40 protein-coding genes and 3 pseudogenes (1 of these 43 running past the window's edge) are annotated in these 57,671 nt (G+C 67.8%); 23 read left to right on the forward strand and 20 right to left on the reverse strand.

Features of this window, described 5'->3' with window-relative positions; genetic code table 11:
- Window positions 1-97 (forward strand): annotated as a pseudogene (locus AB4Y92_RS22680) (IS1595 family transposase); the annotation flags it as partial.
- Window positions 98-170: 73 nt separating this feature from the next.
- Here the strand turns inward: AB4Y92_RS22680 and AB4Y92_RS22685 are convergent.
- The 5 genes from AB4Y92_RS22685 to AB4Y92_RS22705 all read right to left on the reverse strand — a co-directional run bounded on the left by AB4Y92_RS22685 (window position 171) and on the right by AB4Y92_RS22705 (window position 4,669).
- Window positions 171-914 (reverse strand): L,D-transpeptidase family protein, encoded by a 744-nt coding sequence (locus tag AB4Y92_RS22685; RefSeq protein WP_441821714.1) that lies wholly within the window; start codon window positions 912-914, stop codon window positions 171-173.
- 248 nt (window positions 915-1,162) lie between these two features.
- A complete protein-coding gene (locus tag AB4Y92_RS22690) occupies window positions 1,163-2,011 on the reverse strand; it encodes a MurR/RpiR family transcriptional regulator (RefSeq protein ID WP_057944467.1) in 849 nt (282 codons plus the stop codon).
- A gap of 68 nt (window positions 2,012-2,079) precedes the next feature.
- Window positions 2,080-3,177, reverse strand: coding sequence for a dipeptide epimerase (locus tag AB4Y92_RS22695; protein ID WP_441821715.1), 1,098 nt, complete (start codon window positions 3,175-3,177; stop codon window positions 2,080-2,082).
- Between the two features lie 68 nt (window positions 3,178-3,245).
- Entirely contained in the window at window positions 3,246-3,398 is a 153-nt protein-coding gene (locus tag AB4Y92_RS22700; RefSeq protein ID WP_441821716.1) for a DUF6053 domain-containing protein, read from the reverse strand.
- Window positions 3,395-4,669, reverse strand: a complete 1,275-nt coding sequence (locus AB4Y92_RS22705; protein ID WP_441821717.1) for a C40 family peptidase — start codon at window positions 4,667-4,669, stop codon at window positions 3,395-3,397. The genes AB4Y92_RS22700 and AB4Y92_RS22705 overlap by 4 nt, the downstream gene beginning before the upstream one ends.
- 429 nt (window positions 4,670-5,098) lie before the next feature.
- Here AB4Y92_RS22705 and AB4Y92_RS22710 point away from each other — a divergent pair, with 429 nt between their 5' ends.
- The 9 genes and pseudogenes from AB4Y92_RS22710 to AB4Y92_RS22750 form a co-directional block, all read left to right on the forward strand.
- Entirely contained in the window at window positions 5,099-6,643 is a 1,545-nt protein-coding gene (locus AB4Y92_RS22710; RefSeq protein WP_441821718.1) for a transglutaminase-like domain-containing protein, read from the forward strand.
- A 45-nt stretch (window positions 6,644-6,688) separates the two neighbouring features.
- The gene (locus AB4Y92_RS22715; RefSeq protein WP_441821719.1) at window positions 6,689-9,661 is read left to right on the forward strand and encodes a TonB-dependent receptor; all 2,973 of its coding nucleotides are present in this window, start codon (window positions 6,689-6,691) and stop codon (window positions 9,659-9,661) included.
- 77 nt (window positions 9,662-9,738) lie between these two features.
- Entirely contained in the window at window positions 9,739-11,325 is a 1,587-nt protein-coding gene (locus tag AB4Y92_RS22720) for a serine hydrolase (protein WP_441821720.1), read from the forward strand.
- A 103-nt stretch (window positions 11,326-11,428) separates the two neighbouring features.
- Window positions 11,429-12,061, forward strand: a complete 633-nt coding sequence (locus tag AB4Y92_RS22725) for a M15 family metallopeptidase (RefSeq protein ID WP_441821751.1) — start codon at window positions 11,429-11,431, stop codon at window positions 12,059-12,061.
- Window positions 12,062-12,106: 45 nt separating this feature from the next.
- On the forward strand, window positions 12,107-13,240 hold the full coding sequence (locus tag AB4Y92_RS22730; protein WP_441821721.1) for a serine hydrolase domain-containing protein: 1,134 nt from the start codon (window positions 12,107-12,109) through the stop codon (window positions 13,238-13,240).
- 665 nt (window positions 13,241-13,905) lie between these two features.
- Window positions 13,906-14,379, forward strand: a complete 474-nt coding sequence (locus tag AB4Y92_RS22735) for a MarR family winged helix-turn-helix transcriptional regulator (RefSeq protein WP_441821722.1) — start codon at window positions 13,906-13,908, stop codon at window positions 14,377-14,379.
- 160 nt (window positions 14,380-14,539) lie between these two features.
- The gene (locus AB4Y92_RS22740) at window positions 14,540-14,965 is read left to right on the forward strand and encodes an organic hydroperoxide resistance protein (protein ID WP_441821723.1); all 426 of its coding nucleotides are present in this window, start codon (window positions 14,540-14,542) and stop codon (window positions 14,963-14,965) included.
- A gap of 473 nt (window positions 14,966-15,438) precedes the next feature.
- A complete protein-coding gene (locus AB4Y92_RS22745; RefSeq protein ID WP_441821724.1) occupies window positions 15,439-23,412 on the forward strand; it encodes an autotransporter-associated beta strand repeat-containing protein in 7,974 nt (2,657 codons plus the stop codon).
- A 263-nt stretch (window positions 23,413-23,675) separates the two neighbouring features.
- Window positions 23,676-23,744 (forward strand): annotated as a pseudogene (locus tag AB4Y92_RS22750) (DUF6053 domain-containing protein); the annotation flags it as partial.
- Window positions 23,745-23,801: 57 nt separating this feature from the next.
- Here AB4Y92_RS22750 and AB4Y92_RS22755 read toward each other — a convergent pair.
- Window positions 23,802-25,178, reverse strand: a complete 1,377-nt coding sequence (locus tag AB4Y92_RS22755; RefSeq protein WP_441821725.1) for a PepSY-associated TM helix domain-containing protein — start codon at window positions 25,176-25,178, stop codon at window positions 23,802-23,804.
- Window positions 25,178-27,352, reverse strand: a complete 2,175-nt coding sequence (locus AB4Y92_RS22760) for a TonB-dependent receptor (RefSeq protein ID WP_441821726.1) — start codon at window positions 27,350-27,352, stop codon at window positions 25,178-25,180. The genes AB4Y92_RS22755 and AB4Y92_RS22760 overlap by 1 nt, the downstream gene beginning before the upstream one ends.
- Window positions 27,353-27,621: 269 nt before the next feature.
- On the opposite strand from AB4Y92_RS22760, the gene AB4Y92_RS22765 reads away from it, so the two are divergent.
- Both AB4Y92_RS22765 and AB4Y92_RS22770 read left to right on the forward strand, forming a co-directional pair.
- Window positions 27,622-28,020 (forward strand): DUF3224 domain-containing protein, encoded by a 399-nt coding sequence (locus tag AB4Y92_RS22765; RefSeq protein ID WP_441821727.1) that lies wholly within the window; start codon window positions 27,622-27,624, stop codon window positions 28,018-28,020.
- A 424-nt stretch (window positions 28,021-28,444) separates the two neighbouring features.
- Window positions 28,445-29,509, forward strand: a complete 1,065-nt coding sequence (locus AB4Y92_RS22770; RefSeq protein ID WP_441821728.1) for a lipid A deacylase LpxR family protein — start codon at window positions 28,445-28,447, stop codon at window positions 29,507-29,509.
- On the opposite strand, the gene AB4Y92_RS22775 is transcribed toward AB4Y92_RS22770, so the two are convergent.
- From AB4Y92_RS22775 to AB4Y92_RS22800, 6 genes are all read right to left on the reverse strand, one after another.
- Window positions 29,434-29,610: a DUF6053 domain-containing protein gene (locus tag AB4Y92_RS22775; protein WP_441821729.1), complete on the reverse strand. Its 177-nt coding sequence runs from the start codon at window positions 29,608-29,610 to the stop codon at window positions 29,434-29,436. The genes AB4Y92_RS22770 and AB4Y92_RS22775 overlap by 76 nt on opposite strands.
- A gap of 110 nt (window positions 29,611-29,720) precedes the next feature.
- Window positions 29,721-30,842 carry a hypothetical protein gene (locus AB4Y92_RS22780; protein WP_441821730.1) on the reverse strand — a complete coding sequence of 374 codons (1,122 nt, stop codon included), beginning with the start codon at window positions 30,840-30,842 and terminating at the stop codon, window positions 29,721-29,723.
- A gap of 146 nt (window positions 30,843-30,988) precedes the next feature.
- On the reverse strand, window positions 30,989-31,159 hold the full coding sequence (locus AB4Y92_RS22785) for a hypothetical protein (RefSeq protein WP_441821731.1): 171 nt from the start codon (window positions 31,157-31,159) through the stop codon (window positions 30,989-30,991).
- An 80-nt stretch (window positions 31,160-31,239) separates the two neighbouring features.
- Window positions 31,240-33,393 carry a peptidase domain-containing ABC transporter gene (locus AB4Y92_RS22790; RefSeq protein WP_441821732.1) on the reverse strand — a complete coding sequence of 718 codons (2,154 nt, stop codon included), beginning with the start codon at window positions 33,391-33,393 and terminating at the stop codon, window positions 31,240-31,242.
- Window positions 33,390-34,628, reverse strand: a complete 1,239-nt coding sequence (locus AB4Y92_RS22795) for an HlyD family secretion protein (protein ID WP_441821733.1) — start codon at window positions 34,626-34,628, stop codon at window positions 33,390-33,392. Before AB4Y92_RS22795 ends, AB4Y92_RS22790 begins: the two co-directional genes overlap by 4 nt.
- 294 nt (window positions 34,629-34,922) lie before the next feature.
- The gene (locus AB4Y92_RS22800) at window positions 34,923-36,128 is read right to left on the reverse strand and encodes a DUF418 domain-containing protein (protein WP_441821734.1); all 1,206 of its coding nucleotides are present in this window, start codon (window positions 36,126-36,128) and stop codon (window positions 34,923-34,925) included.
- Between the two features lie 132 nt (window positions 36,129-36,260).
- Between AB4Y92_RS22800 and AB4Y92_RS22805 the strand changes: the two genes are divergently transcribed.
- The 4 genes from AB4Y92_RS22805 (at window position 36,261) to AB4Y92_RS22820 (ending at window position 42,989) form a co-directional block, all read left to right on the forward strand.
- The gene (locus AB4Y92_RS22805; protein ID WP_441821735.1) at window positions 36,261-37,772 is read left to right on the forward strand and encodes a HAMP domain-containing protein; all 1,512 of its coding nucleotides are present in this window, start codon (window positions 36,261-36,263) and stop codon (window positions 37,770-37,772) included.
- Window positions 37,769-38,428 carry a response regulator gene (locus AB4Y92_RS22810; protein ID WP_386816849.1) on the forward strand — a complete coding sequence of 220 codons (660 nt, stop codon included), beginning with the start codon at window positions 37,769-37,771 and terminating at the stop codon, window positions 38,426-38,428. The genes AB4Y92_RS22805 and AB4Y92_RS22810 overlap by 4 nt, the downstream gene beginning before the upstream one ends.
- A gap of 370 nt (window positions 38,429-38,798) precedes the next feature.
- Window positions 38,799-41,954 (forward strand): autotransporter domain-containing protein, encoded by a 3,156-nt coding sequence (locus tag AB4Y92_RS22815; protein WP_441821736.1) that lies wholly within the window; start codon window positions 38,799-38,801, stop codon window positions 41,952-41,954.
- A gap of 405 nt (window positions 41,955-42,359) precedes the next feature.
- Window positions 42,360-42,989: a LysE family translocator gene (locus AB4Y92_RS22820; RefSeq protein ID WP_441821737.1), complete on the forward strand. Its 630-nt coding sequence runs from the start codon at window positions 42,360-42,362 to the stop codon at window positions 42,987-42,989.
- A gap of 19 nt (window positions 42,990-43,008) precedes the next feature.
- On the opposite strand, the gene AB4Y92_RS22825 is transcribed toward AB4Y92_RS22820, so the two are convergent.
- Window positions 43,009-43,293 carry a DUF4031 domain-containing protein gene (locus tag AB4Y92_RS22825; RefSeq protein WP_441821738.1) on the reverse strand — a complete coding sequence of 95 codons (285 nt, stop codon included), beginning with the start codon at window positions 43,291-43,293 and terminating at the stop codon, window positions 43,009-43,011.
- A gap of 155 nt (window positions 43,294-43,448) precedes the next feature.
- Here AB4Y92_RS22825 and gloA2 point away from each other — a divergent pair, with 155 nt between their 5' ends.
- Window positions 43,449-43,838 (forward strand): SMU1112c/YaeR family gloxylase I-like metalloprotein, encoded by a 390-nt coding sequence (gloA2, locus tag AB4Y92_RS22830; RefSeq protein WP_441821739.1) that lies wholly within the window; start codon window positions 43,449-43,451, stop codon window positions 43,836-43,838.
- Window positions 43,839-43,842: 4 nt separating this feature from the next.
- Here the strand turns inward: gloA2 and AB4Y92_RS22835 are convergent, their stop codons facing one another.
- Complete coding sequence (locus AB4Y92_RS22835) at window positions 43,843-44,844, reverse strand: DedA family protein/thiosulfate sulfurtransferase GlpE (RefSeq protein ID WP_441821740.1); 1,002 nt, start codon at window positions 44,842-44,844, stop codon at window positions 43,843-43,845.
- Window positions 44,845-45,197: 353 nt separating this feature from the next.
- Between AB4Y92_RS22835 and AB4Y92_RS22840 the strand changes: the two genes are divergently transcribed.
- Entirely contained in the window at window positions 45,198-46,007 is an 810-nt protein-coding gene (locus AB4Y92_RS22840) for a class I SAM-dependent methyltransferase (RefSeq protein ID WP_441821741.1), read from the forward strand.
- Between the two features lie 153 nt (window positions 46,008-46,160).
- On the opposite strand, the gene AB4Y92_RS22845 is transcribed toward AB4Y92_RS22840, so the two are convergent.
- Complete coding sequence (locus AB4Y92_RS22845; protein WP_441821742.1) at window positions 46,161-46,607, reverse strand: carboxymuconolactone decarboxylase family protein; 447 nt, start codon at window positions 46,605-46,607, stop codon at window positions 46,161-46,163.
- A 102-nt stretch (window positions 46,608-46,709) separates the two neighbouring features.
- On the opposite strand from AB4Y92_RS22845, the gene AB4Y92_RS22850 reads away from it, so the two are divergent.
- Both AB4Y92_RS22850 and AB4Y92_RS22855 read left to right on the forward strand, forming a co-directional pair.
- On the forward strand, window positions 46,710-47,642 hold the full coding sequence (locus AB4Y92_RS22850) for a LysR family transcriptional regulator (protein ID WP_441821743.1): 933 nt from the start codon (window positions 46,710-46,712) through the stop codon (window positions 47,640-47,642).
- Between the two features lie 300 nt (window positions 47,643-47,942).
- Window positions 47,943-48,158 (forward strand): hypothetical protein, encoded by a 216-nt coding sequence (locus AB4Y92_RS22855; RefSeq protein ID WP_057944444.1) that lies wholly within the window; start codon window positions 47,943-47,945, stop codon window positions 48,156-48,158.
- A 404-nt stretch (window positions 48,159-48,562) separates the two neighbouring features.
- On the opposite strand, the gene AB4Y92_RS22860 is transcribed toward AB4Y92_RS22855, so the two are convergent.
- Window positions 48,563-49,174, reverse strand: a complete 612-nt coding sequence (locus AB4Y92_RS22860; RefSeq protein WP_441821744.1) for a nucleotidyltransferase family protein — start codon at window positions 49,172-49,174, stop codon at window positions 48,563-48,565.
- 3 nt (window positions 49,175-49,177) lie between these two features.
- Window positions 49,178-50,194: an XdhC family protein gene (locus AB4Y92_RS22865; protein WP_441821745.1), complete on the reverse strand. Its 1,017-nt coding sequence runs from the start codon at window positions 50,192-50,194 to the stop codon at window positions 49,178-49,180.
- Between the two features lie 347 nt (window positions 50,195-50,541).
- Between AB4Y92_RS22865 and AB4Y92_RS22870 the strand changes: the two genes are divergently transcribed.
- From AB4Y92_RS22870 to AB4Y92_RS22880, 3 genes are all read left to right on the forward strand, one after another.
- Window positions 50,542-51,072, forward strand: coding sequence for a (2Fe-2S)-binding protein (locus AB4Y92_RS22870; protein ID WP_083512706.1), 531 nt, complete (start codon window positions 50,542-50,544; stop codon window positions 51,070-51,072).
- 69 nt (window positions 51,073-51,141) lie between these two features.
- The gene (locus tag AB4Y92_RS22875; protein WP_441821746.1) at window positions 51,142-53,328 is read left to right on the forward strand and encodes a molybdopterin cofactor-binding domain-containing protein; all 2,187 of its coding nucleotides are present in this window, start codon (window positions 51,142-51,144) and stop codon (window positions 53,326-53,328) included.
- A 10-nt stretch (window positions 53,329-53,338) separates the two neighbouring features.
- Window positions 53,339-53,926: a hypothetical protein gene (locus AB4Y92_RS22880; RefSeq protein ID WP_441821747.1), complete on the forward strand. Its 588-nt coding sequence runs from the start codon at window positions 53,339-53,341 to the stop codon at window positions 53,924-53,926.
- Window positions 53,927-54,032: 106 nt separating this feature from the next.
- Here the strand turns inward: AB4Y92_RS22880 and AB4Y92_RS22885 are convergent.
- Together AB4Y92_RS22885 and AB4Y92_RS22890 are read right to left on the reverse strand one after the other, a co-directional pair.
- Window positions 54,033-54,932: pseudogene (locus AB4Y92_RS22885) on the reverse strand (cation diffusion facilitator family transporter); the annotation flags it as partial.
- 119 nt (window positions 54,933-55,051) lie between these two features.
- Window positions 55,052-57,671, reverse strand: partial view of an efflux RND transporter permease subunit gene (locus tag AB4Y92_RS22890; protein ID WP_441821752.1) — the 3' portion only. The gene runs 554 nt beyond the window's last position; 2,620 of the gene's 3,174 nt are visible here — the last part of the coding sequence; its start codon lies beyond the right edge, outside the window; it ends in the stop codon at window positions 55,052-55,054.

Genomic DNA, 57,671 nt, shown 5'->3' on the forward strand with positions numbered 1-57,671 from the left:
CTACCTGCACCTCAAGGAGTGCGAGTTTCGCTTCAACCATCGCCACGACGACCTCTATCGGGCGACCCTTAAGTTGCTACGATCCAACCCCCTCTGAGGGGCGTTTGCTTCCTAAGACCCTTAAAAAAGGGGGGCAGGGGGGATTTGCTTTTAGCTTTAGCTTTTAGCCTTTAGCGATCATCCCCAGGCGCAGGCAACCCCCACTCGCGCCAAACCCGCGCGTACTGCGCCCGCGGCAACAACACGAAAACCGGCCGCGCCTGCGGCCGCAGCCATGCCAGCAGCTCGGTCATCGCGGCATCGTCCATCGCCGTGCAGCCCGCGGTGGTTTCCCCGGGCGCCTTCCACAAGTGCGCGAAGATGCAACTGCCCGCGCCGGCAAGACGCCCCGGGTTGTGTTCGATCACGAAGCCCTGGCGATAACGCTGGTCGCTGGCGGCGTGCAGATCGCGGCGCATCGGTTCGGTCGTGCCTTTCACCGCTTCGGGATCGGCCTTGCGCGCATCGACGATCTGGTTGTACAGCGGCGAATCGCTGACGTCGATGCAATAGTCCGAGGCCGTCATCGCCGCATAAGGCAGGGCGGTGCTGGCGCGTTCGGCGTAACCGAAGGCGGTGCCGATGCCGAACATGCCCGCCGGCGCGCGGCCGTCGCCTTCGCGCTTGACCGGGCCCCCGTCGTCGGGCGCCGCGCGCAGGCCGCGGCCCCAGGCCGAACCATTGCGGCCGATGGTGACCTGGGCCGGATCGCCGACCGCCAGCCAGCGATGGCCGTCGAACAGATAACGCCGCAGTTGGCCCTGGGTCGCGTTCCAGTCGGCGGTGGTGACCAGCACCAACTGCAACTGAGTGGTGCCGTCGCCGGCGCGGTCGGCGCGGGTGCTGGCGCAGCCGGCCAGGGCGGTGGCGATCATGGCGAAGGCCGCCAAGCGCAGCGGCGCGGCGATCCGAGCGAACAGCGTCGGGCCTGAAGGCCCTCCCACAAAAGACATCGTTGCTGCCATCTGTGCCGAAAGAGCGAGCCGTTCGCCGCGCCGGGCGAAATCTTTTGCGGGAGGGCCTTCAGCCCCGACGCCTTCCGTCCAGACCGCATCGCTCCCGCATCCCGCCACGTACTGCCCACCCATGTGCATCCCTCGCTGTCCATCCGATCCGCCGGAGCTCAAGTATCGAGCATGTCCTGGATGCGTTCGGCATTGCTGTCGAGCTGGCTGAGCCGGCCCTGGCCGCGTTCGCACAGCAGAATGAAGATCAGGTCCAGCAAATGCTGCAGCGCCGACTGGTACAGCAGCGGCTCGACGTGCGCGCGTTCGTCGTGCGCCGACACCAGCAGCGAGAAATCCGCATGCGCGCGCAGCGGATTGGGCGTGTGGCGGGTCACCGACACCACCTTGCCGCCGGTTTCGCGGAAGGTCCGCGCCAGATGGCACAGCGCGGTCTGCTTGCCTTGTTCGGAGAACACCAGCAGCACATCGTCCTGGGTCGCGGTGGCGGTGCTCGCGGCCATCAGCACCGGGTCGAAGTGGTGGACGCCGAGGATGCCGATCATCGCCAGCTTCATCGCCAGCGCGCGCGCCGGAATGCCGTCCTCGCCCAGGCCGATGATGAACACCCGGCGCGCGCCCTGGATGCATTCGGCGATCGCGTCGATGCGGTCGCGCGGATTGATCAGCCGGGTTTCTTCCTCGGCGCGGGCCTTGCCGTGCCACAGGCGGTCGGCCAGGGCGGCGTGCGGATCGGTCGGCGCGGCCACCGCGGCGGCGCCGTCGTCGTGGCCGTCGCCGCGCGCGACCGCCTCGCCGATCGAATACTTGAGGTCCGGGTAGCCCTTGAAGCCGAGCTTCTGGCTGAACTTGACCACGCTGGACTGGCTGATCCCCAGGGCGTTGGCCAACTGCTGCGAGGAGTAGTCGCGCAGCAGGTGCGCGTTCTCCAGCAGATAGTCGGCGATGCGGCGTTCGATCGCCGACATCTGGTCGCGTTCTGAGCGGATCTTTAGCAGTGGCGACATCGGCAGGGGTCCAATCCCGGGCACGGCGGATGGCTACAGCGTAGCCGGCTTCGCGGCCGGCCGCGCGTTCAGGCGTCCAACGGTTCCAGGCCGCGGATTTCGCGGATGCCCAGGCCTGGGGCGTCGGTCACGGTGATTTCGGACTCGTTGAAGATCACCCCGCCGTCGACCGGATTGAACGCGCACAGCGACGGCCCGTCCAGATCGACCTTGGTGATGACGTTGGACTTGGCCACCGCCAGATGCACCGCGGCGGCGACCGAGATGGAGGTCTCGATCATGCAGCCGATCATGCATTCGACCCCGTACATGGCGCAGATGTCGGCGATCTGGATGGCCTTGGACAGCCCGCCGGTCTTCATCAGCTTGATGTTGATGATGTCGGCCGCGCGCATGCGGATCAGGTCGATGACCTCGGCCGGGCCGAACACGCTTTCGTCGGCCATGATCGGGGTGTGGACGCGGTCGGTGACGTACTTCATGCCGTCCAGGTCCTGCGCCTTCACCGGCTGCTCGACCAGTTCCAGGCGCACGCCGGCGTCTTCCAGGGTCTGCAATGCGTACACCGCCTGCTTGGCGGTCCAGCCCTGGTTGGCGTCCAGGCGCAGCAGCGCGCGGCCTTCGACCGCGGCGTAGATGGCCTTGACCCGTTCGATATCGACGCCGATGTCCTTGCCGACCTTGATCTTCAGCGATTCGAAGCCGCGATCGACCGCGGCGATCGAGTCGGCGACCATCTTCTCGATGTAGTCCACGCTGATGGTGAGGTCGGTGGTGATCACCGGATCGCCGCCGCCGAGCATCTTGTACAGCGGCGCGCCGTAGAGTTGGCCCCACAGGTCGTAGACCGCGATCTCGACCGCGGCCTTGGCGCTGGAGTTTTTCTCGATCGCGCCCTGGATCAGGCCGGTGATGCGGTTGAGGTTGGCGATCTCCTGGCCGATCAGGCGCGGCGAGATGAACTTGCGGATCGCCTCGACGATCGAGCCGTGAGTGTCGCCGGTGATCACCGCGGTCGCCGGCGCCTCGCCGTAGCCGATGTGGCCGGTGTCGGTGTGGACGGTGACGACGATGTCCTCGACCGTATCGACGGTGCGCAGCGCGGTCTTGAACGGGGTCTTGAGCGGTACCCGCAGCATGCCGAATCGGATGTCGGTGATCTTCATGTGGTCGTTGGCTTGGCTTGTTTCGTCGTGGTTCGAGGATGGGAGTGCGCGGGCCTGGAGAAGTTCATTCAGCTCGGAGCCGCGAAGTCTTTTGTAGGAGGGCCTTCAGGCCCGATGCTCTTGTTTCCGGTCGCGGCGATCGGGCCGAAGAGCATCGGGCCTGAAGGCCCTCCCACCAAAGACTTCGTGCCTCTTCCTGAGCGCACAGACCTTAGCCTCATGGACGTATACGTTGAATGCTGGTGATCCGGTCCACCGTCGGCTGTTCGCGGTTGAACAGCAGCGGCACCAGCGGCGTCACCGAAACCCCGTTGAGGTGCACGCGGGTCAGATCGCCGGTGCGGTCGCGGAAGGTGATGCCGGTGGTGTCGTGGATCACATAGGGCCAGCCGTCCTCATGCCCGACCACCATCATCACGTGGCCGGGGATGTAGATCAGGTCGCCCACTTCCAGGCTCTTGACGATCTTCAGCCGTTCTTCGTGGCTCAGGCCCTCGGCCAGATCGATGCGGTTGTAGGCCGGGCTGACCGCCTGGTCGCGGGTGTTGCGCGGCAGTTGCACGCCGAAGCTGCGGTAGATTTCCGAGACGAAGCCGCTGCAATCGCGGGTGTTGTACGAATGCCCCCAGCCGTAGCGCTCGCCGAAGAACTTGAAGCCCTGGCGTACCAGGTTGGCCTGCGTCAGAGGCAAATAATCCGCGCTGGTGTCCGAGTTGCGCGGCAGCAACGCCGGCGAAAACTGCAAGCGCCCCTTATCGTCGCGATACGGCAACTCGATCACATGCGAAGCGTAGTGATGCTGCCCGTTGACCGGCTTGTCGCTGGGCCAGTCCGCCAGCAGCGGCACGCGCACGCCCATCTCCAACTGCACGTCCGACACCCCGGCCTGCTCGGGCGTGTGCACGGTGCGCGCGCTGGCGCCGGTCACCACCAGATACGGCGTCTTGCGGGTGTAGGCGAAGATCGGCGCCTTGGCGCCTTCGGCGATGCGGTCTTTCTCGACCCAGGCCGCGTACAGCGGGCTGACCACGAACCAGTACTTGCCGTCGCGGCTTTCGTGCACGATCGCCACCGGCGTGCCCGGGAACAGCGCGCTTTCCTGATAACGGTCGATGTCGGTGTCGCCGCGCGAGTTGAACACGCGCAGACGGGTCGGGAAGGTGCGCAGATCGGCGCGGCGCACCACCATGCCGTAGCGCGTGTCCTGGCGCGCCGGAATTTTGTCCAGCGCCAGATCGTCGCTCAGCCCGGTGAGCGTGGCGGCGGCGATTTCCTCGCCGCGTTCGTCGTACAAGGTTTCCTCGCGCGGCTGCGACATCGCTTCGATCCAGCCGCGCACCTGCGCCTGGCTCAGCTGCGCCGGCAGATGTTCGATGTCGTGCACCGAGGCGTCGAGTTCGTGCAGGCGCCGGTTCTGCGCGGCGATCGCCTTCGCATCCAGAATCGTCGCGTCGGGCTTGGCCTGTTGGCGGATCCAGTAGTCGGCGTTCAATTGCCCCTCCTCGATGCCAACCACTCCGGTTGACGGAACACCCGGGCGCGCGGCGTCGGCGGTACGCGCCGCTGCAGGCGTCGAGCAGGCCAAGGCGACGGCGAATAAGCATGCTGCGATGCAGCGCGCCGACGCGGCGACGGGCGCGCCACGAAGTCGGGCGCGAAGGGCTGCTGCGCGGTGGCGGCGGTTAGCGGTTCGCATCGCATCTTGCTCCGGCACGCGCGCGGGTTGGCCGCGCGAGGTCACAGGCCCGATGCCGGTCGTCCGGCACCGACCCGGCCACGCCGCGGCGCCGTCGGGTCGAACCGCAGAATACATACTTCCTTGAGAAAATAGATAGAGAATAATTTATTGACCGGGTACTCCACTCATGTTACACAGCCATGAACCGATGGCCCCGCGTGGGTGACACCAGGTATGGATCCCGTGACTGACCTGCTGTTTATCGCTCCCCGCGCGAGGGCCATCGTCTCCTCCGCGGCGCGCTGGCGAGTGCGCGCGCTGGCGTTGGGGATGATGTTCTCGATGCCGGCGCTGCTGCTGGGCAACCTGCCGATGGGCCCGGCCTATGCGCAGGCCAAGCAGCGCACGCGCGAAGCCGGCGAACAGCTGGCCGCAGTGGTGGCGATGATCGACAGCGGCCATTTCAAACAAGCGCAGGCGCGCATCGCGCAAGCGCTGGCGCAGCCGGAATTGAGCGAGAGCCAACGCCGCGATCTGCAATTCCAACGCGAACGCATGCGCCGCATCCGTTTGGACTTCACCCTCGACCGCGCCCAGGCCCAGGCCAAGCTGCGCGCGCAGATTCCTGGCCTGCGCGAGGACGAGTTCGACGACTGGGACCGGCGCGGTCTGCTCGAATCGATGACCATCGACGGCGACAAGCGCTATTTCCAGCGTGCGCCGTCGAATCTGTTCCGGCTCGACGCCGCCGCGCTCAAGCGCCGCCGCGCCGACGCCAAGCCGCTGAGCCAGGGGCCGATGGAGCGGTTCAACGCCCACCACGCGCAAGTGCGCGACGCCGCGCTCGAGAGCGGCTACGGCGCGCCGCGGCGCGTGCGCATCACCCAGTCGCTGACGGTCAACGCCGACGCGGTGCCGGCCGGCAAGACCTTGCGCGCGTGGCTGCCGTATCCGCGCGAACTGCCGCATCAGCAGGAAGCCCTGCGTTTCATCGCCAGCACGCCGGCCAATCACCGCATCGCCCCGGCATCGGCGATGCAGCGCACGGTCTACTTCGAGCAGAACGCGAAAGCCGGACAGCCGACCAAGTTCGAAGTGAGCTATGAGCTGACCGTGTTCGGCCAGTACCGCAGGATCGATCCGGACAAGGTGGTGGCCGCGCCGGCCAACAGCGAAACCCGGCCCTACCTGGGCGAACGCCCGCCGCACATCGTCTACACCGACGAGTTGCGCAAGTTCTCGCGCCAGATAGTGGGCGATGAAACCAATCCCTACCGCATCGCGAAGAAGCTCTATGCCGCGGTCGATCGCATTCCCTGGGCCGGCGCACGCGAGTATTCGACGATCACGAACATCTCCGACTACGCCCTGCACGCCGGCCATGCCGACTGCGGCCAGCAGACCTTGCTGTTGATGACGCTGCTGCGCCTCAACGGCATTCCGGCGCGCTGGCAGTCGGGCTGGGTGTACGGCGAGGACGGCTACACCAACATGCACGACTGGGCCTGGATGTATCTGGCCCCCTACGGCTGGATGCCGGTCGATGTCACCAGCGGGCGCCTGGATTCGCCCGATCCGCAACTGGCCGATTTCTATTTCAGCGGCCTGGACGCTTATCGCATCGCGTACAACGACGACTACGGCCGCGACTTCGTTCCGGCCAAGCGTTTCGATCGCTCCGAGACCGTGGATTCGCAACGGGGCGAGGTCGAATGGGAAGGGGGAAATCTCTACTTCGACCAATGGGACTACCACTACAGCGCGCAGGTGCAGGCGGCGAAGCAGTAAGCGCGCGCGACACCGCTCAACACTACTTTGGGGAGGATGTGCGGCATGAAAGGCAAGACCTTGCGTAAGTCCGGACTGTGCATGGCGATGGGGATCTGCCTTGCTTCGATGGTGATGCCGGCGTTGGCGGCCAATACCGACGGCTCGCTCGCCGGGCGGGTTGCCGCCGGCGCCGAGGTGACGGTGCGCAGCGCCGATACCGGCTTCACCCGCACCGTGAAAGCCGACGCCAACGGCAACTACCGTTTTCCGTTCCTGCCGATCGGCACCTATCAATTGCAGGCCAGCAAGGACGGCGCGGCGATCGGATCGCCGATCAATGTCGTGGTCAGCCTGGGCAACGAGGCCAACGTCAATCTCGGCGCCGGCGGCGCGACCGATCTGGCCGCGGTGCAGGTGATCGGCTCGCGCGTGATCACCCCGGTGGACGTGCGCTCGACCGAGTCGGCGACCAACGTCACCAAGGCCGAGCTGGAACGCGTGCCGGTCGGGCGCGACGCGCAATCGGTGGCCTTGCTGGCGCCGGGCGTGATCCAGGGCCAGTACGGCGGCGCTTCCTTCGGCGGTTCGTCGGTGTCGGAGAACGCGGTCTACATCAACGGCCTGAATGTCACCGACTTCTACAAGCGCGTGGGTTTCTCCACGGTGCCGTTCGGTTTCTTCAAGGAATTCCAGGTCAAGACCGGCGGCTACTCGGTCGAATTCGGCCGCACCACGGGCGGCGTGATCAACGCGGTGACCCAGTCGGGCACGAACGAATTCAAGTACGGCGCCGAACTGGTGTGGGAGCCGTCGTCGCTGCAGTCCGACGGCAAGAACCACTACGACCGCACCGGCGATCCGTTCCGCATCTCCAGCAAGGACAAGTACGACCGCACCAACCTCAACGTCTACGCGTCCGGCCCGATCGTCAAGGACAAGCTGTTTTTCTACGCGATGTACGAGTTCCGCGACTATCGTCCGGAAAGCACCAACGACAACGGCAGCACCTTCTTCAAGGGCAAGTCGGACAAGGGCTTCTGGGGCACCAAGCTGGACTGGCAGATCAACGACCAGCACCTGCTGGAGTTCCTGGCCTTCTCGGACAAGAACGACACCACCACCGACAACTACAAGTACGACCTCGACGCCGGCCGTCGCGGCGATCGCACCAACACGCAGTTCAGCGAGGCCGGCGGCACCAACTGGGCGCTGACCTACACCGGCTACCTCACCGAGAACTTCTCGATGAAGGCCCTGTACGGCCAGAACAAGCGCGACCGCATCAACAGCAGCCTCAACGACATCGCCTGCGACGCGGTCCAGGACCGGCGCGTGGCCGGCCTGCCGCAGATCGGCTGCGTGTCCTCGGCGCAGATCGAAAAGGGCCTGGACAAGCGCGAGGCCGCGCGCCTGGACTTCGAATGGCAGCTGGGCAACCACCTGCTGCGCTTCGGCCTGGACCGCGAGGTCAACACCTCCGACAACGAGAGCTTCTATCCGGGCCCGTCGCGCAAGTTCTATCAGATCTATCCGACCGTCCCCGGCTCGCAGCTGGAGAACGGCGGCATCGTGCCGGCCGGCGTCAACGCCTACGTGCGCGCGCGCCAGCAGGAAGTCAGCGGCAGCTTCGAGTCGATCAATTCGGCCTACTACATCGAAGACAACTGGCAGATCACTCCGGACTTCATGCTCAACGCCGGCGTGCGCGTGGAAGGCTTCAACAACAAGAACGGCGAGGGCAACACCTACATCAAGATCGACGACATGATCGCGCCGCGCCTGGGCTTCTCGTGGGATTTCCGCGGCGACGGGCGTTCGAAGATCTTCGGCAACATCGGCCGCTATTTCCTGCCGATCGTGAACCAGATCAACGTCAAGCAGGCCGGCGCCTTCCTCGATGAGCGCACCTTCTACGTGTTCAACGGCCTGGAGCCGTTCGTCTACAACGGCCAGACCTATATGCGTCCGATCCTGGGGCCGCAGATCGGCCCGGTGGACAACAGCCAGGGCGACGGCAGCGTCGGCGATCTGCGCAGCGAGGTCGATGCCGACATCGATCCGGTGTACCAGGACGAGGCCATCCTCGGCTTCCAGAGCATGATCGACGAGACCTGGTCGTGGGGCGTGCGCGGCATCTACCGCCGTCTGCACAACGCCATCGACGATATGAACATCACCTCCAACGGCATCCTGTGCGGCGGAACGCCGGGCGAGATCGGCTATGTGATGGGCAACCCGGGCAAGAACGTCAAGCTGTACACCGACACCAACTGCGACGGCGTCAACGACGCCTACGTCGACATCGACACCTCGCGCGCCGGCTGGGCGATGTATGACGATGACGGCAACTACGTCGGCGAGCGGGGCTGGGTGAAGCCCAAGCGCACCTATCGCGCCCTGGAGTTCATGCTCGACCGCGCCTGGGACGACAAGTGGGCGTTCAACGCTTCGTACACCTGGTCCAAGAGCGAGGGTAACGCCGAGGGTCCGTCGAATTCCGACTTCGGCTTCGACAACACCGGCCGCACCGAGTCCTTCGACGATCCGTTCGTCAACTTCAACGGCTACGGCCCGCTGCCGAACGACCGCCGCCATCAGATCAAGCTGCGCGGCGCGTATGCCTTCAACGACAGCTGGTCGGTCGGCGCGACCTTGAACGCGCAGTCGGGCCGGCCGGTCAACGCCTTCGGCAAGGGCAACCCGTTCGACAGCACCAACTACCACAGCTTCTACACCTGCGTGGCCAACTGCACCGGCGAGCCGTCGCAGCGCGTGTACGAGCTGCGCCGCCGCGGTTCGGGCGGGCGCCTGCCGTGGATCTTCGACATCGGCGCCAGCGTGACCTATCAGCACAAGTTCACCGGCGCCGATCTGCGGGTCAAGCTCGCGGTCTACAACCTGCTCAATCAGCAGCGCAAGATGGAAGTGGACGACGAATACGAAACCGGCATCGGCGTGGTCAACGAGTTCTACGGCTACGGCACCGGCTACCAGACCCCGCGCTACGCCCAGCTGACCGTGTCCGTGGATTTCTGACGGCGCGAATCCCCCGACCCCTTGGCGGCCCGGCGACGCGGGCCGCCCTTTCTCTACCTCGACAGGGCTTTCCACCGATGCGACACGACTCTCCGCGGTGGCCGGCCCTGCTTTTTTTCGTCGCGCTCGCGGCGATCGGCAATGTCCGCGCACAGGAATCGCGCACGGCGGCCCTGGACCGCATCGTCGATGAAGTGCAGGCACGCTATCGCCTGCCGGGTTTCGCCGTCGGCGTGGTCGAAAACGGCGAGGTGGTGTATCGGCGTAGCGAAGGCGAGCTGATCGCCGGCACCGCCCGCAAGATCGGCGCCGACAGCCTGTTCAAGATCGCCTCCAACAGTAAATCCATGACCACCGCCGCGCTGGCGCGACTGGTCGATGCCGGCAAACTGCGCTGGGACGACCCGGTGACGAAGTACCTGCCGGATTTTCGCATGCACGAAGACTGGGTCACGCGCCAGATGCAGGTGCGCGATCTGCTGATCCATAACAGCGGCCTGCGCGCCGGCGCCGGCGACCTGATGCTGTGGCCCGAACCGAACACCTTCACCCGCGCCGACATCCTGCACGGGCTGCGTTATCTCAAGCCGGTACACAGCTTCCGTTCGCGCTACGACTACGACAACCTGCTGTACATCGTCGCCGGCGAAGTGGCGGCCAAGGCCGGCGGCGCGCCTTACGAAGACGTGCTCAGGCGCGAAGTGTTCGCGCCGCTGGGCTTGTCGCGCTGCCAGATCGGCGCCTGGGATCGCGACGCGGTCGGCGATGTCGCCCAGCCACACGCGCGCCGCGACGGCCGTTACCTGCCGGTGCGGCAGGACGAAGCGCGGATCGCCGCCAGCACCATGGACCCGGCCGGCGGCGTGCGCTGCAGCCTGAACGACATGACCACCTGGCTGCGCGCGTGGCTGACGCCCGACCGCCGCGGCGCCGACGGCAAGCCGTGGCTGTCGCGCGAACAGCGCGAGGCGCTGTGGCGCGCGCAGATGCCGATGAACGTCTCGCCGCGGCAGCGCGATTGGGCCAACACCCATTTCGCCGCCTACGGCTACGGCTGGCGCCTGACCGACGCCGACGGCGCGTTCAAGGTCTCGCACACCGGCACGCTGATGGGCATGTATTCGTTGGTGACGCTGCTGCCCGACCGGCGCAGCGGTTTCGTGGTGTTGATCAACGGCGATGCCGGCGACGCGCGCAGCGTGTTCGATCAGATGCTGACCCGGCAATTCACCGCGCCGCAAGCCGAGCGCGACCGCGAGCGTGGGGTGGCGTGGTATGCCGATGCGCTCGCCGCCGATTCGCAGGCGCCGGGCGCGGGGCGCGCGCCCGACACTTCGCGGCGCAAGCCCGCCACGCCGGCCGAATTGCGCGCGCGGCTGGGCGTGTATCGCGACCCGTGGTTCGGCGAGGTCAGCGTGTGCGCGCGCGGCCAGCAGGTTCGCTTCGCCGCGCGCAAGTCGCCGTTGCTGACGGGTACTATCGTCCGGGTCGGCCCGCGCCTGCGGGTCGATTGGGACGCCGAGGAAGTCGATACGCAGGCCTGGATCGACTTCGCCGCCTCGGATCAGGCCGCTACCTTCGTCATGAGCAAGGTCGATCCCGATGCCGATTTCAGCTACGACTTCGAAGACCTGGCGTTCGCGCGCGTCGGCGATTGCGGTTGAGGCCTGCGCGCTGCTGGTATTGATCGGTTGCGTCGCCGCGGTGCGTTCGCCCGATGCACAGGCGCCGGCCGTGCCCGCCGCGGATAAGCCGGTCGCACCGCAGATGTCGCCCGCCGCCGATGCGGCCTCGGCCGGGATGGTCGAGATCCGCTCGCTGGTGGCGGACATGTCGATGGACATCCGTTACGCCGGCAGTGACAACTTCGTCGGCCGACCGGTGGAGGGCTACCGCGCCGCCGGTTGCTATCTGCATCGCAACGTCGCTCAGGCCTTGGCGCGGGTTGAACGCGAGCTGCGGCCGCAGGGGCTGCGCCTGCATATCTACGATTGCTATCGCCCGGTGCGCGCGGTCCGCGATTTCGTGCGCTGGGCCGGCGACCTGAGCGATCAGAAAACCAAGTCGCGCTATTACCCGGCGCTGGACAAGCGCGTGCTGCTGGGCGACTACATCTCGCCGACCTCGGGCCACAGTCGCGGCGCGACCTTGGATCTGGGGCTGATGGAGTCGCAGGCCGGCGGCGACCGCATCGTCGACATGGGCACCGGCTTCGATTACTTCGACGAACGCGCGCATACCGATTCGCCCGACATCACCGCGGCGCAGCGGGCCAATCGCCAGCGCCTGCGCGCGGCGATGCAGCGCGAAGGTTTCGAGAACTATCCGCTGGAGTGGTGGCACTACACCTACAAGCCCGAACCCACCCCGGCCACGGCTTTCGATTTTCCGGTCGAGTGAATCGCGCAGGCGACCGGCCGCAGCATTCGACCCAGGAGGCAGGCGATGACGACGATGGCCGGTAAGCGATCACCACGGCGGCGGACGATGGGCGTGTTCGTGCTGGCGGTGTCGATGGGTTTGAGCGGTTGCGCCAGCGTGCCGCCTGCCGCGCAGGCGCCGGCCGCCGGCGGCGAGGCGCGCGTGGATGCATTGATGGCCGACTACCAGGGCAAAGTGCCCGGCGCCAGCGTGCTGGTGCTGCGCGACGGCCAGCCGTTGTTGCGCAAGGGCTACGGCCTGGCGGTGCTGGAAACAGGCGAGGCGGCGACGGCGCGGACCAACTACCGTCTGGCGTCGGTGACCAAGCAGTTCACCGCCGCGGCGGTGTTGCTGCTGGCGCAGGACGGCAAGCTGAGCCTGGACGATCCGATCAAGCGTTGGCTGCCTTCGCTGCCCAAGTCGGCCGATGCGATCACGATCCGGCAGATCCTCAGCCACATGTCGGGGCTGATCGACTACGAGGACGTGATGTCGCCCAGTTTCGACGCCGACCAGCGGCAGATGCACGACCTCGACGTGCTGCGCGCGCTGGAAGGGCAGGATCGCGGCTATTTCGCCCCGGGCCAGAGCTATCGCTACAGCAACAGCGGCTACGCGCTGCTGGCGCTCACGGTACAGCGCGCCTCGGGGCGCTCGTTCGCGAGCTTCCTGCGCGAGCGCATCTTCCAGCCGCTGGGCATGCACGACACGGTCGCCTACGAGCGCGGCGTGTCGCAGGTGGCGCATCGCGCCTTCGGCTACAACTACGAGAACGGGCGCTGGCTGCGTACCGATCAGAGTTCGACCAGCGCCGTGCTGGGCGATGGCGGCATCTATTCCTCGATCGACGATTTGGCGAAGTGGGACGCGGCGCTGTACGACGATCGTCTGCTCAGCGACGCGTCGCGCGAAGCGGCGTTCACCGCTCACACCGCCACCGACCTGGCCGATGTCGGCTACGGCTACGGTTGGCGCATCACCGGCGAGACCTTGTGGCATTCGGGCGAGACGATGGGTTTTCGCAACGTCATCGTGCGCTGGCCGCGGCGGCATTTGACGGTGGTGATGCTGACCAATCGCAACGATCCGGAGCCTTATCGCAAGGCGTTGGAGATTGCAGAGGTTTATTTGCCGTCGAGTCCGGTGCGGGGGCGGTGAGGTAGTTGGTTGTTTCAGCACGATGCCTCCCAGGCCGTCATTCCCGCGAAGGCGGGAATCCAGAGCCTTCAGCACCATCTCTCCAGACCGTCATTCCCGCGAAAGCGGGAATCCAGCGACTTCAAACGTTCTCGCACGAAAGGCCCTGGATTCCCGCCTTCGCGGGAATGACGAGCAAAGGCCAAAGCGAAGGCGAGAGTCCAGAGCCTTCAGCGTCATCCCCCCAGGACGTCATTCCCGCGAAGGCGGGAATCCAGAGCCTTCAGCGCCATCTCTCCAGACCGTCATTCCCGCGAACGCGGGAATCCAGAGCCTTCAGCGTCATCCCCCCAGAACGTCATTCCCGCGAAAGCGGGAATCCAGCGACTTCAAACGTTCTCGCACGAAAGGCCCTGGATTCCCGCTTTCGCGGGAATGACGGGCTGGGGAGTGCCGCGGCCCAGAGCGTGCGTGAAGTGACGGACTGTGATCCTCCAAGTCGCTCGCGGGAATGATGACCTTGGCGAGGGCAAAGGTGGGGAGCCGGGTAGGTCTGCGAAGCACGTGAGCAACCACGCGGCCTCCCCCAAGCCAAACGTTTCGCACCATAACTGGAACAGTCCACCCCCTCCCGCATCCATAAACACCGCTTGCTATTAAATAGTGCGCTATGTAAATTAAGCCCCATGAAGAAGCCAGCCGCCACCGCCAAGCCGCCGCAGCCGACCTTGCTGCTCGACGACCAGCTGTGCTTCGCCCTGTATTCCACCGGGCTGGCCTTGAACAAGGTCTACCGCAAGCTGCTGACCCGCCTGGGCCTGACCTATCCGCAGTACCTGGTGATGATGGTGCTGTGGGAACGCGACGAAGTGACCGTGTCGGAAATCGGCGAGCGCCTGTTCCTGGATTCGGCCACGCTGACGCCGCTGCTCAAGCGCCTGGAAACCGCCGGTCTGCTCACCCGCACCCGCGCCGCCAGCGATGAGCGCCAGGTCATCATCGAGCTGAGCAAGGCCGGGCGCGCGCTGAAAACCAAGGCGCAAGGCGTTCCGGCCGGGATGTCGTGCGCGGTGGAAGGCTGCACAGTCGAGCAACTGACCGTGCTCAAGGCGCAACTGGAATCGCTGCGCGAGAGCCTGATCCGCAACGGCGCCGGCTGAGTCCGCGTTACCCCCGTATTCGACCGCGAGCCGCGAACCGCTGTCCTCGCCCGGTCAAAGTTGTGCGCTATTGAATCGCTGACAATCCAAATACCGATCACGAACCCGCGGGCCACCGCGACCCATCCCCGGCAATACCTCTCTCAATCGGAGCACCGACATGTCCATCGAAAAAGTCCTCTACACCGCCCACGCTCACGTCACCGGCGGCCGCGACGGCCGCGCCGTTTCGTCCGACAACGCGCTCGACGCCAAGCTGACCACCCCGCGCGAGCTCGGCGGCGCCGGCGGCGACGGCACCAACCCGGAACAGTTGTTCGCCGCCGGCTACTCGGCGTGCTTCATCGGCGCGCTGAAGTTCGTCGCCGGCCGCGAGAAGATCGCTTTCCCGGCCGACGCCTCGGTGGACGGCAGCGTCGGTATCGGCCAGATCCCGACCGGCTTCGGCATCGAAGTCGAGCTGAAGATCTCGCTGCCGGGCCTGCCGCGCGAACAGGCGCAGGAACTGGTCGACAAGGCGCACGTGGTTTGCCCGTACTCCAACGCGACTCGCGGCAACATCGACGTGACGCTGACCCTGGTCTGATCCGATCGCGTCGCGACGGCGTCGCCGCCACGACGAATCGACTCCCGCGGCCCGGATGCGCAAGCATCCGGGCCGCGTCGTTTTGCGACATCGAACTGAACTCATTCACTTCCATCGCATTACTAAAATCCGATGGCGCTTATGACGCATCGTGAGTTTGCGTGAGTCTCGTACATCACTCTGAATCCGCTCAGGATCGAGTGAGCAAATGTGAGTTTTGCATTTGTTTGGCGCGAATAAACTGCTAAGCGATTGCTCAGACTTGCATTGGTGTTTCGTTCTCTTCTAATCGCGAGCCGGCTCGCTTTCTAACGCTGTCGAAATGATTTCGTCGCTATCGGATTGACTGGGCCCCCCAATCGCCCGGTCACGTCGCTGGCACGGGCGCGACACGGCATGACGCCGCCAAAGCCGAAGGTTCTCGTCCTTCGACCGTCCCGTTCGGGCCTGCATTGGCTTACGGAGGAACGGTCATGCCCGCACGCAAGCAACCCCGTCGTTTTCGCTTTCATCCCCTGAGCATCGGCGTCGCGCAAGCGATTCCGCTGTTGATCGCGTTGCAGTTCTACAGCGGCGAAGCCGCCGCGGCCTGTACGCCGGCCGCGCCGACCGACGGCGCGACGGTGAGCTGCACGGGCGTTCCGATTCTGCTTCCGCCCAATCCGAATTCCTTCCTCAGCAACGCGAACAATCTCAACGTGACCGTGCAGTCCGGCGCGATCATGAGCACGCTGCCCGGCGGCACCGCGATGGCCTTCGGCGGCAACGGCCTGACGCTCAATAATCTCGGCGCGATCGACGCCAATGCCGCCGGCTCCCTGGTGCTGGCGCGCGCGCTCACCATCGGCAACCTGATCGCGCCCGGCGCGGGCAATGTCACGATCAATAATTCAGGCTCGATCGAAGGCACCTTCGACGGCACCTTCGGTCTGGGCGGCACGGCGATGGTGGTCGCCAACACCGGCACCACCACGGTCAACAACACCGGCACCATCGGCGTCAGCGCGCTGGGATTGTTCGATCCGGCCAACTCGATCGCGGTGGCGATCTACGGCGGCGGCAACGTCAACTTCACCAACTCCGGCACCATCAACGGCCGCGTCGCGTTCGCCAGTCCGGGCGCCGGCGGCAACACCTTCGTCAACGTCGGCACCATCAACGGCAGCGTTTCGCTCGGCACCACGCTGAGCAACGACACCTTCGTCGCGGTGACCGGTTCCTCGCTGGTTAATCCGCTGATTCCGCTGCCGCCGGTCGGCGTGCCGACGCCGACCTTGCCGCCGGGTCTGTTGACCTTCGGCGCGACCGGCACGGTCGATGCCGGCATCGGCGGCAGCGACACGCTGGTGTTGCAGAACACAGCGGCCGGGCCGGGTTCGGGCACCGGCGGCGCCGGCAACATCTCCGGGCTGCAATACCTCAATTTCGAAAACCTGACCGTCAACAGCGGCACCTGGACGCTCACCGGCGCGGTGGTCAGTGGCAGCGCGACGCTCAACGGCGGCCTGTCGATCTTCGACAACTCGCTCGCCTTCGGCCTGGGCCCGATGACCGCCAACGGCGGCGCCATCGAAGCCTCGTTGCCGGGCGTGGTGCTGGCGCAGAACGTCAATCTCACCGGCGGCCTGATCGTGCAGGGCGCCAACAGCCTGACCTTGGGCGGCACGCTCAGCGGCGGCGGCGGACTGATCAAGAACGGCGCCGGCACCTTGTCGTTGCTGGGCAACAACTCCTTCAGCGGCGGCCTCGCGCTCAACGGCGGCGGGTTGACTCTGGGCAGCGCGAATTCGCTCGGCACCGGTCTGTTCCTGGTCGGCGGTCCGGCGACGTTGAACACCGCTTTCAGCGGCACGCTCAGCAATCAGGTGCAACTCAACGGCGCGTTGTCGCTCAACGGCGCCGGCAGTCTGAACCTGGGCGGCAATATCGCCGGCGCCGGCTCGCTCACGCTCAACAGCGGCAATCTGTCGCTGACCGGTGCCAACACCTACAGCGGCGGCACGGTCCTGGCGGCCGGTTCGATCGACCTGGGCAACGCCAATGCGCTCGGCAGCGGCGCGCTGACCGTCAACGGTGCCGGCACGCTCACCGGCGCGGCCGGTCTGGCCTTGAGCAACAACATCGTGCTCAACAACACCTTGAACTTCGGCGCCGGCGGCGGGGGCGGCGCGTTGACGCTCAACGGCGCGATCAGCGGCGCGGGCGGCCTGAGTCTGGCCGGCGCGCCGGGGCTCACGCTCAACGGCGCGAACAGTTTCGCCGGCGGCTTCAACCTCGGCGGCGGCGCGTTGACGGTCGGCAACAACACCGCGCTCGGCACCGGCGCGGTAACGGTCAGCGGCGCGGGCAATCTCGACGCCAACGCCGGCGTGAGCCTGACCAACAACTTCAATCTCAACGCCGCGCTCGGCATCGGCGGCAGCGCCAATCTCGCGCTCAACGGTTCGATCGGCGGTCTGGGCGGACTGACCAAGAACGGCGCGGCTAACCTGACCCTGGGCGGCGCCAATACGTTCTCCGGCGGTTTGAATCTGCAAGGCGGCGGGTTGACGGTCGGCACCAACACTTCGCTCGGCCTGGGCGCGTTGACGGTCAACGGCGCGGCCACGCTCAACGCCAATGCCGGCGTGAACCTCGGCAACGCGGTGGTGCTCAACGCCGGCCTGGGCATCGGCGGCGCCAGCAACATCGGCCTGGGCGGCATCATCTCCGGCGCCGGCGGACTGGCCTACAACGGCAGCGGCACCCTGAGCCTCAACGGCGCCAACAGCTTCTCCGGTGGATTCGATCTGGGCGGCGGCACGCTCAGCGTCGGCAACAATCTCGGGCTCGGCCTGGGCGGCTTGAACGTCAGCGGCAGCGCGAATTTGAATGCGGGTATTCCCGGCATCGCGCTCGGCAACGGCATCAACCTCGGCGCGGGCGCGACGCTTGGCCTCGGCGGCGCGAACTCGCTCGCGCTCGGCGGCGCGATCGGCGGCGCCGGCGGACTGGCGATCAACGGCGCCGGCACCTTCACCCTCGGCGGCGCGAACAGCTTCGGCGGCGGCGTGAATCTGGGCGCGGGCAATCTGCTGCTGGGCGGCAGCGCTTCGCTCGGCACCGGCGCGCTCAACGTCAGCGGCAGTGCCAGCCTGGGCAGCACCGGCGCGGCCTTGAACCTGGGCAACGCGATCAACCTCGGCGCGGGCGCGGGACTCACCCTCGGCGGCGCGGCCAACATCGACCTGGGCGGCGCGATCGGCGGCGCCGGCGCGCTGGGCTTCAACGGCACCGGTACGCTCAGCCTCAACGGCGCGAACAGTTTCGGCGGCGGCTTCAGTCTGCAATCGGGCACGTTGAATCTCGGCGCGGCCGGGGCGCTCGGCAGCGGTGCGCTCAACGTCGGCGGGAACGCCAACTTGAGCGCGAGTATTCCGAGTATCTCGCTCGGCAACGCGATCAATCTGGCCGGCGGCGCGCAACTCGGCATCGGCGGAGCGGCGGATATTTCCCTCGGCGGCGCGATCGGCGGCGCGGGTGGACTGGGCTTCAACGGCACCGGCACGCTCGCGCTCAACGGCGCGAACAGTTTCGGCGGCGGCTTCGACCTCGGCAGCGGCACGCTCAGCCTCGGCAATAATCTCGGCCTCGGTGTGGGCGGGCTCAACGTCAGCGGCAGCGCGAATTTGAACGCCGGCGTTCCCGGCATCTCGCTCGGCAACGGCATCAACCTCGGCGCGGGTGTGTCGCTGGGCATCGGCGGCGGCAACGATCTCTCGCTCGGCGGCGCCATCGGCGGCGCGGGCGGGTTGGCGATGAACGGCACCGGTTCGCTCAACCTCGGCGGCGCCAATACCTTCGGCGGCGGCGTCGCGCTCAACGCGGGTACGCTGGGCGTGGGCAACAACCTTGCGCTCGGCAGCGGCGCGCTCAATGTCGGCGGCAACGCCAGCTTGAATGCGAGTCTGCCGGGCATCGCGCTGGGTAACGCCATCAATCTGGCCGGCGGCGCGCAACTGGGCATCGGCGGCGGCAACGATCTGGCCCTCGGCGGGGTGATCGGCGGTGCCGGCGGGCTGGGCTTCAACGGCACCGGCACGCTCAGCCTCAACGGCGCCAACAGCTTCGCCGGCGGATTCAATCTCGGCAGCGGCACGCTCAGCATCGGCAACAATCTCGGGCTCGGCTTGGGCGGCTTGAACGTCAGCGGCAGCGCGAATTTGAATGCGGGCATTCCCGGTATCGCGCTGGGCAACAACATCAATCTCGGCGCGGGTGCGGCATTGGGTCTGGGCGGCGCGAACTCGCTCGATCTGGGCGGCGCGATCAGCGGCGCCGGCGGTTTGTTGATCAACGGCGGCGGCAACTTCACCTTGAGCGGCGCCAACACCTTCACCGGCGGCGTCGGCCTGGCTTCGGGCAATCTGTTGCTGGGCGGCAGCGCGTCGCTCGGCACCGGCGGTTTGGACGTCACCGGCAACGCGACCTTGGCGAGCACCGGCGCGGCGTTGAACCTCGGCAACGCGATCAACCTCGGCGCGGGCGCGGCGCTCGGCCTGGGCGGCGCGGGCGACATCACCCTGGGCGGCGCGATCGGCGGCGCCGGCGGGCTCGGCTTCAACGGCAGCGGCGCGCTCAGCCTCAACGGCGCGAACAGCTTCGGCGGCGGTTTCAACCTGGGCAGCGGCACGCTCAACGTCGGCACCAACACCGCGCTCGGCAGCGGCGCGCTGTCGGTCAACGGCGCGGCGAATCTCAACGCGGGCGCTGCGGTGTCGCTGGGCAATGCGGTCAATCTCAATGCCGGATTGAACATCGGCGGCGCGAACAACCTCGGCCTGAGCGGCGCGATCTCCGGCGCCGGCGGTATCGCCTTCAACGGTCCTTCGACGCTGGACCTGAGCGGCGCCAACAGCTTCAGCGGCGGCGTCGCGCTCGGCGGCGGCACCCTGGGCGTCGGCGCGGATCTCGCGCTGGGCAGCGGCGCGCTCAATGTCGGCGGCAACGCCAACCTGACCGCGAGCGCGGCCAATGTTTCGCTCGGCAACGCGGTGAACCTGGGCGCGGGCGTGTCGCTGGGCGTCAATGGCGGCAACGCCTTGTCGCTGGGCGGAACGATCGGCGGCGCCGGCGGACTGGCGATGAACGGCACCGGTTCGCTCAACCTCGGCGGCGCCAATACCTTCGGCGGCGGCGTCGCGCTCAATGCCGGCACGCTGGGCGTGGGCAACAACCTTGCGCTCGGCACCGGCGCGCTCAACGTCGGCGCGAACGCGGGCTTGAACGCGACCGCGCCGGGCATCGCGCTCGGCAATACGATCTCGCTCGCGGGCGGTGCGCAGCTCGGCATCGGCGGCGCCAATGATCTGTCCCTGGGCGGCACCATCGGCGGCGCCGGCAGCCTGGGCTTCAACGGCACCGGCACCTTGTCCCTGGGCGCGGCTAACACCTTCACCGGCGGGATGAATCTCAACGCCGGCACGCTGGCGCTCGGCAATGCCGCCGCGCTCGGCACCGGCGCGCTCAACATCGGCGGCGCGGCTAATCTCAGCGCCGGCATTCCCGGGCTCGCGCTCGCCAATGCGGTGAATCTGAGCGGCGGCAGCGCGTTGAGCATCGTCGGCGGCAACGGTCTGGATCTCAACGGCGCCGTGTCGGGCAGCGGCACGCTGATCAAGACCGGCGCCGGTACGCTCGGGCTCAACGGCCCGGTGCTCGGCTTCAGCGGCGGCCTGTCTATCCAGGGCGGTACGCTCAACGTCGCCAATCCGATCACCGCCGGTCTCGCCTCGGCGGCGGGCACCACCGCCAACTTCAGCGCCGGCATCGACAGCCTCAGCGTGACCGGGCCGGTCGCCGGCGCGGTCAACCTCGGCGCGGGCGCGGACACCTTGAGTTCGACGCTGGCCAACCTGGGCGGCATCACCGGCGCGATCAACGCCGGCGCCGGCATCGACACGTTCTCGGTCGGCGGCACCGGCGACGGCACCTTGCCGGCGGCGGGGCTCAGCGGCTTCGAGAATTTGACCCTTGCCCAGGGCGGCACCCTGATTCTTCCGACCGGCGCCACCGGCAGCTTCGACAACAGCACGATCGGCGGCAACCTGGTGCTCAACGGCAATCTCGGCGGCAATGCCAACGTCGCCGCCGGCGGCGGCTTGATCGGCGACGGCGCTCTGGCCGGTGCCCTGACCCTCGGCGGTACGCTCGCTCCGTCCGGCATCGCCGGCGCCGCGGGCGCGGCCGGCGCCGGTCCGATCGGCGCTTCGCTCAATGTCGCCAGCCTCACCGTCAATCCGGGCGCGACCTTGCAAGTGCGGCAAACCGGCGCGGGCATCGGCGACACGGTGGTGGTCGCCGGAGCGGCGGCGTTGAACGGCGGTCAGGTGGTGGCGATCCCGCAAGCGGGCAGCTATCAGCCGATCACCGACTACCGCATCCTCGATGCCGGCTCGCTCACCGGCGCCTTCACCGGCGTCAGCCAGACCGCGCTGCCGTTCCTCGACGCGGCGTTGGTGACCATCGGCAACGACGTGTTCCTGCGTCTGAGCGAACACGATGCCGGCGGCACCGGTATCCGCTTCAACGAGTTCCCCGGCCTGAGCGGCAATCAACAGGCCGTGGCCAATGCGCTGCAAGCCATCGCCGACGCCGACAGCGGCCAGTTGCCGACCTTGGTCGCCGCCGCGCGCGGCCTCAGCGCGGCGCAGGCGCCGCGCGCGTTCGACACGCTCAGCGGCGAGACCTACGGCTCCATCGTCAGCGCTCAGCGTTACAACGCCGAGCAGATGCAACGCAGCGTGGCGCGGCAACTCGACCGCGTGCGCGATGCCGGCGTCGAGGAAGAAAGCACGCTTGGCACGTTGTGGGCCACCGCTTACGGCGGCCGCGCCGAGTTCGACGGCGACCGCCTGGACGGCATCGACAACACCGTCGGCGGCATCGCGATCGGCCTGGAAGGCTCGCCCGGCGATCACTTCCGTTTCGGCGGCCATGTCGGCATGGCGCATTCGAAGATGGAAACCGACCGCCGCGACGACAAGGTCGATGGCGATCTGTTCAACGTCGGCATCCACTTCCTGTATGCGCCGGGCCCGTTCTGGACCCAGGGCGCGGCCGGTTACAGCTACGGCAGCTTCGATGCCGAGCGCGAAATCGCGGTGGGCACCTTCAACCGCCGCAGCGATGCGCATTTCAGCAACGACGGCGTGTACGGCATGCTCGAAGCCGGTTGGCGCTGGGACGGCGCCAGCGTGCGCATCGAGCCCTTGCTCGGCGTGTACTACAACAAGGTCGAATCGGCGACCTTCACCGAGCGCGGCGCGGGCGATGCCAATCTGATCGTCTCCACCGGCAGCTACGACACCACCACCGCCGGCATCGGCGTGCGCTTCTCCGGCGCGCCGGGCAGCACCGCGCGCAAGTGGAGCCCGACCGCCGACATCCGTTATCTGCACGATCTGCAGGACGATCAACCGGTCGCGCGCAACGCCTTCGCCGGCGCCACCGTGCCGGGCTTCACCGTCAGCGGCTTCGCCGCCGAACGCAATCGCTGGAACGTCGGCCTGGGCCTGCAGTACAAGATCAGCCCGGTCAGCAGCGGCTTCGTCGAGTACCGCGGCGACATCGGCAGCGACGACCGCGCGCATTCGCTCAACGTCGGCCTGCGTCTGGGTTGGGGCGGCACGCCTGCGGTCGCGATGGCGCGAGCGGCGCCGATGGCGGTCGCGTCGGCGTCGGTGGGCGATCCGGCGGCGTCGGCCGGCGATCCGGCGGCGAGCGGTGCGGGTGCGAATCGCGCCGGTGATGCGGCGCGGTCCGCTGGCACCGCGGCTGGCGCGGGGACGAGTGCGCAGACGAATGGGCAGGCGGCATCCGCGCAAGGCTCGGCGTCGGCATCGGGTTCGTCCGGTCCCGCCGCAGCGGCCGCAGCCGCTGTCGGCGCGACGGCCGGTGCGATCTCGGCGCAGAAGTCGGCTGCTTCATCGGCCTCGACCGCGGGCGCGGCGGCATCGAACGCTTCCGCATCGGGCGCCTCGGCCTCCGGTGGCGCGCAAGCGGCCGGTGTCGGCGCGGCGGCGGCGGGTGCAGCCGCGTCGGGCGCTTCGGCCTCCGGTAACGCGCAAGCGGCCGGTGCCGGCGCGGCGGCGGCAGCAGGTGCCGCGGGCGCGGCTTCGACGCCGTCGTCTTTGCAGCCTGCCGGTCAACCCGCGGCGTTCGGCCAGTGCAAGGTGCGTCCGGTCGCCAAGGCCGGCGGCTCGCGACCCATCGCCAAGGCCAAGGCGCGCGGCGCACGTCCGATGTCCAAGACCAAGCGTGTCGCCTCGCGCGGCACGGGTTCCAAGGCGACCAAGCGCCGTCCCGCGACGCGACTCGCCGCCGCCACACCGCGATCCGCCCCTCCGTCGGGCGCGGTGACCCAACCGCAGACTTGGTGCGACGAGGCTTCGGCCCGGACGCAATAACCGGGTCGGAGGAGCATCAGTGCGGCGGTCGGGTGGCGCTACTGGCTCCGGTACGCTGGACCGGAGTCAGTAGTCGCTTTTAATCGCAGACCGGGGAGTTCGCCCAAGCCGTCGCGGAATCGATCCAGCAGCTTCGTCCGCAGGGGACCCAGACATCGCCGCGTTTGCGGCGATGTTTTTTTTGGGCGTGTTTTTGTGGGACTGTGCTTTTGTGGGAGGGGCTTCAGCCCCGATGCTTTTCGTTCCGCTGCGGGTATGCCCCGATGCTGAACAACGCAGCGATCCGAGCGGAAAGCATCGGGGCTGAAGCCCCTCCCACAAGAGCCGCCTCTCCCACAAAAGAGGCCCCCGAAAGAGGCCGCTTCCACAAAAGGATTTTTCGGCTCGGCTCAGCGCACGATGGCCGCGAGGCGCGGCAGGCGCGAGAGCAATATCCGGTCGAGTACGAACACCAGCAGCAACGATGCGCCCAGCAGCGGAAACAGCGCGCCGCAGCCCAGGGTGATCAGCGCGATCGTGCGCAGTCGCATCTTTGATGGCAGGCTCGGTGCGCCGAGGCGGCCGCGCGGGCGGCGGCGCCACCACATCCATGCGCCGCTGCAGCACAGGGCGACGACGCCGAGGCAGGTCAGCAGCATCACGATCTGGTTGGCGCGGCCGAAGTAGTTGCCCATGTGCAATTGCACGCCGAGTTCGACTGCCTTGGCGGCCCAGCCGTAGTCGGCGAAGCCGGTGTCGCCGGCGATGCGTGCGCTGTAGCGATCCACATGCACGGTGCGCTGGCCCTGCGGTCGGTTCGGATAGACCACGGCGGTGTAGACGCCGTCTTCGCCGCGCGGCAGCGACAGCCGGTAGTCGCCGCGCAGGCCGTGCGCGGCCAGCACTCGCGTAACGGCATCGATGCCGATGTCGCGCGCGGGCGCGGCGTTTGCGGCAGCATGCTGGTGATGGGCATGCTCGGAGGCGGGCATGGGCGCATCGCGCATCGTCCACGGTGTTTCGCCGATCGCCTGCGCGACGGTGACCGCTTTCGGCGCGGGCGCGGCGGCGTGGTGGCGATGTTCGGACGGATAGCCGATGCCGAGTTGTTGCGTGCCCGCGCGCAGCAGATCGCCCCACACGCCGGCCCAGGGCAGGCCGGTGAGGATCAGGAACACGATCAGCATCGCGGTCCAGGCGCCGATGCTGGAATGCAGGCTGCGCCAGAACGGGCGGCCGCGTTCGCGCCATCGCGGCCACAGCGCCTGGCGCCAGCCGTATTCGCGCGGCCACCACAGGTACGCGCCGGTGGCGATCAGCAGCAGCGCCCAGCAGGCGGCGAGTTCGACGATCGCGTCGCCGAAGCGGCCCAGCATCAGCGAGCCGTGCATGGTGTCGGCGAAGCCGACCAGGGTGCGGGTGTAGACGAAGGCGCCGTGCACGCGCGCGCTGCCGGGATCGACGAACACGCGCAGCGGCTCGCCCTGGCGCGGGGTGATGAAGACTTGCGCGGTGCGCTGCGGGTCCGACGGCAGATCGATGCGGGTGACTTCGCCCGGATGCGCCGCCTGCGCGGCGGCGAGCAGGCGCGACAGCGGCAGGTCGGCTTGCCGTTGCGGGGCGAAATGCAGCGGCGCGTGCAGCGCGTCTTCGATTTCGTCGTTGAACAGATAGATCGAGCCGGTGATCGCCAGGATCAGCAACAGCGGCGCGACGAACAGGCTGGCGTAGAAATGCCAGCGCCACACCGCGCGGTAGAGATGACGGTCGTGGCCGGCCTGGCTCATCAGAACGACCGCGAGTAGCTCAGCTCGACGCTGCGCGGCGCGCCCAGATAGACCTGGCTCGGGCTGTAGCCCGACCAGTCGGCGTAGAAGGCGTCGGTGAGGTTGCGCACCCGCACAGTGTAGCGGCCGCCGGCGCCGTTCCAGTCCACCGCCGCGTCGGCGACGGTGTGCGCCCGCACCCGGGTGGTGTTGGCGTTGTCGGTGTAGAAATCGCCGACGTGGCGCAGGCCCAGGCTGAAGCTCAGCGGCAGGCCGTCGAGGCGATACCACGCGTCCAGGCTGGCGGTGCGTTCGGGCACGTTGGATGGGCGGTTGCCGCTGCGATCGGCGCCGCCGGCCTCGCGCAAGGTGTCGAAGCGCGCCGACAACAGCGCCGCGCTGGCGTCGATGCGCAGCCGCGCGGTGGCCTGCGCGCTCAGCGACAGCTCCACGCCGCGCGAGGATTGGCGGCCGTTCTGCACGCTGATCTGCGGCTGCAGCGGATCGCGGGTGACGATGTCGTCCTGGCGCAGGCGATACACCGCCGCGTTCAAGCGCAGGCGCTGATCGAACAAAGCGCTGCGCAGGCCCAGTTCGACCGCGTCGCCGTGGCTGAGGTCGAAGGCGTTGTTGCGTTGGTTGATGGTCAGGAACGAGCTCACCGGCAGCACCGCGCTGCTGTACTGCGCATACAACTGGCTGCCCGGACGCAACTCGAACACGCTGCCCAGCCGCCACGAGGTCGGCGAGAACTCGCGCTCGAAGCGGCTGCGCGCGCCGCTGTCCAGATCCAGATTGCGCCGCTGCAGATCGATGCGCTCATGACGCAGTCCGCCGACCAGCAGCCAGCGCGGAGTGAGGTTCAAGGCGTCTTCGACGAACAGCGCCGCGACCTTGACCCGGGTGCTGAAATCGCTGCGGCCGTTGTCGAAATTGGCCGCGGTATCGGCCGGGAATTCGCCGCGATCGAGCGCCAGCGCGTCCACCGGCGCGGCATGGCCGAAGCGGCGCAGGTTGAAGAAGTCGGTGTCGCTGTATTCCATGCCGGCGGCGAAGCTGTGGCGGCGGCCGGCCAGGCGGCCGTCGTGCTTGAGCGTCAGGCGCTCGTTCCAGACGCGTTGATCGTGATGGATGCGCGCGCTGTCGCGATCGAACAGGCCGGTGGCGGTGTCGTAGCTGAAGTCTTCCGTGTTGTCCCAGCGGCGGCGCGCGTCGTAGACGCTGGCTTCCTGGCTCAGGTTCCAGTCCTCGCTGAGCCGGTAATCCAGGCGCGTGCGCAGCCACCACGAGCGCGAATCCATGCGGCCGTCGCGGACGTTGTAGTTGCGCGAACGCGCGGCCTTGTCGATCACCCAGCCGGCGGCGTTGTCGACCAGTCCGCTGGGATCGGCCGCCGATTCGCGCGGCAGCAGCGGCGCGCCGAAATACGCGGTGTCGAAATCGTCGCGCTGATAGTCCAGAGCGACGCGGGCGCTGAGGTCGTCGTTCGGCTGCCACAGCAGCGAGCCGCCGAAGGACTGCGCATCGGAGGCGGTGTCGTCGATGTAGCCGTCGGAGCGATTGGCGCTGAGCACGCCGCGCACGGCCACAGTCGGGCTCAGCGGAACATTGGCGTCGAGCCCGAGCCGGGCGCTGTCGTGGCTGCCGTAGGCCAGCAGCAACTCGCCGTCGCGGCCGCCGAGGCTGGCGCTTTTGGGCACGAAGTTGATCGCGCCGGCCAGCACGCCTTCGCCGTACAACACTGAGGCCGGCCCCTTCAGCACTTCCACCCGTTCGAACTGGAAGCTGTCCCAGTTGCGCGAGGAAAACCCCGAACTGGTCAGGCGCACGCCGTCGAACAGATACGACACCGCGCCGCTGGCGAAGCCGCGCATCGAAGCGACGCCGGGCTGGCCGGGCAGGTTGCCGGCCATCACTCCGGGCATGGCGCGCAGGACCTCGACGCTGTCGCGCAGGCCGCGCGCCTGGATGTCGTCGCGATCTAGCACGTCCAGGGTCGCGGGAATCTCGGCCGGGTCCAGGCCGAGGCGGCTGGCGGTGGCGACCGAAGCGGCGCGCGCATCGGCGCGCTGGCCGTGCACGCGCACCGCGTCGAGATCGACGGCTTCGTCGGCGTGCGCGGCCGGCGCCGCGCAGGCCAACAGCGAACATGCCAATGCGGCCGGGCGAAAGATGCGGAGATTGCGCTTGTGCATTAAAGAGATAACGGGCAAGGCGGCGCGCGGCGGCTGCCGCGCGTCGCAGATGGGAAGAGTGCCGCCGCCGGGATGCGCAGCCGCCGCGCCGCCGGGCGGCGGACAAGCGCACGATGCTAGGCCGCGCGGGCGCGTCGGGGTGTGCGGCAAGTTGCCGCAGTGGCGCTGGCGCGGCGGCCGCGCGCCTCTGGGCGGATGCGCAACGAAGGTCTAATCTGCGCGGCTTGGAGCCTTTACGATCGTATCCGTCCCTCGCCAGGAGAGTCGCCATGCCGCACGTCGAAGGTCCGTTCAACGTCACGCTGAGCCCGCAGCCGGTGCACGAGGCCGCCGAGGGCCAGTTCGGCCGCATGGCCCTGGACAAGCAATTCCATGGCGAACTGCAGGCCAGCAGCCGCGGCGAGATGCTGGCGGCGATGACCCAGACCAAGGGCTCGGCCGGTTACGTCGCGCTGGAGAAAGTCGAAGGCACGCTGGCCGGGCGCAGCGGCAGTTTCCTGATGGTGCATCGCGGTTTGATGGATCGCGGCCGCGCCGATCTGAGCGTGACCGTGGTGCCGGACTCGGGCACCGGCGAGTTGGTCGGGCTGAGCGGGCGCATGAGCATCGATGTGCGCGAGGGTGGGGCGCATTTTTATTTGTTCGATTACGAGTTGCCCGAAGGCTGAGCCGCGCCTTGCTTTATCTGTGGGAGGGCGGCTCTTGTGGGAGGGGCTTCAGCCCCGATGCTCTTCGCTCAGATAGCTTCGCGCCTCCGCTCTAGCATCGCCGCGATCTGAGCCAAAAGCATCGGGGCTGAAGCCCCTCCCGCAAAAGCTGGACTGCCACAAAAGCCCGCAGGCCAGCCGGCTCATCCGGCAAAGACGCCGCCGGCCGTCTCAAGCACCATCGGCGGGACAATCCGTCGCGAGGCTGCGAACGCCGTCGCCGACGATCCATGCGAACTTGTGCGCCGATCCGCAGCCACGCCGCCATCGCGACCCCGCGTCGCCCGACGGTCGCCACGGTGCCCGGTGCGGTTTGTCCCGCGTCGCTTCCCAATCGCTCGGCGCGCACCTGCGCGGCCGCGGCCTTGTATTGCCGAATCCTTCCATGCGCCCAAACGCACTGTTCTTCTCCGTCCTGCTCGCCGCGGCCGCCGTGCACGTCAACGCCGCCGCCGCACAAGGCCGGCAGGCCTGCACCAACGGCCACACCCGCCTGCCGCCCACGATCAATCTGCGCCTGGACAACGATTTGTTCGGCGGCCAGGACCAGGGCTACAGCAACGGCATCCAGCTGACCCTGGTGTCGCCGAATCTGGCCGACTACACCGACGATCCCTGCATCCCGCGCCTGGCGCGCTGGGTCAATCGCCATCTCGACGCGCTGCAGCCGCCGCAGGGGTTCGAGCAGCGCAACATGATCGCGACCTTCGCCCAGGGCATCTTTACCCCGACCGACTTCAGCCGGCGCGACCTCATCGAGGACGACCGGCCCTATGCCGCCGGGCTGCTGATGGGCCTGGGCTACAACGCGCGCAACGGCGATTACCTGCAGACCACGCAGTTGCAGTTCGGCATCGTCGGCCCGTCCGCGCTCGGCAAGCAGGTGCAGAACGCGGTGCACAAGGCGCTGGGCGATGAGACCTTCAAGGGCTGGGACAACCAGTTGCACGACGAACCGGTGTTCCGCATCGTTCACGAGCGCATGCATCGTTATTCGGCCGGCGACGCCCACAACGGCACCTGGGGCTGGGATGCGATCGGTCATTACGGCGGCAGCTTCGGCAATCTGGCGACCTACGCCAACACCGGCGCCGAAGTGCGCTTCGGCCTGCGCCTGCCGGACGATTTCGGCAGCACGCCGCTGCGCCCGGCCGGCGAGAACACCGCGCCGACCCGGCACTACAACACCGGCGACCGGCCGTTCGGCGCGCACCTGTTCCTGACCTCGGACGTGCGCTGGGTGCTGCGCGACATCACCCTGGACGGCAATACCTTTCGCCACAGCCACAGCGTGGACAAGCGGCCGTTCGTGGGCGAAGTGGGCTATGGCATCGCGGTGATGCGCGGGCGGTGGAAGTTCGCGCTGGCGCGTTATCACCGCACTCGCGAATTCGATGGGCAGAAGCAGACGCCGGTGTTCGGCAGCTTCACGGTGAGCCGGGCGCTTTGAGTCGCGTCGCGGCTCTTGTGGGAGGTTGCCTTTGTGGGAGTTGCTTTTGTGGGAGGGGCTTCAGCCCCGATGCTTTTCGCTCCGGTCGCGGCGCATCCCAATCATCGAATCCCACCTCGATCTGAGCGAAAAGCATCGGGGCTGAAGCCCCTCCCACAAAAGCAGAGGCTGAAGCCCTCCCACAAGAGAAGCCCCAAACAAAAGCCGACAATTACTCCAAGGTAATCCCCGAAGCCGCCGGACTGCGATCGCGCAAGGTCTCGCTCGCCTGCGCCCACCATTCGCGATGCTCTTCGCTCGCGCAGTAATCGGCATAAGACACCTGCGCGATCGTCGCCAGCGAATAGTCCGGCCGGCCCTCGGCCAGCATCGCGCTCATCGCCCGCAGCAGCGGCAGCGACGGCAGCAGATCTTCGACGAACAGGAACTGGCCGGCCTGATTGACTTCAAGGAAATGCGCCTCGCCGTTCGCATCGATGGCTAGATCGATGCAGCCGAACACCAACCCCAGCTCGCGCATCAATGCCGCAAGCTTGGCCTGATCGGAAGCCGACAGCTCGCCGGGCTCGGCGCGCAAACCCTGCACCGACTGCCGCACCCGCCAGTCGACGAAGCCGTCGTCGTGCTGGGTGTGCAGGCGCGCAGCGAAATAGCGGTCGCCGATCGCGGTCACGCGCAGGTCGCAGCGTTTATCGACATAGACCTGATAGATGCCGGGGCAGTGCAGCAGGCTGGCGTCGTCCTCCAGCATCTCCGGCTCGACGATGCGCGCGTAGGTGCTGAACATGCGCCCGGTTTCGGCGTCCTTCCAGGTGTGGGTCATGAACGGCTTGTAGACCACGCGGCCATGGCGCTGGACGAACCGGCGGATCTCTTGCGGGTCGTGCGACACCAGCGTCGGCGGAAAGCGCAGGCCGCAGCGGTGCGCGGCGCGCAGTTGCACGAGTTTGTTCTCGGCCATCGCGGCCGCGTTGGGGCGGTTGACCCACAGACGGTCCGCGCCGTGATCGGTCAGGGCGTACACGTTCTTGAGAAAACGGCCCCACTCGCCGCGCAGGAAGGCCTGGTCGCCGTCGTGCGCGCGCGGAAAGGATTCGGGATTGCGCGCACGCCGATACCAGACCGCGCCGATGCTGTCGCCGTCGAGCGCGCCGCTCATGCGCAAGCCGGTGTCGGCATCGCAGTGCAGCGACATCGGGCCGAGTTCGGATTGCGCCAGCGAGCCGGCCCAGACCGCGTCGATGCCGCTGGCGCGCAGCGCCCAGCGCACCGAGGAGGCGTGGATGTCGTGGGCCAGCGCGGAAAGAATCAGGGGACGTCGGTAAGCGGTCATCGCGGTTCTGCGGGTGCGCGCAACACGGGTTGCGAAGATCGGCACGCCCCGCGAACAGGGCGTGCCGAGTGGTCAATGCGGATGGACAGGTTTCCGCGCGCTTCGCTCGCGCGCGAGTCCGCCGTTACGATCCGCGTTCGACGCGATTACAGCAGGTCCGGATCGCCCGGATCGTCGCCGCCGGGGCCGGTGGCGTGGGTGGTGTCGCCCTTGCCGCCGGAAATCGCGGCGATTTCTTCCAGCGACAGCTCGCGCGCGGCGACGCGGGCGAGCGGACGGACGGCTTCGTTCTGCGCTTGTACTTCTTGCTTGCTCATGAAGTTTTCTCCAGACAAACGTAGTGCCGGAAAGAGTTGAAAGGCCGTTCCGGCGTCGGCACATGCATCGATGCTAGCAACTACAAAACACGCGATTTGCCCAAGGCGATCGCAGTTTCGTCGTGTGCTCGCGAATGAATCGGGATTGCGTATTGATTGGTTGTGAATTGTTCACTGACGCCGTCGCGCAAGGACACGACGCGATCGGCGCTGCGTATCGTGTCGGGCCTGTGAGCGATGACGATGCGGGTGATGCGCAAGGCGGCGATCTCGCGATTGATCTCGTGCTCGCGCGCCACGTCCAGATGGCTGGTGGCTTCGTCCAGCAACAAAATCGAAGGCCGCTGATACAGCGCGCGCGCCAGCACCACGCGTTGTTTCTGTCCGCCCGACAGCGACTGGCCCAGATCGCCGACCAAGGTCTCGTAGCCCATCGCCATGGCGAGAATGTCGTCGTGGATACGCGCCGCGCGCGCGGCCGCTTCGATCTGCTCCTGGCTCGCGGCCGGATCGAAGAAGGCGATGTTCTCCGCGATGGATCCGGCGAACAGCACGTCTTCCTGCATCACCGCGCCGAACAGCTCGCGATACGCCGCCAGCCCGTAACGATGGATATCGACGCCGCCGATGCGAATCGTGCCGGAACTCGGCCGCAGCAGGCCGAGCATCAATTTGGCGAGGGTGGTCTTGCCGCAACCCGAGGGGCCGACGATGGCGACCGATTCGCCGGCTTCGATGGAGAAACTGCAGTCGCGCAGAATCCACGGCTCATCGTCGGCGTAGCGGAAACTCACGCCTTCCAGTTCGATGCGCGGCGCCGGCACGGGCCCGGCGTAGTCGGTGTGCACGTGCGCTTCCGGCGGTTCTAGCGCGATGTCGGCGATGCGCTGAGCGTGCAGGCCGAGCAGGCGCAGATCCACCAGTTTGTCGATCAGGCTGCCGGTGCGGGTCGCGAACAGATCGGCGTAGGCGACGAACACCACCATCATGCCGGCGGTGAAACGGCCCTGCAGGGTCATCCAGGCGCAGATCCAGATCAGCAGCACGCGCTGCGCGCCGAACACCAGCTTGGACAGCGCGGAGAACACCGCGGTGGTGCGGCTGATCGCGGCTTCGCGATTGGCGACCTCGACGCTGGCGTTGGCGATGCGCGCGCGGCGCTCGTCCTGTTTGTTGCCCAGCTTGATCGTCTGCACGCCCTGGATCGCTTCGATCAGCAGGCTCTGCTGTTGCGCGACCTGGACCAGCTGCTCTTCCTTGAGCCGGCGCAGACGCCGGAACGCGGCCCAGCGCAGGCCCGCGTACAGCGCGAACGCGGCCAGCACCAATGCGGTCAGCGGCGGGCTGTAGAGCAGCAGCAACGCCAGCACCAGCACCACGGTGAAGCCGTCGAGCAGGCTTTCCACGAAGCTGCCGGTCAATGTCTGCTGGATCGCCTGCACCGAGACGAAGCGCGACATCACCCCACCGACGTGGCGTTTCTCGAAGAAATCCAGCGGCAACCGCAGCAGGTGGCCGAACAGATTGGCTAACCACTGCGAATTCAGCGCCGCGCCCAGGTCGGCGACCAGCCAGCCGCGCATCGCGGTAATCGCCGATTGAAACAACACTACGGCGAGGAAACCGATGCCGAGCAGATGCAGCAGTTCGACATCGGCCGATACCAGCACGCGGTCGATCACCCATTGCATCGCCATCGGCAGCAGCAGGGTGAAAGCCTCCAGGCTCACCGCCAGGGCCAGAATCTGCGCGCCGGCGCGGCGCAATCCGACGATCTGCCCGGCCAGCGCGCGCAGGCTCAGCCGTTGCCGCTCGCGCATCGGCGCGAAATCCGCGCGCGGCGTCAGCTCCAGGGCGATGCCGGTGTAGTGGCGGCCGAATTCGGCCAGCGGCATCGTCACCGCGCCGCGCGCCGGATCGTGAATTTCCGCGCGGCCGCGGGCGATGCGCTTGAGCACGACGAAATGGTTGAGGTCCCAGTGCAGTACGCACGGCAGTTGCAGATCGGGCAGATGCTCGATCTCCGCGCGCAGCGGCCGGGTGTCGAAGCCGAGCGCGCCGGCGGTCTTGATCAGGCGCGCCAGAGTGGCGCCGCGCGGCGATACCGGAAAGCGCCGGCGCAGGCTGGCCAGATCGATGTCGTGGCCGTGATGGATCGCGATCATCGCCAGACAGGCCAGGCCGCATTCGGCCAATTCGTTCTGCTGGATGGCGGGCAGCGGTTTGCGGCTCATGGCGCGGCCCGCATCGGTTCGCGCGTTGCGGCCTGCGCCGACAGCGGTGCCAGCAGGTATTCGTACAGACGGCGGCGTTCGAGCAGCAGATCGGCATCCACGCGCATCTGCGCCGGCAATGCGTGCGTGCCGATCGATTGCCGGTCCAGGGCGACGCCGACGCGCCACGCCGGGGCTGCGACCGACAAACCGGTGCGTGCGCGGATTTCCTCCGGCGACAGCGCGCCGCGGGCGATGTCGAGCACGCGCCCGCGTTGCAAGCCGTAACGCTGATACGGAAAACCGGCGTAGCGCAGCGCGACCGGCGTGCCCGGCGCGATCAGGCCGACGGCGCGGTCGGACACCCACAACTCGGCCTGCATCGGCGCGTGTTCGGGCAGCAGCGACAGCAATCGCTGGCCGGCGCCGACCGCCTGGCCTTCGACGCCGGCGAGCGCAGAGACGCGGCCATCGCGCGGTGCGATCACGGCGATGCGGCGACGGCCTTCGTTGCGCGCGTCGTCCTGGGCGATGCCGGCCAGCTCGCGTTCGATGCGGTTGCGTTGTTCGCTCAACCGCTGCGGCAGTTGCTGCAGCGCCGATTGCGCGTCGGCGAGTTCGCGCGCCGCGCTCAGGCCGTCGCGCTGCGCGTCCTGGACCCGGGTCTGGGCTTCGATGCGGGTGGTTTCGTACTGTTGCCACTGCACGTCGCTGAGCAGTTTGTCGCCGCGCAGCGGCTGCACCTGCCGCGCCAATCGCTGCGCTTGCGCAGCCTGTTCGCGGCGCAGGCGCAATTGCGCCTCGGCCAGGGCGATGCGGTCGCGCGCGGCGGCGATGCGTTGGCGCAGTTGCGCCGAATCGTCGTGGCGTTCGCGTTCGAGCGCATCGCGATCGGCCAGCAGGCGCGCGCGCTGCACCGCCAGTTCCGCGCCGACCGCCTGGCCGACGCCGGCGCCCAGGGCCGGGCTGTCGATCTCGGAAGAAATTTCCAGCAGGATCTGTCCGCGCGAAACGCGCTGGCCTTCGCGCACATGGCTGCGCAGCAGGGTGCCGGCGGCGGGCGCGCTGAGCGCGAGCAGGCCGCCTTGCGGCACCAGCAGGCCGCTGGCGCGCTCGCTGCGGGTGTAACGGCCCAATCCCAGCAAGGCGATCAGCGCGATCAACGCGGACAGGGCCAGCGCCGCCATCGGCCAACCCATGCGCGAAACCGGCAGGCGAATGCTGCCGAGCCAGCGCTGTTTTCTGGCGTCGAGCATTTCGCGTCGGAACAGGTCGTCGCGCACGAGGACCGTCAGGCGCGCGCGGCCGGCGCGAGGCGAATGTATGGGCGGATAACGATGATCACGGCGGCGCGCGCAGTCTCCTGGCGACGACGGTGGGCCGTTGAGTCTCGTATATGTCCGCGTGACTGACTACGCCGCCATTGTCGAAGCCGGTCACGGTTCCGAGCACAGGTGACAGTGGTCATTCGGTGCGCAGTACGGCGGCGCCGCGTTCATCGTCGGTGCCGGGCAGCGCGGACGAAGCCTTCGAATCGATCGCCGTCGCGTTCAGCGCGACCGATAGGCCGCCGCCTGAGCGCGCGGCCACGCGCCGATGGTGATCGCGCGCAGCAGCCATTCCACCGGGCCGTAGGCGTGGCGGCGCAGCCACGCATCGCTCAGCCACAGTTGCGCGCCGAACAGCGCCATCGCCACCACCACGCAGCCCAGCGGCGAGACCCGACCCATCAGGCCCAGGCCGTAACCGGTGAACAGCAGCGACAGCACGAACGATTGCAGCAGATAGTTCGACAGCGCCATGCGTCCGGCCGGCGCCAGCGCCCGCGCGATGCGCGCGCCGCCGCGGCCGGCGAATACGCGCATGGCCACGGCCACGTAGGCCAGGCACAGCAGCGGCGCGGTCACGATCGACAGCGCCAGCGCGAACAATTCCAGCGCGCCGCCCGGCGCCCACGTCTGCACCGCGGCGAACAGCGCCGCCGCCGGCAGGCCGATGCACAGGCCCCAGCGCCGCACCGTGCGCAGCAACGGCTGATAGTGATCGACGCGGGCGAGGATCTGGCGGCGGCCGGCGATCATTCCGTACAGGAACATCGCCAGCGCGCACGGCGCCTGCAGGCCGGCGATCACCCACGCGCTCGACCACAGCGCGTCGGCGCGCGCGGACAGCACTTCGCCCGGATCGCCGCTGAAACCGCTCAGCGCGGCGCGGGCCTGCGCCGCGACCGCGGCGGCGTCATCGGCCGGCGCGCCGTCGATCCACACCAGCACCGCCAATCCGGCCCAGACCGCCGCGGTCAGCAGCAGCAAGCGATTGGCGCGGCGCACCGCGAGCGCTTCGGGCGCCTGATGCATCGCCAGCAACAGCGCGCCCATCAGCGCATAGGTCGTGAGGATGTCGCCGTGGAACAGCAGCAACGCATGCGCCAGTCCGATCGCCCACAAGCCCAGCAGGCGCCGGCCCATGCGCGGCGCGAAGGCTTCGCCGGCGCGGCGGGCGGCGCTGAGTTGCAGGCTGAAGCTGTAGCCGAACAGGAACGAGAACAGCAGGTAGAACTTCATCTCGAACACCATCGCCACCAGCGCGTTCACCGCGCGGTCCAGCGGCGCGGCGAAGCCGGGATCGGTGACGCCCAGGCCCCACCAGGGCGAGGCGAACACGCCGATGTTGACCATCGCGATGCCGAACAGCGCCAAGCCGCGCAGTGCGTCGAGGTGTTCGATCCGCGCCGGGGCGGTGGGGGCAGGGAGCATGATCGCGAAGCCGGAATCGGACAGTGGCGGCGATTGTGGGCAGCGGCGAGAGATCCGGCATCGGGCCGGCGGCCGGCGCCGACCGGGACGTTTGGCGGATTCGCCGCGCGCGGAACCTGGAATACTTACGCCATGAGCCAAACCGCCGCACGTCCGACGTCTGCTGCACGCGCGCCGGTGCGACGCTGGTGGAGCGGGCTGTTCTGGAAATGCCTGTTGTCGATGCTGATCGCCAGTTGGATCAGCACCGGCCTGCTGGCGATGCTGGGGCTGTATCTGACCCGCATCGAGGTGCGCGACAACATGGCGCCGCCGATGCTGGAAAGCCGGATGCGCCGCGAATTGCAGCAGATCGGCCCGATGCCCGGGCTGGCGGGGCTGCCTCGCAGCCAGTGCGAGGCGGTGCTGCAGGCGCTGGTGGTGCGCATCGTCGGCATGGACACGCCGAACTGGATGTCCAAGTACAGCTTCGCCGGCGGCACCCATAATCGCCGCATCGCCATCCGTTATCGCGACCGCGACGGCCGCGGCTGCCAGTATCCGGCCCAGCCCAGCCCGCCGCTGGCGCAGGCGCTGGAGGAAGCCGAACACGAGGCCGGCGCCACCCGCAGCGCCGCGCCGCGCCGCAACGAGCGCGACGGCGACTGGGTCAGCGTGGTGGCCTTGCCCCTGAGCGACACGCCCGGCGCGACCTTGAGCATGGGCCAGCACTCCGGCGGCTCGATGGCGACCTTCATGCGCGTGGATTCCGGCGACCTGGAAGGGCTGGTGATCTATCTGATGGTGATCAGCGCGATGTCGGCGGTGGCGGTGGCGACCTTGCTGACGCGCCGCATCCGTCACGCCGAGAACGCCGCCGACGCCTGGGCCGCGGGCGATCTGGTCGCGCGCATCCACGATCCCGGCCGCGACGAATTCGGGCGCCTGTCGCAGCGTTTCGATCGCATGGCCGATGCCTTGAGCGAAGTGATCCAGGTGCGCCAGGCGCTAGCGGTGTCGGAAGAACGCAACCGGCTGGCGCGCGATCTGCACGACACCGCCAAGCAGCGCAGCTTCGCCCTGGGGCTGCAGCTGAGCGTGCTGGATCACCTGCACGAACGCGACGGCGGCGACGGCCGCGATCCGCGCCAGGGCGCGCTGATCAAGGCCGCGCTGGGCCTGACCGGGCAGTTGCAGCGCGATCTGGCCGACGTGATCCAGCGTTTCTCGGCGCCGACGGTGGCCGAGCAGGGCCTGCGCAAGGCGCTGGAGGATACGTTCTCGCATCTGCTCGGCGGCAGCGAGATCGAATGGCGCTTGCTGCTGGACGGCGTGGCCGAGCGCGGCCTGGGCGAATTTCCGCAACACGCGGGACAATTGCTGCTGATCGCCACCGAAGCCGCCGCCAACAGCCTGCGCCACAGCGGCGCGCGCAGGATCGAGGTGGTGCTCAACAATTCCGGCAACCGTTATGGCTGGACCATCCAGGACGACGGCTGCGGCTTCATGATCAGCGACCACGAGACCACCGGCATGGGCCTGGCCAACATGCGCCTGCGCGCGCGCACCCTGCCGGGCGGGCGTTTCCGCATTGCCAGCTCGTCCAGCGGCACGGTGGTGACCGTTTCGTTCACGCTGGAACCCACGCAAGGAGTATCGGCATGACCACCTCGGTGCTGTTGGTCGATGACCATGAAGTGGTGCGCAAGGGCATCCGCAGCCTGCTCAGCCTGACCGACGATTTCGAAGTGGTCGGCGAGGCCGCCGGCGGCGCCGAGGCGATCGAACTGGCGCGCGATCTGGCCCCGGACCTGATCGTGATCGACCTGATGATGCCCGACGTGGACGGCGTGGAAGCGATCCGCGCGATCAAGAGCCTGAGCCCGCGCAGCGCGATCGCGGTGCTGACTTCCACCGACCAGGACGATCTGGCCTTCGCCGCGATCGAGGCCGGCGCGCAGTCGCTGTTGTTCAAGAGCATGCTCGGCGACGAGCTGCTGGCGACGCTGCGCCGGATCGCCGCCGGCGAGGCGGTGATCCATCCCTTCGTCGCCCAGCGCATCCTCAAGGCGGTGCGGCGCAAGCGCGAACCGCGCGAAGACCCCTTCGCCTGCCTGACCGAGCGCGAGCTCGACGTGCTGCGCAAACTCGCCGAGGGCGGCAGCAACGCGCGCATCGCCGCCGCGCTCAACATCGGCGAGAAGACCGTCAAGTCGCACCTGGGCAATGTCCTGGCCAAGCTGCATCTGGCCGATCGCACCGAGGCGGTGGCGTTCGCATGGCGGCGCGGGCTGATGTCGGGCGAGCAGGACGAGGGCTGATCCGGCGCGAAGCCGTATCGGCGGCGCGGGCGGATCGACTGCCGCGCGAGGCATCCGTACTCACTTGAATTGATCGGAGTATCGCCGCGACGATGCGCGCGTTCGCGCGTGCCCGGCGAGGCCGAAACGGCGCGCGAATGACCAATTAAGCTCATTCGGCAAAGTTGCGTTGCAGGCGCCCGCAGCACGCACACGTGTCGTTAGTCATGCCGGCACAGCACAAAAAGCAGGTAGGGGGACGCGGCCACGCGTGCGTTTGTTAATGCACGGGTCGTTCCGGCGATCACTTACTCGCGATGCGGTCCACGCATCCAGACGTTGCTGCTGCGCTCCCTCGGGCGCTTTCCACATGACAGGGGTTCATCCACAGATGCAAGGCATTACCAAGGCTTCGCGCCCGCAGTTTTCGCAACGCACGCATACCCGCTCCCTGCTTTCGATCGCGATCCTCGGCGGTTTGCTCGCCGTATCCAGCGTCGCCGCCGCGCAGAGCGCCAACGGCCAGCTCGGCAATCCCGACAGCTGGCGCAACGACGAATTCAATGCCGATTGGGGCCTGGCCACGATCAACGCGCAGTACGCCTACGCGCGCGGCCTCACCGGCAAGGGCGTGCGTCTGGGCGTGTACGACAGCGGCACCGTGCTGGCGCATCCGGAGTTCGCCGGCAAGGACAATCGCGCTATCCAGATGGCCGATCTGCTCGACGACGGCACGTTCTGCACCAACACCAGCATCGTCAGCGGCCCGGGCGCGTGCTTCAGCTCGCGCGGCGATCAGGCGCAGGTGACCTATGTCGGCTTCAACGCCAACGTGCCGGACAACATCCGCCGCATCATCACCGCCGGCCCGTATGTGCAGCCGGGTTGGGAATACGAAAGCCACGGCACCCACGTCGGCGGCACCATCGCCGCCAATCGCGACGGCAACGGCATGCATGGCGTGTCGTTCGGTTCCGATCTCAGTGTGGCGAAGTGGGCGTTCAACAGCGCGCGCGAATGGCAGCGCGTTCCCACCGGCGGCTACAGCGTGGTCAGCCTGACCCGGGTCAGCGCCAACGACGACACCATCGCGCGCATGTACCAGGACATGAACGATCAGGGCGTGCGCGCGCTCAATCACAGCTGGGGTTTGGCGACCGAGCCGGGCACGCTGGCCGATCTGGACGACATTCTCAACGATCCGGAAAACGCCGCGTACTTCGACGTGTTCGCCAAGGGTTCGCTCGACAAGGGCTTGTTGCAGGTATGGGCGGCGGGCAATCACAACGTCGCCGGCGTGACGCCGGAAACGTCGCCGCAGGCCGGTCTCTACGCCAGCCTGCCGCGCGCGCGTCCGGATCTGGAGCCGTACTGGCTGACCGTGGTCAACATCATGCCGGACCTCACGCTCAGCAACCGCTCGATGCGCTGCGCGCAGGCGGCGAACTGGTGCGTGGCCGCGCCGGGCACGGTGATTCATTCCACCGTGGTCGGCGGCAGCGACGCGCTCAGCGGCGGACTGGTGAAGAATGCCGACGGCTCGATTTCCTTCAACGTCAATGGCGGCGGCCAGACCTACGAATACGACGACCTCAGCGGCACCTCGATGGCCGCGCCGCACGTCACCGGTTCGCTGGGCCTGTTGTTCGAACGCTTCCCGTACCTGGCCAGCACGCAAGTGCGCGACATCCTGCTGACCACCGCGACCGATCTCGGTGCGGCCGGCGTGGATGAGGTGTATGGCTGGGGCTTGATCAATCTGCAAAAAGCCATCGACGGCCCCGGCCAGATCCGCGTCGATACCAACGTGGTCATGGACCGCCCGGGCGGCGGCGCCAAGGTCTGGACCGGCAAGGCCTGGGACGACTGGCGCAACGACATCGGCGGCCCGGGCGTACTGACCAAGTCGGGCATCGGCTGGTTGCGCCTGAGCGGCAACAACAGCTTCGGCGGTCTCAACGTCAAGGACGGCGTGCTGGAACTCACCGGCAACAACAGCTACGCGGCGCAAGTCGAAGGCGGCACGCTGGTGGTCAACGGCACCTTGACCAGCGCGCAGTTGCCGGTTCTCAAGGGCGGCGCACTCGGCGGCAGCGGCCGCATCGTCGGCAACGTGCGCGTGGACGGCGCGGTGTCGCCGGGCAACTCGATCGGTACGCTGACGGTGCAGGGCGACTACACCCAGGCGGCCGGTTCGACCTATGTCGCCGAACTGTCGGCCGGCGGCCAGTCCGATCGCATCGAGGTCACCGGCAAGGCCGCGCTGGAAGGCGGCAAGCTGGTGGTGCTGCATGCGCCGGGCCAGTACCTGCTGGGGCAGAACTTCAATCTGATCAGCGCCGCCGGCGGCGTCAGCGGCCAGTTCGCTGCGATCGACCAGACCTCGTTCTCGCCGTTCCTGAAGTTCGGTCTGGCGTACTCGGCCAATCAGGTCGGCGTGGAAGTCACCCGTGGCGCCTCGATCGCTTCGGCCGCGAAGACCGACAACCAGCGCGCCGCCGCGGGCGCGGCCGATCAACTCGCCATCGCCCAGGGCCTGGCCCAGCCGCTGACGCAGTTGTTCCCGCAGCAGGCCTTGGCGGCGCTGGATTCGCTCAGCGGCGAAGGCCATGCCAGCCTGCGTTCGATCATGGTCGACGACAGCCGCCACATCCGCGATGCGGCGCTGGTGCGCGCGCGTGCCGGTCGCGGCGAGTTCGCCGCCGACGGCGACGGCGCTTCGCAGGGCGCGTGGATCGAGGTGCTGAAGTCCGGCGGCACCCTCGACGGCGACGGCAATGCCGCGCGCAACGAGTACAACGGCTCGGCCACGCTGCTGGGTTACGACTATCGTTTCGACAGCGGTTGGCGCATCGGTGTGCTCGGCGGCAACGGTCGCACCGACAGCAATAACGATCGTCTCGACAAGGGCCGGATCAAGAGCACGCATTTGGGCGTGTACGGTGGCCAGAACTGGGGCAAGTTCAACCTCAGCGCCGGTTTCAGCTTCGCCCGCCAGGACGTCGATCTCGACCGCCGCATCGGCTTCAACGGTTTCGTCGATCGCACCCGCGCTTCCTACGATGCCGACAGCAAGCAGGGCTTCGTCGAGGGCGGTTATCGCTTCAACGCCGGCGCGTGGGAGTTCGAGCCCTACGCCCAGTTCGCCCAGGTGCGGGTAAGCACGGACGCGTTCCAGGAAAGCGGCGGCGCGGCCGCGCTGAGCGGCCGCAGCGCCGACAGCCGGGTCAACCTGTCCACCTTGGGTTTGCGCTTCAACGTCAACCTCAAGGGTTCGCAGCAGGACGACAGCTGGCTGAGCCTGCGCGGCGGCCTGGGCCGTCGCCACGCCAGCGGCGATCTGACTCCGGAGACAGCCGTGGCCTGGCGCGGCGGCAACGCCTTCACCGTCAGCGGCGCGCCGCTGGGCGAGGACGCGAATCTGGTCGAAGCCGGCATCGCTGCGCGCCTGAGCGCCAATGGTCTGCTGGAACTCAGCTACAGCGGCCAGTTCGCCGATGAGGCGCACGACCACGGTATCAACGCACGCTACTCGCTGCGTTTCTAAGATCCCCTTCCCGAGAGGGGCAGCCCCGGAGCCGCGACGGTCTTGATCGTCGCGGCTCTTTTTTTGGTGGGGTGGGGTGGGGTGGGGCAAAAGCAAAAGCAAAAGCAAAAGCAAAAGCAAATCCCCCCTAGCCCCCCTTTTTCAAAGGGGGGAACTGAGTCGTGGGTTTCAACGGGAGGCGATGGCAACGGTTTGCCGCAGCTTCGGCAAGTGCGCACAACGATCAGCCCCACGCCATCCTCACTCCCGACAAACCAGTTCCCCCCTTTGAAAAAGGGGGGCTAGGGGGGATTTGCTTTTGCTTTCGCCCCCACAGCGTTGCACCCACCACCCTCACCGCAACGCCCGCCATGAGCGATGATGACGCTCCGGCGCCACGGGCCGCGCCTATCTGGAGAGATGCGGATGTTCGAGCTGTCGTCGTTATTGGCGTTCGCCGGCCTGGCCTTGGTGATGGTGCTGACTCCGGGACCGAATATGGTTTACCTGGTCTCCCGCTCAATCTGCCAAGGCCGCCGCGCCGGACTCATCTCGCTGGCCGGCGTAGGCATCGGCTTCTTCTTCTACTTGTTCGCGGCCGCATTCGGTATCACAGCATTGCTGTTCGCGGTGCCCTACGCCTACGACGCCCTGCGCATCGGCGGCGCGGTGTACCTGCTGTGGATGGCCTGGCAGGCGCTCAGGCCCGGCGGGCGCTCGCCGTTCCAGGTGCGCGAACTGGCGCCGGACAGCCCGCGTCGCTTGTTCGTGATGGGCCTGCTGACCAGCCTGCTCAATCCCAAGGTCGCGATGTTCTACCTGGCCCTGCTGCCGCAGTTCATCGATCCGCACAAGAGCGTGATGATGCAGTCGCTGGCGCTGGGCAGCCTGCAGATCTGCATCAGCGTCGGGGTCAATGCGCTGATCGTCGCCGGGGCCGGCGGCATCGCCAATTTCCTGTCCGGACGGCCGCGCTGGGCGGCCGCGCAGCGCTGGGTCATGGGCGGCGTGCTGTCGGCGCTGGCCGTGCGCATGGCGGTGGACGCGCGCCGCTGAGCGCGCGCCGAACCCGCGCTCAGGGCGCGCGACCGCTGGCCTGATCGCGCGCGCGCTGGATGATCGCGCGCACTTGCGCGCGGTCGCGGTGGCGCGAGATCGCCACCGCGCCCAATTCGATCGCGCGCTCGCGCATCCGCGCGGTGACGTCGTAATGGCAGCCGCTGAGCTTGTCCTGGAACGCGGCCCGCGGCTTGCCCAGCCGCTGGGCGAAGGCATGCAACTCGTCGAGGGTGTCGGCCATCAGATGGGCCCAGCGCTCGCCGCGCCAGGGCCACACGGCGTCATCGACGTAGACGGTCATGCGCTACTCCACAGGGCAGGCGGCGCGGCGTGGGCACCGGGTCGGGTTTCAGCGCCACCGCGCGCGGACGGTCGCATCGGCGCGGGACGCATCGCTGGAGAATATCGGACAATCGGTGCATCGCGAGCGAACCCCCGCCGCTCGTCGGAGCGGTTATGCAGCTGTCGTCCATCCATCACGTCGCGATCATCTGTTCCGACTACGCGCGCTCCAGGCATTTCTACACTCAGGTGCTGGGCCTGCGCGTGCTGGCCGAGGTTTATCGCCAGGCGCGGCGCTCGCACAAGCTCGATCTGGCCTTGCCCGACGGCGGCCAGCTGGAACTGTTTTCCTTCCCCGATCCGCCGCCGCGGCCGTCCTATCCGGAAGCCTGCGGCCTGCGTCACCTGGCTTTCGCCGTGGACGACATCGACGCCTGCGTGAGCGAGCTGCAAGGCCACGGCATCGCGGTCGAAGCGGTGCGCGTGGACGAATACACCGGCCGCCGCTACACCTTCTTCGCCGATCCCGACGATCTGCCGATCGAGTTCTACGAGCGCGGCTGAGCGCTTACGACTGGGCCACGGCATCGATCGGAGCGACGCCGGCAAGCATCGCCGCGGCCTGCTCGGCCGTGGCCACCGAATAGCCCTGTGCGCGCCAGGCCTCGAAACCGCCGGCCAGCGGGCGCACGCGCTTGAAGCCGCGCCGCTTGAGTTCGCGGGCGAGGGTGGCGGCGGAGGCCTCGTTCGGGCAATCGCAATAGACGATGACTTCCTCGCGCCGCTCCGGCGGAATGTCGGTCAGGCTGTCGTCGCTCAGGGTCGCGACGAAGATCGCCCCGGGGATCCAGCCCAGGCTGTCGCGCTGCTGGTGCGAGCGCACGTCCAGGATGGTCGGGCCGCCGCCTTGTTCCAGCAGCTGGCCCAGCTCGGCCACCGAGATGCGCGCCATGCGCAGCTCGCGCAAGAACCATTGGCGCTTGAGCAGCTTGTAGCCAACCAAGCCCGCGATCAGCACCAAAATCAAGACCAGACCGTACCTGCCCAGCGTCTCCAACCCATCCAGCAAATCGTTCACCGCGCGATGAAACACCGCGCCCAGCGCCACCGCCACGCCGGCCCATAGCAGCGCGCCCAGCCCGTCGTAGAACGCGAACCGGCGCGGGCTGGTGCCGGTTTCGCCGGCCAGGGTGGTCGCCACCGCGGCGAAGCCCGGCACGAACTTGGCCACCACCAGCGACGGCGCGCCCCAGCGCGCGTAGATGCCGCGGGTCATCAGCACGCACGAATCCGGCGACAGCGACAGCTTGCACATCAGCCGCAGCAAGGCCGCGCCGATCCGCCGTCCGCCCAAGTACCACAGGCTGTCGGCGAGCACGGCGGCGAGGGTGGCGGCCAGCAGGATCGGCACCAGCGCCAGCGCGAGGCTGGGTTGCTGGTCCACCGCCACCGCCGCGGTCACGATGATCGGCGGATACGCCGGTACAGGCAGCCCGCCCTGATCGAGGAACACGCTGACGAAGACCACGAGCAGTCCGTAGGTCTGGATCAGATGCAGCAACGCGTCCATCGATGAGGTCCCGGGGAATCGCGCCGTCGGCGCGCAAAGGCGATGGCCGGCAGTCTCTGCCCGCGCGCGGCGGCGCGCAATCGCAGCAGGGCGACGGATTGTTGCGGTGGTGAGGTTCGAGGTCCGCGGCGGCAAGGGCGAGGGCTGCGCGTCATGCGCAATGGCCGCGCGGGCCTGCGCGGGAGCCCGCACAACGCCGATCGGCTGGCGCGCGAACGGCCAGCGTGGCGCCGCCGTCCGCGCTGCGCACCGGCCTGGGGCCTACGCTCCGGCGTCACATCGCCGGCCGCACAATGCGCGCACGCTGGCGCGGCGCTGGACCGCGTCATCCGTCGTCGCCACCGGAGTGTCCGATGCGCCTGGAAGGCAGTCAGGAAACCCTGCTGATCACGCTCTACGCCAAGGCCGTGGACAACCGCTCCACGCCGTCGATCCTGCACGATGCGCTGGCCGACGACCTGGTCCGCCGCATCGACTACAACTTCGAACGGTTCGGCCTGAGCCCCTACGACATCCGCGGCCTGGCGCTGCGCTCGCGCATCATCGACGGCTGGGCCCGCGCGGCGCTGCAAGCGCGCGCCGACACCATGGTGCTGCATCTGGCCTGCGGCCTGGATTCGCGCATCTACCGGGTCGATCCGTCGCTGGAGGTGGATTGGATCGACATCGATTTCCCGCAGGTGATCCAACTGCGCCGCGATCTGTTGCCGCAGCGCCTGGGCCGCTACCGGACCCTGGCCAGCAACGTGATGGAGCCGGACTGGATCGCCAAGCTCGACAACGACCGGCCGGTGCTGGTGATCGCCGAAGGCCTGTTTCCGTACCTGGACGAAGATCGCGCGCGCGAGCTGATGCGGCGGCTGATCGAGCACTTCCCGCAGGGCGGGCAGTTGCTGTGCGATGTCTACAGCCGTCTTGCGCTGCGATTGCTGCGCAACGCGCAGATGATCCGCGTGACCCAGGCGCGCATCGGCGAATGGGGTCCGAACGGCGCCAACCAACTGGAAACCTGGCATCCGCGCCTGCAGTTCGTGGACGAACCGCATTACGCGCAACTGCCGGAAATGGACGCGCTGCCGTTGCCGCAGCGCTGGCTGTTCAAGCTCTACGACCGCTCGCGCTGGCTGCGCAGCCTGGGCCGCGTGGTGCGCTATCGGTTCTGATGCGCGTGTTATCGAACGCGCATTACTCGAACGAGGTCGCTTCGCATACAACGAGCCACCGCCGTTGCCCCCTTTAGAAAAGGGGGCGGCGTCCGCACAGCGGACGCGGGGGATTTGAGCTTTTGCCTTTACAACGCCGCCCCAACCCGCGAATCACCCCGCCAACGCCGGATCCGGCTTGCGGAACGCGATCCCCAGCCGATTCCAGGCATTCATCGAAATCGCCGCGAACGTCAGCGACACCAGATCGCGATCGCTGAAATGCTCGCGCGTGCGCGCATAAACCTCATCGGACACCGGCCCCAGATTCACCGCGGTGATCGCCTCGGCCCACCCCAGCGCCGCGCGTTCGCGCGCGCTGAACGGACCTTCGGCCCAGACCCGCAGCAGATGCAGGCGGCGATGGGTTTCGCCGTGCTCCACCGCTTCCTCGGTGTGCAGGCGCAAGCAGTAGGCGCAGCCGTTGATCTGCGAGATGCGCACATTGATCAGATCGATCAATGCGCGTTCCAGGCCGCTGTTTTCCACGTATGCGCTCAGCCCGGCCAGCGCGCGGCTGCCTTGCGGATCGACCTGGTTGTAATCCAGACGTGCGGACATCGGAGTCTTCCTCAATGGAGCGTCGTGCGACGCGATGGAGTCAGGCTAGGATGTTCATCGTTGAAATACATTCCGCCACAAATGCAAACCGGGCTTGCAGAAATGAACAACGCAAAATCCGCGCAAACCCTGGCCTGGGACGACTATCGCTTCATCCTCGCCGTCGGCCGCGCCGGCTCGCTCAACGGCGCGGCCAAGCGCCTGGCGGTCAGCCATCCCACCGTGTTCCGCCGCATCAACGCGATTGAGCGCACCCTCGGCGCGCGCCTGTTCGAACGTGCGCGCGACGGCTACGCGCCCACGCCGACCGGCGAGGACGTGATCGCGGTCGCCGCCGAGATCGAAGCGCGGATCACCGCGACCGAGCGCCGTCTGGCTGGCCTGGACGCGCGCCCGACCGGCAAGATCCGCCTGACCACGGTCGAGCCGCTGCTGTACTCGCTGCTGCCGCCGATACTGGCGCGGTTCCGCCGCGCCCATCCGGGCATCGTCCTGGAGGTGGTCGCCGACAACGCCTTGCACGACCTGAGCCGGCGCGAGGCCGATCTGGCCCTGCGCCCGGGCGGCCAGCCGCCGGACGGGCTGATCGGACGCAAGATCGCCCGGATCAAGGCGTCGGTGTACCGGCCGCGCTCGCTGCGGCTGCCGCGCGGCACCGGCCCGGAGGACCTGCACGACCAGGACTGGCTGGTGCCGGACGGCAACCTGGCCAACATCCTTATCGCGCAATGGCTGCGCCGGCAGACCTACGACCGGCGCGCCGTGCTCAGCGCCAACAGCCTGCTGGCCCTGCGCGACGCCGCCGTGGCCGGCATGGGTCTGGTGCTGCTGCCGTGCTACCTGGGCGATCCCGAACGGCGGCTGGTGCGGGTCGGCGAACCGCTGGAAGCGCTGAACACCGACCTGTGGCTGCTGAGCCATCCGGACCTGCGCCGGACCGAGCGCATCCGCGTGTTCGCCGACGCCCTGCGCGAGGGCTTCGCGGCCTTGCAGCCCAGGCTGGACGGAGCATCCGGCGCGGCCCTGGGCCCGTAAATACCCGGGTCGGAGCAGCGGGAAACCGGTTCGAATGACCTAGCGAGCACGGAATATTTCAACCGTGAAGCAGGTCCATATGAATAAACGGCATCACAAGTCCACCGTTACTTTTGAAACCTGTGACGGTTGGCACATCAGATTAGGAAAATTCCTACACGCTTACGAGCACTCCGACGACGGTTTCCTGTTCACGCAACAAGCATCTTTTGATCGCTCCGACGGCACTACCGAGTCACAGGTTCGCTCAGGCGGACATCCCCCGGACCGGGCCGGCTGAACTTTCCACAAGGATGACCCATGTTTCGCGTCGAACTGAAGCAGCGTGATGGCAGCGACGACAGTGCGCTGGCTGTGGCGATTGCCGAGATCACGCAGGAGTACCGCAGCGCCGAAGCGGCGTTGAAGTCTGTGCTGCCGCAGGCCAGGAAGTACGCCGCACATGCTCCCAAGGGGCTGTGGTTGCGTATTTACGATGCCGATTCGCAGCCCGTGTTTGGCACGCTGGTTCCCTAGGGCCGGCGTGCGGTTTGCGCCGCCCGGCTGACAGGGAGTCTGGCCGGGCGGCGCGGGCCAACCGCAGAGACGTACGAAAGCGTAGATCCCGAAGCCGAGAAAATCGGCCGCTTTTCGCCCGCCGCCCCACGACTGCAAACGCCCGCCCGTCGAAGGCCAGGACCCCGACAGTAGGGTCTGCGCGTCTGCGCTCTTGCCCGTCATTCCCGCGAACGCGGGAATGACGGTAGGTGGGAGTGCGCAGGTCTGGTTGTTTCGATACGGGACTTCAGCGCGACTTCAAACGCTTTCGCTCGAAAGGCCCTGGATTCCCGCGTTCGCGGGAATGACGGTAGGAGGCAGTGCGCCAATCTGGTTGTTTCGATCAGGGACGTTCAGGAACTTCAGCGCCATCTTTCAAACCATCATTCCGGCGCCGAAACAGAATCAAGCCACCCCCGAGCAATAGCCACCTCAACGTCCCCAGGCGTATCCAGATCCTGCTCCAACTCCGGCGCCTGCAACCGCCAGACCGACCCCGCCGCCTGCCGCGCCAGCGCCGCTCCGAACCCCCGATCGCCCTGCAAGCCGGTCGCTTCGCGCCACAACGCCGGCGAGATCAACGCCGGCACGCCCAGCGCCTGCCGATGCAACGTAGCCGCGCAACCTGAAGAAGCCCCCACCGCACCCGCGACCAAGGCGCGCAGATGCTCCGCCTCCAAGGCCGGCTGATCGCACCCCAGCACCAGCACCGATCCGTCGAACTCCGCCAAGGATCGCGCCGCAGCCTGCAGGCTGCTGGCCATCCCCTGTTCCCAGTCGGCGTTGATCGACACGGTCACATCCAGACCGGCCAAGGCCGCCCGCATCGTCTCGTGCCGCGCCCCCAGCACCACCAGCACCCGCGCGACGCCGCTGTCCAGCGCCAACCGCGCGGTGCGATGCAACAAGGTCTCGCCGTCGCGAGTCAGCAGTTGCTTGGGCCGCCCCAGCCGGCGGCTGGCGCCGGCGGCGAGTACCACCGCGACGGGCGCCATCGCTCAGTGTCCGCCGTGCAGATGCTGCTGCAACTGCGAGGCGATGCTCAGCGCGATCGCCTCCGGGCCGTCGCCGCCCAGCGGCAGGCCGATCGGCGAATGCAGGCGCGGCAGCAGCGAGTCGCGTGCCGAGGCCGGCAACACCCGGAACAGGTCCTCGCGCCGCCGCGTCGGCCCCAGCAGGCCGACGAAACCGATGCCCTGGCCGCCGCTGGTTTCGGCCAGATGCTCCAGCGCCTCGCGATCGAGTTCGAAATGGTGGTGCATGACCAGCGCCGCGTTGTGCGCGCGCGCGGTCGCCAGCGCCTGCGCCGGGCTGCGCGCGAGTGCGTGATCGGCCAGCGCGCCCAGCCCGGACCAGCGCGGGCGGCGCTCGACCAGGGTCGTCATCCAGCCCAGCGTGCGCAGCAGCGGCAACAGCGTCGGGGTTTCCGGGCCGCCGCCGAACACCAGCACCGACGGCGGCGCGGCGATTTCCAGTTTCCATTCGCCCGGCGCATCGGCCGGCCATGGCGGCGTGTTCACCGGCAAGGTCCAGCGCAGGCGCTCCTCGCCGACCGCGGCCGAGACCGCGCCTGCGCCGCGAATGTCCAGACGCAGATCGCCGTGGCCGCGTTGCCATTCATCGATCAGCGCCGGCCATCCGCGCAGCGCCGCCAGTGGCAGCAGCGCCAGCCGCAGGCGGCCGCGGCAGCCGACCGCGGAACCGGCGAACAGGTCCTCGTCGCTGCGCGTGTCGATATCCATCCATTCGATGCCCTGCGACTGCGCGGCCTCGGTAGCGCGCAGTTCGATGTCCGGCTCGATGCAGCCGCCGCTGAGCCAGCCGATCTGGCCCTCGCGCGCGCCGAACAGCGCCAGCGCGCCGGGGCGCACATACGTGGAGCCTTCAGTTTCCAGCACCACCGCCAGCGTGGCCGGATCGCCGCGCGCGGCGGCGGCGGCGCTGGTTTCGATCACCGCGCGCATCCCGCCGGAGGCGAGGCGCGGTGCGGGGGACGGTTCCGGCGAGTCGGCCATGTGCGGCGCCCATGCGCGGTGGATGGGCCGAGTCTAGAACGATCGCGGCCACCGCCGCACGCTTCGTTCACAACCGGGCCGGCGCGCTGCAGTTTTGGGCAAGCCTTCGCGACGGCCGTTTGCGCAGCAAATGCCTGCATGCAAGCGCGATCGACAAAAGCCGCGGCCGCCGGTGCGCCGCGACGGTGCCGATCCGGCCGCTCGCGCCAGGAGTTTTCGGCAAGCATCGCGCGCGGTGAACCGGGCGATCGCCGTCAAGCACGCGGAAATCGCGACCTTCGCGTTATGGCGACGCGGCGTCGGCAAGAGTAGGCTCGAACCACCCCAGCCGTCGCCAGGGAATCCGCATGAAGCTCAACGTCAATGGCATCGAGCACGATATCGATGCGCCGCCCGACATGCCGCTGCTGTGGGCGCTGCGGGATCTGATCCATCTCACCGGAACCAAGTTCGGCTGCGGCATCGCCCAATGCGGCGCCTGCACCGTGCATGTCGATGGCTCGCCGCGACGCGCCTGCGTCACTCCGGTGTCCACGCTGGAAGGCAAGAAGATCCTCACCATCGAAGGCCTGTCCAAAGACGGCAGCCATCCGGTGCAGCGCGCCTGGGCCGAGATCGACGTGGTCCAGTGCGGCTACTGTCAGTCCGGACAGATCATGTCCGCGGCGGCGTTGCTGGCGAAGATTCCCGCGCCGAGCGATACCGATATCGATCAGGCCCTGTCCGGCAACATCTGCCGCTGCGGCACCTATCCGCGCATCCGCGCGGCGGTGAAGCGCGCGGCCGAACTCGGCGCCGGCCATGCGGTCGCCGCCGCGCCGTCGGATCTGCCCTCGATGCTGTTGCCGTCGGTGACCGTGCCGGCGCGGACGGCCTGATCGCGACACCCCTACGCCGGGCGGCGCGTCGATGCGCCGCGCCCGTCACGCGTTTGCAAGGAGATGTCCGTGAACACCCTTGACCTGGATGCGCCCTCGCGGCGTCGATTCATCAAAAACACCGCCTTGATCGGCGGCGGCCTGGTGATCGGTTTCGTCGTGCCCGGCGCGAAACGTTTCGCCGAGGCCGCGCCCGCGCAGGCCGCGGCGGTATCGGCCGGCTTCGTGCCCAACGCGTTCTTGCGCGTGGGCGCCGACGACACCGTCACCGTGCTGCTGTCGCATTCGGAAATGGGCCAGGGCATCTGGACCGGTCTTGCGATGTTGATCGCGGAAGAGCTCGACGCGGACTGGTCGAAGATCAAGGTCGAACACGCGCCGGCCGACGACGCGTATGCGCACACCATGTTCCACATGCAGATGACCGGCGGCTCGACCAGCACCTGGACCGAGTTCGACCGCTACCGTCAGGCCGGCGCCACCGCGCGTGCGCTGCTGGTCGCGGCCGCGGCGCAGCGCTTCGGCGTGCCGGCCGATCAGGTGCGCACCGAGAAGGGCGTGGCCATCGCCGGCGATCAGCGCGCCAGTTACGGCGAACTCGCCGCCGCCGCGGCCAAGCTGCCGGCGCCGGCCGCGGCGCCCGCGCTCAAGCAGGCCAAGGACTGGACGATCATCGGCAAATCCACGCGCCGCCTGGACGGCCCGGAGAAGATCACCGGCCGCGCCAAGTTCGGCATGGACGTGCAGTTCGACGGCTTGATGACCGCGGTGGTGGCGCGCTCGCCGGTGTTCGGCGGCACGGTCAAATCCTTCGATGCCGGCAAGGCCAAGGCGGTGCCGGGCGTGCGCGATGTGGTGCAGGTGCCCAGTGGCGTGGCGGTGATCGCGGATCATTATTGGGCGGCCAAGCAAGGTCGCGATCTGTTGGTCATCGACTGGGATCTCGGCCCCAATGCGGGCCTGGACAGCGGCAAGCTGCGCGAGGAATTCCGCCGTCTTGCCGCCACTGAAGGCGCCGTCGCCAGTCAGGCCGGCGATGTCAAAGGCGCGCTCGGCAAAGCGGCGAAGACGCTGGAAGCCGAATACAACGTGCCGTATCTGGCGCACGCGCCGATGGAGCCGCTCAACTGCACGGTAAAGGTCGAGGGCGGCCGCTGCGAGATCTGGACCGGCACTCAGTTCCAGACCATGGATCAGAAGATCGCCGCGGAAATCCTCGGCATCAAACCCGATAAGGTGAAGATCCACACCATGTTCCTCGGCGGCGGCTTCGGCCGGCGCGCGACGCCGACCTCCGACTTCGTGCGCGAAGCCGTGCACGTGGCCAAGGCCGCGGGCAAGCCGGTCAAGACGGTGTGGTCGCGCGAGGACGATGTGCGCGGCGGTTATTACCGGCCGATGTATCTGCAGCAGGCCCGCATCGGCGTCGACGCACAGGGCATTCCGGTGGCATGGCAGCATGTGATGGTCGGCCAGTCGATCCTCGGCGGCACGCCGTTCGAGTCGGCGATGGTCAAGAACGGTATCGACGCGACCTCGGTCGAAGGCGTGGCCGATTCGCCGTACATCAAGGGCCTGAAGGATCATCGCGTCGATCTGCATTCGCCCAAGACCGGTATTCCGGTGCTGTGGTGGCGTTCGGTCGGCCACAGCTACAACGCGTTCGTGATGGAGAGTCTGGTCGATGAACTCGCGCACGCGGCCGGCCAAGACCCGGTGGCGTATCGGCGCACTTTGCTGAAAGATCATCCGCGCCATCTGGCGGCCTTGAATCTGGTGGCGGAGAAATCCGGCTGGGGTTCGAAACTGCCCAAGGGCCGCGCGCGCGGCGTGGCGGTGCACGAGTCGTTCAAGAGCTACATCGCCCAGGTCGCCGAAGTGTCGCTGATCGATTTGCCCGGCGGCGGCCACGGCATCCGCGTGGACCGTTTCGTCTGCGCGATCGATTGCGGCCTTGCGGTGAATCCCGACGGCGTGCGCGCGCAGATGGAATCGGGCATCAACTTCGGCCTGGGCGCGGCGCTGCACAGCGCGGTGACCTTCAAGGACGGGCGCGTGCAGGAATCCAATTACCACGACTACCGCGTGTTGCGTCTGGATGAAGCGCCGAAGATCGAGGTGCACATCGTGACCAGCGCCGGTGAAATGGGCGGCGCCGGCGAACCGGGCACCGCGCCGGTCGCCGCCGCGGTCGCCAATGCGGTGTTTGCGCTGACCAAGCAGCGGCTGCGCGAACTGCCGCTGCGGCTGGCCTGAGGAGACGACGATGCGAGCATTAGCTTTTGCCCTGCCGGCGCTGGCCCTGATTCCGATCCTGGCGGTGTTCAATGCCGGCTCCAAGCCGGCCCCGCCGACCGATGCGCGCGCGGTCGCCGCGTTCGCCACGGTGCAGAAAGTGTTCCAGCACCCGCGCTGCCAGAACTGCCACATTCCCGGCGACAGCCCGCTGCAGTTCAACGCCGGCCTGCCGCATGCGATGGGCGTGGTGCGCGGGCCCGAAGGCAAGGGCGCGGCCGGTCTGCCGTGTTCGACCTGCCACGGCGAAGCCAATCTTCCCGCCAGCTACGGCGCCAACGCGCCGCCGGGCGCGCCGCATTGGCAGCTGCCGCCACCGCAACACAAGATGGCCTGGATCGGCCTGCCGGCGCCGAAGCTGTGCGCGCTGATCAAGGACAAGAGCAGCAACGGCGGCCGCGATTTCGCCGCGCTGATCAAGCACGTCAGCGAAGACAAGCTGGTGCTGTGGGGCTGGGCGCCGGGCGGCGCGCGCGAACCGGTGCCGGTGCCGCATCCGCAGTTCGTAGAGGCGTTCAAGACTTGGGCGGATGCGGGTGGGCCTTGTCCCAGGCAGTGAGGCTGCGGTGGCTAAGGACATCCCGCGATAAAGCCCCTCTCCCGCTCGCGGGAGAGGGAATCAATCGTGGTTACGCTTCACTTTCGCAGGCGGGAAGCGCGAATCACGGATGCGGACTGTCGCAAGCCTCATCCCCGCAAGCCACCGCCTCGATCTGCAAGGTGCAATGCTCGATCCCATAACGCTCATCGAGCAATTTCGCCAACTCCCGCCGCAACGCCTCGCCGTCCACGCCTGATTCGACCACCAGATGCGCGGTCATCGCCGGCGTGCTCGATCCCAGCGACCACACATGCAGGTCGTGCACGTCGCTGACGCCGTCGGCCGAGGACAGCACCGCGCGTACCGCGTCCAGGTCGATGCCGCGCGGCACGCCTTCCATCAGCACGTTGCCGGCCTCGCGCAGCAGCGTCCATGTGCGCGGCAGCACCCACAGGCCGATCAGCACGGCCAGGATCGGATCGACCACGGTCCAGCCGGTCAGGCGGATCACGATCGCGCCGGCGATCACCGCCACCGAGCCGAGCATGTCGCTCCACACTTCCAGATACGCGCCTTTCATGTTCAGGCTCTCGCCGCTGCCGGCGCTGAGCAGGCGCATTGCGATCAGATTGATCGCAAGGCCCAGGGACGCGATCACCAGCATGCCGGTGGTCGCGATCTGCGGCGGCTGGCTGAAGCGCCCGACTGCTTCCCACAGGATGTACGCGGCCACCGCGAACAACATCAGGCCGTTGGCCATCGCGCCCATCGCTTCCATGCGCACGTAGCCGAAACTGCGTTTGGCGTCGGCCGGTTTGCGGCTCAGCCGCACCGCGGTCAAGGCGATCATCAGGGCCAGGGTGTCGGTGCCCATGTGCGCGGCATCCGACAACAGCGCCAGGCTGTTGGTGAGGAAGGCGCCGATGACTTCGGCGATCAGGAAGCCACCGGTCAGGCCCAGCGCCCACCACAGCGGGCGCTCGTGACGGATCGCGGTGGTGCCGTGGTCGTGTCCACTGCCCATGTCGATTCTCCCGGTTGCGGGCCGCCACGACAGCGGCGGCCCATTGAAACGCAGCGCGCGTGAGCGGCGCGCCATCGAGATAGAGGACCGCCGTTACCGGCGGTCCGTGAAGTGCGCCGTCAGTGCGCGGGTGCGATCTGGGGCGGCGATCGCGGCGCCGGTTCGCGCTCGCGTTCTTCCGCGTCGTTGCGATGCAGCCAGCGGTACAGCACCGGCAGCACCAGCAAGGTCAGCAGAGTCGAAGAGACGATGCCGCCGATCACCACCGTCGCCAGCGGCCGCTGCACTTCCGAGCCGGCGCCGACGTTGAAGGCCATCGGGATGAAGCCCAGGGAGGCCACCAGCGCCGTCATCAGCACCGGCCGCAGACGGCCGAGCGCGCCATCGACGATGGCGTTGTCGAGCGGGTCGCCTTGCTCGCGCAATTTGCGGATGAAGGCGATCATCACCAGGCCATTGAGCACGGCCACCCCGGATAGGGCGATAAAGCCGACACCGGCCGAGATCGACAACGGAATCCCGCGCAAGGCCAGCGCGATCACCCCGCCGGTCAGCGCCAGCGGCACGCCGCTGAACACGATCGCCGCGTCCTTGGCCGAACCGAAAGCCATGAACAACAAGGCGAAGATCAGCACCAGGGTCACCGGCACCACGATCGCCAGACGCTGGCTGGCCGAGATCAATTGCTCGAAGGTGCCGCCGTAGCCGATCCAATAGCCCTCCGGCAATTTCACTTCGGCATCGATGCGCTGACGCAACTCGCCGACGAAACCGCCCAGATCGCGATCGCGCACGTTCGCCGTCACCACGATGCGGCGCTTGCCGTTTTCGCGATTGATCTGGTTAGGGCCGAGCACCGACTTGATCTTGGCGACCTCGCGCAGCGGCACCGTGCGCGGCGCGCCGGCGAGCCAGGTGGCATCGCGGCTGGATTCATCGCGATCGCCGCTGGCGGCCGGCAACGGGATCGGCAGATCGGCGAGCGCGGCCGGGTCCTGGCGCAAACCTTCGGGCAGACGAACCACCAAGTCGAAACGGCGGTCGCCTTCGAACAACTGCCCGGCGACCTCGCCGCCCACCGCGGTCGCCACCGCGTCCTGCACCGCGACCGGGTTGAGGCCGTACACCGCCAGCGCGCGCGGATCGGGCTCGATGCTCAGCATCGGCAGACCGGTGACCTGTTCGGTCTTGATGTCGGCCGCGCCGGGCACGCGCTTGGCCACCGCCTCGATGCGCTGCGCGACTTTGAGCAACTGCTGCAGATCGTCGCCGTAGACCTTGACCGCGACATCGGCGCGCACGCCGGAGATCAACTCGTTGGTGCGCATCTGGATCGGCTGGGTGAACTCGAAGTTGCTGCCGGGCAGGGTGCCGGCGATGGCCTGGATTTCCTCCATCAGCGCCGCCTTGGGTTTGCCCGGATTGGGCCAGCGCTCGCGCGGCTTGAGCATCAGGAAGGTATCGGCCACCGACGGCGGCATCGGGTCGCTGGCGACTTCGGAGGTGCCGATCTTGCTGAAGACGCGTTCGACTTCGGGCATGGCCATGAACGCCTGCTCCATCGTCTTCTGCATCGTCACCGACTGGGTCAGGCTGGTGCCGGGGATGCGCATGGCCTGCACCGCGACATCGCCTTCGTCCAGGCTCGGGACGAACTCGGTGCCCATGCGAGTGGCCAGCAAACCGCTGACGATCACCAGCGCGGCGGTGCCGGCGACCACGATCGCGCGGCTGCGCAGCGCCCAGGCCAGCGCCGGCTCGTAGCGGCGCTTGATCCAGGCCATGGCGCGGTTTTCTTTCTCCGCCACCTTGCCGCCGAGGAAGATCGCCACCGCCGCCGGCACGAAGGTCAGCGACAACAGCATCGCGCCGGTCAGCGCCAGCACCACGGTGATCGCCATGGGATGGAACATTTTTCCTTCGATGCCGCTGAGCGCGAAGATCGGCAGATACACCGCGGTGATGATGCCCAGGCCGAACAGGCTGGGGCGGATCACTTCGGCGGTGGCCGAGGCGGTGAGGTCGTGGCGCTCCTCGTCGCTCATCTGCCGGCCGAGCAGATGCTGTTGCTCGCCGAAACGGCGCAGGCAGTTCTCGATGATGATCACCGCGCCGTCGACGATCAGGCCGAAGTCCAGCGCGCCCAGGCTCATCAGATTGCCCGACACGCCGCCGCGGACCATGCCGGTGATGGTGAACAGCATCGCCAGCGGAATCACCAGCGCGGTGATCAGCGCGGCGCGGAAGTTGCCCAGCAGCAGGAACAGCACCGCCACCACCAGCAAGGCGCCTTCGACCAGGTTCTTCGACACCGTGGCGATGGTGCGATCGACCAGCGAGGTGCGGTCGTACACGGCGTTGGCGCTCACGCCCTTGGGCAGGCTGGCGTTGGCCGCTTCCAGTTTGCTTGCGGCGGCTTGCGAGACGTCGCGGCTGTTGGAACCGACCAGCATGAAGACCGTGCCCAGCACGACTTCATGGCTGTTCTGGGTGGCCGCGCCGCTGCGCAGTTCCGGGCCTTCGCCGACCTGAGCCACGTCGCGCACGCGGATCGGCACGCCGTCGCGGCGGTCGAGCACGATCTCGCCGATCGCATCAGGTTTGGCGATCTGTCCCGGCACGCGCACCAGGAACTGCTCGCCGTTGCGTTCGATGTAACCGGCGCCGACGTTCTGGTTGTTGGCCGCCAGCGCCGCGACCACGTCGCGCTGGGTCAGGTTCAACGCGCGCAATCGCGCC

The organism is Lysobacter sp. TAB13 (assembly GCF_052113885.1).
Classification (GTDB): domain Bacteria; phylum Pseudomonadota; class Gammaproteobacteria; order Xanthomonadales; family Xanthomonadaceae; genus Lysobacter; species Lysobacter gummosus.

Bases quoted from the DNA above. Each gene is read 5' to 3' on its own strand.
- AB4Y92_RS22835 (WP_441821740.1), bottom strand. From the start codon at position 44,844: ATGGACGCGTTGCTGCATCTGATCCAGACCTACGGACTGCTCGTGGTC.
- AB4Y92_RS22785 (WP_441821731.1), bottom strand. From the start codon at position 31,159: ATGAGCAAGCAAGAAGTACAAGCGCAGAACGAAGCCGTCCGTCCGCTC.
- AB4Y92_RS22820 (WP_441821737.1), top strand. From the start codon at position 42,360: ATGTTCGAGCTGTCGTCGTTATTGGCGTTCGCCGGCCTGGCCTTGGTG.
- AB4Y92_RS22810 (WP_386816849.1), top strand. From the start codon at position 37,769: ATGACCACCTCGGTGCTGTTGGTCGATGACCATGAAGTGGTGCGCAAG.
- AB4Y92_RS22825 (WP_441821738.1), bottom strand. From the start codon at position 43,293: ATGACCGTCTACGTCGATGACGCCGTGTGGCCCTGGCGCGGCGAGCGC.
- AB4Y92_RS22700 (WP_441821716.1), bottom strand. From the start codon at position 3,398: ATGAGGCTAAGGTCTGTGCGCTCAGGAAGAGGCACGAAGTCTTTGGTG.
- AB4Y92_RS22745 (WP_441821724.1), top strand. From the start codon at position 15,439: ATGCCCGCACGCAAGCAACCCCGTCGTTTTCGCTTTCATCCCCTGAGC.
- AB4Y92_RS22715 (WP_441821719.1), top strand. From the start codon at position 6,689: ATGAAAGGCAAGACCTTGCGTAAGTCCGGACTGTGCATGGCGATGGGG.
- AB4Y92_RS22780 (WP_441821730.1), bottom strand. From the start codon at position 30,842: ATGACCGCTTACCGACGTCCCCTGATTCTTTCCGCGCTGGCCCACGAC.
- AB4Y92_RS22805 (WP_441821735.1), top strand. From the start codon at position 36,261: ATGAGCCAAACCGCCGCACGTCCGACGTCTGCTGCACGCGCGCCGGTG.
- AB4Y92_RS22865 (WP_441821745.1), bottom strand. From the start codon at position 50,194: ATGGCCGACTCGCCGGAACCGTCCCCCGCACCGCGCCTCGCCTCCGGC.
- AB4Y92_RS22695 (WP_441821715.1), bottom strand. From the start codon at position 3,177: ATGAAGATCACCGACATCCGATTCGGCATGCTGCGGGTACCGCTCAAG.
- AB4Y92_RS22795 (WP_441821733.1), bottom strand. From the start codon at position 34,628: ATGCTCGACGCCAGAAAACAGCGCTGGCTCGGCAGCATTCGCCTGCCG.
- AB4Y92_RS22720 (WP_441821720.1), top strand. From the start codon at position 9,739: ATGCGACACGACTCTCCGCGGTGGCCGGCCCTGCTTTTTTTCGTCGCG.
- gloA2 (WP_441821739.1), top strand. From the start codon at position 43,449: ATGCAGCTGTCGTCCATCCATCACGTCGCGATCATCTGTTCCGACTAC.
- AB4Y92_RS22800 (WP_441821734.1), bottom strand. From the start codon at position 36,128: ATGCTCCCTGCCCCCACCGCCCCGGCGCGGATCGAACACCTCGACGCA.
- AB4Y92_RS22790 (WP_441821732.1), bottom strand. From the start codon at position 33,393: ATGAGCCGCAAACCGCTGCCCGCCATCCAGCAGAACGAATTGGCCGAA.
- AB4Y92_RS22740 (WP_441821723.1), top strand. From the start codon at position 14,540: ATGTCCATCGAAAAAGTCCTCTACACCGCCCACGCTCACGTCACCGGC.
- AB4Y92_RS22845 (WP_441821742.1), bottom strand. From the start codon at position 46,607: ATGTCCGCACGTCTGGATTACAACCAGGTCGATCCGCAAGGCAGCCGC.
- AB4Y92_RS22870 (WP_083512706.1), top strand. From the start codon at position 50,542: ATGAAGCTCAACGTCAATGGCATCGAGCACGATATCGATGCGCCGCCC.
- AB4Y92_RS22850 (WP_441821743.1), top strand. From the start codon at position 46,710: ATGAACAACGCAAAATCCGCGCAAACCCTGGCCTGGGACGACTATCGC.
- AB4Y92_RS22725 (WP_441821751.1), top strand. From the start codon at position 11,429: ATGTCGCCCGCCGCCGATGCGGCCTCGGCCGGGATGGTCGAGATCCGC.
- AB4Y92_RS22730 (WP_441821721.1), top strand. From the start codon at position 12,107: ATGACGACGATGGCCGGTAAGCGATCACCACGGCGGCGGACGATGGGC.
- AB4Y92_RS22765 (WP_441821727.1), top strand. From the start codon at position 27,622: ATGCCGCACGTCGAAGGTCCGTTCAACGTCACGCTGAGCCCGCAGCCG.
- AB4Y92_RS22860 (WP_441821744.1), bottom strand. From the start codon at position 49,174: ATGGCGCCCGTCGCGGTGGTACTCGCCGCCGGCGCCAGCCGCCGGCTG.
- AB4Y92_RS22855 (WP_057944444.1), top strand. From the start codon at position 47,943: ATGTTTCGCGTCGAACTGAAGCAGCGTGATGGCAGCGACGACAGTGCG.
- AB4Y92_RS22690 (WP_057944467.1), bottom strand. From the start codon at position 2,011: ATGTCGCCACTGCTAAAGATCCGCTCAGAACGCGACCAGATGTCGGCG.
- AB4Y92_RS22735 (WP_441821722.1), top strand. From the start codon at position 13,906: ATGAAGAAGCCAGCCGCCACCGCCAAGCCGCCGCAGCCGACCTTGCTG.
- AB4Y92_RS22755 (WP_441821725.1), bottom strand. From the start codon at position 25,178: ATGAGCCAGGCCGGCCACGACCGTCATCTCTACCGCGCGGTGTGGCGC.
- AB4Y92_RS22770 (WP_441821728.1), top strand. From the start codon at position 28,445: ATGCGCCCAAACGCACTGTTCTTCTCCGTCCTGCTCGCCGCGGCCGCC.
- AB4Y92_RS22880 (WP_441821747.1), top strand. From the start codon at position 53,339: ATGCGAGCATTAGCTTTTGCCCTGCCGGCGCTGGCCCTGATTCCGATC.
- AB4Y92_RS22840 (WP_441821741.1), top strand. From the start codon at position 45,198: ATGCGCCTGGAAGGCAGTCAGGAAACCCTGCTGATCACGCTCTACGCC.
- AB4Y92_RS22815 (WP_441821736.1), top strand. From the start codon at position 38,799: ATGCAAGGCATTACCAAGGCTTCGCGCCCGCAGTTTTCGCAACGCACG.
- AB4Y92_RS22685 (WP_441821714.1), bottom strand. From the start codon at position 914: ATGATCGCCACCGCCCTGGCCGGCTGCGCCAGCACCCGCGCCGACCGC.
- AB4Y92_RS22760 (WP_441821726.1), bottom strand. From the start codon at position 27,352: ATGCACAAGCGCAATCTCCGCATCTTTCGCCCGGCCGCATTGGCATGT.